59 protein-coding genes, 3 pseudogenes and 1 riboswitch (2 of these 63 running past the window's edge) are annotated in these 57,671 nt (G+C 46.3%); of the genes and pseudogenes, 52 read left to right on the plus strand and 10 right to left on the minus strand.

Annotation, left to right across the window (positions count from 1 at the left end):
- From sinR to MST20_RS15075, 4 genes are all read right to left on the minus strand, one after another.
- Nucleotides 1-194, minus strand: partial view of a transcriptional regulator SinR gene (gene sinR, locus MST20_RS15060; protein WP_006637528.1) — the 5' portion only. The gene continues 142 nt to the left of window position 1, outside the view; 194 of the gene's 336 nt are visible here — the first part of the coding sequence; it begins with the start codon at nt 192-194; the stop codon falls past the left edge of the window.
- Between the two features lie 33 nt (nt 195-227).
- A complete protein-coding gene (gene sinI / locus MST20_RS15065; protein ID WP_243943156.1) occupies nt 228-404 on the minus strand; it encodes an anti-repressor SinI in 177 nt (58 codons plus the stop codon).
- Nucleotides 405-594: 190 nt separating this feature from the next.
- Complete coding sequence (locus tag MST20_RS15070; RefSeq protein ID WP_165427553.1) at nt 595-1,389, minus strand: YqhG family protein; 795 nt, start codon at nt 1,387-1,389, stop codon at nt 595-597.
- 6 nt (nt 1,390-1,395) lie between these two features.
- The gene (locus MST20_RS15075) at nt 1,396-3,075 is read right to left on the minus strand and encodes a DEAD/DEAH box helicase (RefSeq protein ID WP_243943158.1); all 1,680 of its coding nucleotides are present in this window, start codon (nt 3,073-3,075) and stop codon (nt 1,396-1,398) included.
- Between the two features lie 244 nt (nt 3,076-3,319).
- Nucleotides 3,320-3,424: riboswitch (glycine riboswitch) on the plus strand.
- Between the two features lie 245 nt (nt 3,425-3,669).
- On the opposite strand from MST20_RS15075, the gene gcvT reads away from it, so the two are divergent.
- The 6 genes from gcvT (at nt 3,670) to MST20_RS15105 (ending at nt 10,948) form a co-directional block, all read left to right on the plus strand.
- The gene (gene gcvT / locus MST20_RS15080; protein ID WP_243943159.1) at nt 3,670-4,764 is read left to right on the plus strand and encodes a glycine cleavage system aminomethyltransferase GcvT; all 1,095 of its coding nucleotides are present in this window, start codon (nt 3,670-3,672) and stop codon (nt 4,762-4,764) included.
- A gap of 30 nt (nt 4,765-4,794) precedes the next feature.
- Entirely contained in the window at nt 4,795-6,141 is a 1,347-nt protein-coding gene (gcvPA, locus tag MST20_RS15085; protein ID WP_243943161.1) for an aminomethyl-transferring glycine dehydrogenase subunit GcvPA, read from the plus strand.
- A complete protein-coding gene (gene gcvPB, locus MST20_RS15090; protein WP_165427549.1) occupies nt 6,134-7,591 on the plus strand; it encodes an aminomethyl-transferring glycine dehydrogenase subunit GcvPB in 1,458 nt (485 codons plus the stop codon). The genes gcvPA and gcvPB overlap by 8 nt, the downstream gene beginning before the upstream one ends.
- Nucleotides 7,592-7,953: 362 nt before the next feature.
- Nucleotides 7,954-9,210 (plus strand): glycine/proline betaine ABC transporter ATP-binding protein OpuAA, encoded by a 1,257-nt coding sequence (gene opuAA / locus MST20_RS15095; protein ID WP_243943163.1) that lies wholly within the window; start codon nt 7,954-7,956, stop codon nt 9,208-9,210.
- The gene (opuAB, locus tag MST20_RS15100) at nt 9,210-10,064 is read left to right on the plus strand and encodes a glycine/proline betaine ABC transporter permease subunit OpuAB (protein WP_165427547.1); all 855 of its coding nucleotides are present in this window, start codon (nt 9,210-9,212) and stop codon (nt 10,062-10,064) included. The genes opuAA and opuAB overlap by 1 nt, the downstream gene beginning before the upstream one ends.
- The gene (locus MST20_RS15105) at nt 10,064-10,948 is read left to right on the plus strand and encodes a glycine betaine ABC transporter substrate-binding protein (RefSeq protein WP_165427546.1); all 885 of its coding nucleotides are present in this window, start codon (nt 10,064-10,066) and stop codon (nt 10,946-10,948) included. The genes opuAB and MST20_RS15105 overlap by 1 nt, the downstream gene beginning before the upstream one ends.
- Nucleotides 10,949-11,104: 156 nt before the next feature.
- Here the strand turns inward: MST20_RS15105 and MST20_RS15110 are convergent, their stop codons facing one another.
- Nucleotides 11,105-11,491, minus strand: a complete 387-nt coding sequence (locus MST20_RS15110; protein ID WP_073425744.1) for a rhodanese-like domain-containing protein — start codon at nt 11,489-11,491, stop codon at nt 11,105-11,107.
- 181 nt (nt 11,492-11,672) lie between these two features.
- Between MST20_RS15110 and MST20_RS15115 the strand changes: the two genes are divergently transcribed.
- The 3 genes from MST20_RS15115 to MST20_RS15125 all read left to right on the plus strand — a co-directional run bounded on the left by MST20_RS15115 (nt 11,673) and on the right by MST20_RS15125 (nt 14,036).
- Nucleotides 11,673-12,509: a lipoate--protein ligase family protein gene (locus MST20_RS15115; protein WP_243943165.1), complete on the plus strand. Its 837-nt coding sequence runs from the start codon at nt 11,673-11,675 to the stop codon at nt 12,507-12,509.
- 91 nt (nt 12,510-12,600) lie between these two features.
- On the plus strand, nt 12,601-13,029 hold the full coding sequence (gene mntR / locus MST20_RS15120) for a transcriptional regulator MntR (RefSeq protein ID WP_020452154.1): 429 nt from the start codon (nt 12,601-12,603) through the stop codon (nt 13,027-13,029).
- Between the two features lie 131 nt (nt 13,030-13,160).
- On the plus strand, nt 13,161-14,036 hold the full coding sequence (locus tag MST20_RS15125) for a patatin-like phospholipase family protein (protein ID WP_020452153.1): 876 nt from the start codon (nt 13,161-13,163) through the stop codon (nt 14,034-14,036).
- Here MST20_RS15125 and MST20_RS15130 read toward each other — a convergent pair.
- Both MST20_RS15130 and MST20_RS15135 read right to left on the minus strand, forming a co-directional pair.
- Nucleotides 14,033-14,419, minus strand: a complete 387-nt coding sequence (locus MST20_RS15130) for an SA1362 family protein (RefSeq protein WP_243943167.1) — start codon at nt 14,417-14,419, stop codon at nt 14,033-14,035. The two genes, MST20_RS15125 and MST20_RS15130, sit on opposite strands and share 4 nt — an antisense overlap.
- A gap of 38 nt (nt 14,420-14,457) precedes the next feature.
- Nucleotides 14,458-15,411 carry a DUF1385 domain-containing protein gene (locus MST20_RS15135; protein WP_048349974.1) on the minus strand — a complete coding sequence of 318 codons (954 nt, stop codon included), beginning with the start codon at nt 15,409-15,411 and terminating at the stop codon, nt 14,458-14,460.
- A 251-nt stretch (nt 15,412-15,662) separates the two neighbouring features.
- Here MST20_RS15135 and MST20_RS15140 point away from each other — a divergent pair, with 251 nt between their 5' ends.
- The 33 genes and pseudogenes from MST20_RS15140 to MST20_RS15300 all read left to right on the plus strand — a co-directional run bounded on the left by MST20_RS15140 (nt 15,663) and on the right by MST20_RS15300 (nt 42,336).
- Entirely contained in the window at nt 15,663-16,199 is a 537-nt protein-coding gene (locus MST20_RS15140) for a YqhR family membrane protein (protein WP_165427543.1), read from the plus strand.
- A 79-nt stretch (nt 16,200-16,278) separates the two neighbouring features.
- Entirely contained in the window at nt 16,279-16,716 is a 438-nt protein-coding gene (gene aroQ / locus MST20_RS15145) for a type II 3-dehydroquinate dehydratase (RefSeq protein WP_020452149.1), read from the plus strand.
- Between the two features lie 15 nt (nt 16,717-16,731).
- A complete protein-coding gene (locus MST20_RS15150) occupies nt 16,732-17,793 on the plus strand; it encodes a M24 family metallopeptidase (protein ID WP_243943169.1) in 1,062 nt (353 codons plus the stop codon).
- Nucleotides 17,794-17,824: 31 nt separating this feature from the next.
- Nucleotides 17,825-18,382: an elongation factor P gene (gene efp / locus MST20_RS15155; protein WP_020452147.1), complete on the plus strand. Its 558-nt coding sequence runs from the start codon at nt 17,825-17,827 to the stop codon at nt 18,380-18,382.
- A 163-nt stretch (nt 18,383-18,545) separates the two neighbouring features.
- Nucleotides 18,546-18,827, plus strand: a complete 282-nt coding sequence (locus MST20_RS15160) for a YqhV family protein (RefSeq protein ID WP_003183412.1) — start codon at nt 18,546-18,548, stop codon at nt 18,825-18,827.
- A 91-nt stretch (nt 18,828-18,918) separates the two neighbouring features.
- Nucleotides 18,919-19,842: a stage III sporulation protein AA gene (gene spoIIIAA, locus MST20_RS15165; RefSeq protein ID WP_243943171.1), complete on the plus strand. Its 924-nt coding sequence runs from the start codon at nt 18,919-18,921 to the stop codon at nt 19,840-19,842.
- Nucleotides 19,836-20,351, plus strand: coding sequence for a stage III sporulation protein SpoIIIAB (gene spoIIIAB, locus MST20_RS15170; protein WP_075752397.1), 516 nt, complete (start codon nt 19,836-19,838; stop codon nt 20,349-20,351). Before spoIIIAA ends, spoIIIAB begins: the two co-directional genes overlap by 7 nt.
- Before the next feature lie 22 nt (nt 20,352-20,373).
- Nucleotides 20,374-20,580 carry a stage III sporulation protein AC gene (gene spoIIIAC, locus MST20_RS15175; protein ID WP_003183409.1) on the plus strand — a complete coding sequence of 69 codons (207 nt, stop codon included), beginning with the start codon at nt 20,374-20,376 and terminating at the stop codon, nt 20,578-20,580.
- Nucleotides 20,581-20,592: 12 nt separating this feature from the next.
- Nucleotides 20,593-20,988 (plus strand): stage III sporulation protein AD, encoded by a 396-nt coding sequence (spoIIIAD, locus tag MST20_RS15180; protein ID WP_256164082.1) that lies wholly within the window; start codon nt 20,593-20,595, stop codon nt 20,986-20,988.
- 22 nt (nt 20,989-21,010) lie between these two features.
- On the plus strand, nt 21,011-22,216 hold the full coding sequence (gene spoIIIAE, locus MST20_RS15185; RefSeq protein ID WP_243943173.1) for a stage III sporulation protein AE: 1,206 nt from the start codon (nt 21,011-21,013) through the stop codon (nt 22,214-22,216).
- Between the two features lie 11 nt (nt 22,217-22,227).
- Complete coding sequence (gene spoIIIAF, locus MST20_RS15190) at nt 22,228-22,857, plus strand: stage III sporulation protein AF (protein WP_243943176.1); 630 nt, start codon at nt 22,228-22,230, stop codon at nt 22,855-22,857.
- A complete protein-coding gene (spoIIIAG, locus tag MST20_RS15195) occupies nt 22,850-23,545 on the plus strand; it encodes a stage III sporulation protein AG (RefSeq protein WP_243943178.1) in 696 nt (231 codons plus the stop codon). Before spoIIIAF ends, spoIIIAG begins: the two co-directional genes overlap by 8 nt.
- Nucleotides 23,546-24,184, plus strand: coding sequence for a SpoIIIAH-like family protein (locus MST20_RS15200; RefSeq protein ID WP_075752403.1), 639 nt, complete (start codon nt 23,546-23,548; stop codon nt 24,182-24,184). It abuts the gene before it with no gap.
- A 173-nt stretch (nt 24,185-24,357) separates the two neighbouring features.
- Nucleotides 24,358-24,837 carry an acetyl-CoA carboxylase biotin carboxyl carrier protein gene (accB, locus tag MST20_RS15205; protein WP_075752405.1) on the plus strand — a complete coding sequence of 160 codons (480 nt, stop codon included), beginning with the start codon at nt 24,358-24,360 and terminating at the stop codon, nt 24,835-24,837.
- 11 nt (nt 24,838-24,848) lie between these two features.
- Nucleotides 24,849-26,201: an acetyl-CoA carboxylase biotin carboxylase subunit gene (gene accC, locus MST20_RS15210; RefSeq protein WP_243943179.1), complete on the plus strand. Its 1,353-nt coding sequence runs from the start codon at nt 24,849-24,851 to the stop codon at nt 26,199-26,201.
- Nucleotides 26,202-26,248: 47 nt separating this feature from the next.
- Nucleotides 26,249-26,632, plus strand: coding sequence for an Asp23/Gls24 family envelope stress response protein (locus MST20_RS15215; protein ID WP_031304734.1), 384 nt, complete (start codon nt 26,249-26,251; stop codon nt 26,630-26,632).
- 292 nt (nt 26,633-26,924) lie between these two features.
- Nucleotides 26,925-27,314, plus strand: coding sequence for a transcription antitermination factor NusB (nusB, locus tag MST20_RS15220; RefSeq protein WP_165427536.1), 390 nt, complete (start codon nt 26,925-26,927; stop codon nt 27,312-27,314).
- 16 nt (nt 27,315-27,330) lie between these two features.
- On the plus strand, nt 27,331-28,179 hold the full coding sequence (gene folD, locus MST20_RS15225; RefSeq protein WP_243943181.1) for a bifunctional methylenetetrahydrofolate dehydrogenase/methenyltetrahydrofolate cyclohydrolase FolD: 849 nt from the start codon (nt 27,331-27,333) through the stop codon (nt 28,177-28,179).
- Between the two features lie 82 nt (nt 28,180-28,261).
- Complete coding sequence (gene xseA, locus MST20_RS15230; RefSeq protein WP_243943183.1) at nt 28,262-29,611, plus strand: exodeoxyribonuclease VII large subunit; 1,350 nt, start codon at nt 28,262-28,264, stop codon at nt 29,609-29,611.
- The gene (locus MST20_RS15235; protein ID WP_043927838.1) at nt 29,604-29,864 is read left to right on the plus strand and encodes an exodeoxyribonuclease VII small subunit; all 261 of its coding nucleotides are present in this window, start codon (nt 29,604-29,606) and stop codon (nt 29,862-29,864) included. The genes xseA and MST20_RS15235 overlap by 8 nt, the downstream gene beginning before the upstream one ends.
- Complete coding sequence (locus MST20_RS15240; protein ID WP_243943186.1) at nt 29,854-30,744, plus strand: polyprenyl synthetase family protein; 891 nt, start codon at nt 29,854-29,856, stop codon at nt 30,742-30,744. Before MST20_RS15235 ends, MST20_RS15240 begins: the two co-directional genes overlap by 11 nt.
- A gap of 234 nt (nt 30,745-30,978) precedes the next feature.
- Nucleotides 30,979-32,880 carry a 1-deoxy-D-xylulose-5-phosphate synthase gene (dxs, locus tag MST20_RS15245; protein WP_243943188.1) on the plus strand — a complete coding sequence of 634 codons (1,902 nt, stop codon included), beginning with the start codon at nt 30,979-30,981 and terminating at the stop codon, nt 32,878-32,880.
- Nucleotides 32,877-33,722 (plus strand): TlyA family RNA methyltransferase, encoded by an 846-nt coding sequence (locus MST20_RS15250; RefSeq protein WP_243943190.1) that lies wholly within the window; start codon nt 32,877-32,879, stop codon nt 33,720-33,722. Before dxs ends, MST20_RS15250 begins: the two co-directional genes overlap by 4 nt.
- Nucleotides 33,723-33,885: 163 nt before the next feature.
- Nucleotides 33,886-34,335: a transcriptional regulator AhrC/ArgR gene (gene ahrC / locus MST20_RS15255; RefSeq protein ID WP_243943192.1), complete on the plus strand. Its 450-nt coding sequence runs from the start codon at nt 33,886-33,888 to the stop codon at nt 34,333-34,335.
- Nucleotides 34,336-34,366: 31 nt separating this feature from the next.
- Nucleotides 34,367-36,097 carry a DNA repair protein RecN gene (gene recN, locus MST20_RS15260; RefSeq protein ID WP_243943194.1) on the plus strand — a complete coding sequence of 577 codons (1,731 nt, stop codon included), beginning with the start codon at nt 34,367-34,369 and terminating at the stop codon, nt 36,095-36,097.
- A 147-nt stretch (nt 36,098-36,244) separates the two neighbouring features.
- Complete coding sequence (gene spoIVB / locus MST20_RS15265; RefSeq protein WP_105980359.1) at nt 36,245-37,561, plus strand: SpoIVB peptidase; 1,317 nt, start codon at nt 36,245-36,247, stop codon at nt 37,559-37,561.
- Between the two features lie 289 nt (nt 37,562-37,850).
- Nucleotides 37,851-38,651: a sporulation transcription factor Spo0A gene (spo0A, locus tag MST20_RS15270; RefSeq protein WP_003183361.1), complete on the plus strand. Its 801-nt coding sequence runs from the start codon at nt 37,851-37,853 to the stop codon at nt 38,649-38,651.
- A gap of 349 nt (nt 38,652-39,000) precedes the next feature.
- On the plus strand, nt 39,001-39,168 hold the full coding sequence (locus tag MST20_RS15275) for a hypothetical protein (protein WP_243943196.1): 168 nt from the start codon (nt 39,001-39,003) through the stop codon (nt 39,166-39,168).
- Between the two features lie 12 nt (nt 39,169-39,180).
- Nucleotides 39,181-39,336: pseudogene (locus MST20_RS15280) on the plus strand (LCI fold-containing protein); the annotation flags it as partial.
- A 77-nt stretch (nt 39,337-39,413) separates the two neighbouring features.
- Nucleotides 39,414-39,983: a serine O-acetyltransferase gene (locus tag MST20_RS15285; protein ID WP_243943198.1), complete on the plus strand. Its 570-nt coding sequence runs from the start codon at nt 39,414-39,416 to the stop codon at nt 39,981-39,983.
- A 516-nt stretch (nt 39,984-40,499) separates the two neighbouring features.
- Entirely contained in the window at nt 40,500-40,820 is a 321-nt protein-coding gene (locus MST20_RS15290; protein WP_243943200.1) for a hypothetical protein, read from the plus strand.
- Between the two features lie 35 nt (nt 40,821-40,855).
- Nucleotides 40,856-41,476, plus strand: a complete 621-nt coding sequence (locus MST20_RS15295) for an N-acetylmuramoyl-L-alanine amidase family protein (RefSeq protein ID WP_243943202.1) — start codon at nt 40,856-40,858, stop codon at nt 41,474-41,476.
- Nucleotides 41,477-41,610: 134 nt separating this feature from the next.
- Entirely contained in the window at nt 41,611-42,336 is a 726-nt protein-coding gene (locus MST20_RS15300) for a glycerophosphodiester phosphodiesterase (RefSeq protein ID WP_243943204.1), read from the plus strand.
- Between the two features lie 110 nt (nt 42,337-42,446).
- On the opposite strand, the gene MST20_RS15305 is transcribed toward MST20_RS15300, so the two are convergent.
- On the minus strand, nt 42,447-42,701 hold the full coding sequence (locus MST20_RS15305; protein ID WP_152847012.1) for a DUF2627 domain-containing protein: 255 nt from the start codon (nt 42,699-42,701) through the stop codon (nt 42,447-42,449).
- A 153-nt stretch (nt 42,702-42,854) separates the two neighbouring features.
- On the opposite strand from MST20_RS15305, the gene MST20_RS15310 reads away from it, so the two are divergent.
- The 9 genes and pseudogenes from MST20_RS15310 to MST20_RS15350 form a co-directional block, all read left to right on the plus strand.
- Nucleotides 42,855-44,921: a sigma-54 interaction domain-containing protein gene (locus MST20_RS15310; protein ID WP_243943435.1), complete on the plus strand. Its 2,067-nt coding sequence runs from the start codon at nt 42,855-42,857 to the stop codon at nt 44,919-44,921.
- Between the two features lie 125 nt (nt 44,922-45,046).
- Nucleotides 45,047-45,958, plus strand: coding sequence for a phosphate butyryltransferase (gene yqiS / locus MST20_RS15315; protein WP_165427527.1), 912 nt, complete (start codon nt 45,047-45,049; stop codon nt 45,956-45,958).
- A 3-nt stretch (nt 45,959-45,961) separates the two neighbouring features.
- Complete coding sequence (bcd, locus tag MST20_RS15320; RefSeq protein WP_243943206.1) at nt 45,962-47,056, plus strand: Leu/Phe/Val dehydrogenase; 1,095 nt, start codon at nt 45,962-45,964, stop codon at nt 47,054-47,056.
- A gap of 38 nt (nt 47,057-47,094) precedes the next feature.
- The gene (gene buk / locus MST20_RS15325; RefSeq protein ID WP_243943208.1) at nt 47,095-48,201 is read left to right on the plus strand and encodes a butyrate kinase; all 1,107 of its coding nucleotides are present in this window, start codon (nt 47,095-47,097) and stop codon (nt 48,199-48,201) included.
- Nucleotides 48,191-49,612 (plus strand): dihydrolipoyl dehydrogenase, encoded by a 1,422-nt coding sequence (lpdA, locus tag MST20_RS15330; RefSeq protein ID WP_243943210.1) that lies wholly within the window; start codon nt 48,191-48,193, stop codon nt 49,610-49,612. The genes buk and lpdA overlap by 11 nt, the downstream gene beginning before the upstream one ends.
- Nucleotides 49,613-49,634: 22 nt before the next feature.
- Nucleotides 49,635-50,627, plus strand: a complete 993-nt coding sequence (locus MST20_RS15335) for a thiamine pyrophosphate-dependent dehydrogenase E1 component subunit alpha (RefSeq protein WP_243943212.1) — start codon at nt 49,635-49,637, stop codon at nt 50,625-50,627.
- Nucleotides 50,628-50,639: 12 nt separating this feature from the next.
- Nucleotides 50,640-51,623 carry an alpha-ketoacid dehydrogenase subunit beta gene (locus tag MST20_RS15340; protein ID WP_243943214.1) on the plus strand — a complete coding sequence of 328 codons (984 nt, stop codon included), beginning with the start codon at nt 50,640-50,642 and terminating at the stop codon, nt 51,621-51,623.
- 23 nt (nt 51,624-51,646) lie between these two features.
- On the plus strand, nt 51,647-52,927 hold the full coding sequence (locus MST20_RS15345; RefSeq protein ID WP_243943216.1) for a dihydrolipoamide acetyltransferase family protein: 1,281 nt from the start codon (nt 51,647-51,649) through the stop codon (nt 52,925-52,927).
- A gap of 133 nt (nt 52,928-53,060) precedes the next feature.
- Nucleotides 53,061-54,189 (plus strand): annotated as a pseudogene (locus MST20_RS15350) (transposase); the annotation flags it as partial.
- A 61-nt stretch (nt 54,190-54,250) separates the two neighbouring features.
- Here the strand turns inward: MST20_RS15350 and MST20_RS15355 are convergent.
- Nucleotides 54,251-54,430, minus strand: a pseudogene (locus MST20_RS15355) (glutamine amidotransferase); the annotation flags it as partial.
- Nucleotides 54,431-54,852: 422 nt separating this feature from the next.
- Here MST20_RS15355 and MST20_RS15360 point away from each other — a divergent pair.
- A complete protein-coding gene (locus MST20_RS15360) occupies nt 54,853-55,389 on the plus strand; it encodes a PadR family transcriptional regulator (RefSeq protein ID WP_243943218.1) in 537 nt (178 codons plus the stop codon).
- A 1,100-nt stretch (nt 55,390-56,489) separates the two neighbouring features.
- On the opposite strand, the gene MST20_RS15365 is transcribed toward MST20_RS15360, so the two are convergent.
- On the minus strand, nt 56,490-57,671 hold the 3' portion of the coding sequence (locus MST20_RS15365; protein ID WP_243943220.1) for an MFS transporter. The gene runs 24 nt beyond the window's last position; only the last 1,182 of its 1,206 coding nucleotides appear in the window; its start codon lies off the right edge, out of view — the gene reads right to left on this strand; the stop codon is at nt 56,490-56,492.

A 57,671-nucleotide genomic window follows, 5' to 3' on the forward strand; every position in this document is an offset into this window, starting at 1 on the left:
TTCTCATCGAGCAGGGTATGAACCGAGACGTCCAGAACAGCGGAGACTTTTTCTAGAAATTGAATGGAGGGGTTTGTTTGCAAGTTTCTTTCTATTGAACTTAAATAAGACTTCGCTACCCCAGCCTTTTCAGCTAGTTCAGATAGTGAGTAGCCTTTTTCTTTTCGATATTGTTTAATACGCTGGCCAATCAATGTCATCACCTTCCTTTCGATATTATAGCACATTCAGAAAGGATTTATTGAATGACTTCTTTCAATTGATGCGGAAGGTTTTGAAGACTTCTTATCCAAATTGAGAAAAATACGTATATCCTCTGGACTAATGCCTTGTTCAAGAGCGTGTTTAATCAGTTCTGTCCACTCCTCATCCAATTCTTCTTTCTCATTTTTATCTTTATTCATACATTTCCCCCCCAAAATACTTGATTATGTATTTCAGACAACCGTGTTGTGATAAACAAAGATAAACCCCGAGACTCAACACTTTACCAACCTTGTCCAAATGGTGTTACGAAAGTTCCTCCTATCTCTTTAGTTCTATTATAAGTCCAGCTCGCTGAATAAAAACAAGAATGGTGTCGAATCGGAAAAATTATCCTGAATTTTTTTTGTGCAAGTAAAATAACCCCCCGTTTTGAACTTTAATATCGATTTTAGGTTCGTAAAGCGTTTGGAGTGCCTTTTTCTCAATTTCGTATTCCTCCGGTTTTTCTTCAGTATCCTCATAAAATTGGTTTAAAAGTGACAGGTCGTTATTCCAACGTTTCAGGGAAGCTTCAGCCCAATCAAGCGGCTCGCTTCTGGCCGCCTGTTCGATATAGCGCTCAAGCCGTTTAATGCCGCTTTCCGGCTTAATCAACGGCGACATCGTGTAGCAGTAGTCAGAGATCTGTGAAGAGAGCTCGCGGGCCTCCATTTGTTCTTGAAACGATTCGACCAGCTGACCGCTGATTAAATGAAGGCCGAGAGACAAAAGCTTATCTTTTTTCATGTCGGATTGGTACGAGATCGTCACATTCATGCCGAGCCACGGTTCCAGGGAAATATGGGATCCATCGGAACGGATTTTCTCATAAAGGCGAATAAATTTGCCGTTTTTTTGCACGGCCTGGAAAATTTGAAAAAGTCTTGGTGATCCAAAATGAATAAACTCACCTTCGATATCGGAAGGGGCCTCGTCTTCATTCGTGATCAGCGTGATTTTCATCGGATTAGGCTCTCCCCCCGTCTTTTCGAGCCAGTGCCAGTAAAACGGCCTGTTCATAATCTGTTTATCGACTTCAACAGTCAGCTGCACGGTCATGTGGCCTGAACTCTTGTCGATGATCGTGCAGCCGTTTGCGATGAAAAAGCGTTCTAAAAACAGGTATATTTCTTCCTGACGCATTTGATTTTAGCCTCCGATCTGTTTTTGGTTTGAATCGGCTTCATTTCCGTATGAAATGAAAGAGGTTAAGTTTTCCATTTTGATCTTCATTTCCTCGTCTGTTGCGGAGTAAAAGAGAATGTCGTGAAGGTGGTCTTCAAAATTGCCGACCTCGATTTTTGTTAAAATATCATCCAAGTCTCCGACGACTTTTTCGAACAAATGGATCTTTTCATAGAGAAGCTTTAAAATATGCTCTTCTACGGTATGCTTTGTTGCCATGTTGTAAATGTAAACATCGCGTTCCTGGCCGAGCCGGTGAATCCGGCCGATCCTTTGCTCGAGACGCATCGGGTTCCACGGAAGGTCATAGTTGATGATTTTATTGCAAAATTGAAGGTTGATCCCTTCGCCGCCTGCTTCAGTCGCGATCAGAACTTGAACTTTGCCCCTGAACAAATCTTTCATCCAGTCTTTCTTTCCTCTTTTAAATCCGCCTCTGAACGGTACAGAACTGATGCCGTTCTGCTGGAGGAACCATTGCAGATAAATCTGCGTCGCCCTGTATTCAGTAAAGATGATGACTTTGTCATCGAGTTCTTGAATGAGTTCAACAACTTTCAGCGCTTTTGAATTTTGCGCGACCTCGTTGACCTTTTCGATCAAATGGTGGATGACAGGTTCAGAGATCACCGGCGCTTCGCGATCCTTTCGGTCAAGCATGTTTTTCAGCGTCATATAGACAGCTTCTCTGCTTGAACAGCATTCGCGCTCCAATGTCATGATTGAGAACATGCTTGATGAATGCTGATGACTTGTCTTCAGTTTTTTAATCTCGTCATACAAAGCCTGTTCTGTAGGAGAAAAGGAAATGGGCACGGTTTCGACATGGCGCTTCGTCCAGGTAATGCCGGTATCATGCCGTCTGTTTCTGATCATGACTTTATTGATAAGGGATTTCAAGCGTTCATGCGCTTCAGCTGAATTGATCTGTTTTGTATAATCTTTGTTGAAGTTGCTTTCATTTCCCAAGTGTCCGGGTTTTAGCAGGGAAACGAGATTAAATATTTCGTCGATCTTGTTTTGGATTGGCGTCGCCGTCAGCATCAGGCAATATTTTTTCTTTAAGCTGCGGACAAACTCGTAATTTTTTGTTTTATTGTTTTTCAGTTTATGAGCTTCATCAATAATCACCACATCATACTGGATCGACAAAACTGTCTCCCTGTGCGGCGACCGCTTTGCCGTGTCAAGGGAGGAGACGACAACATCGCACTGCTCCCAGACATAGCTTTTTTTCTGTTCCACGGCCGGAATTAAAAATTTTTCCCGCAGTTCCTTCACCCATTGCGAGACGAGCGAGGCGGGGACGAGGATTAAGATTTTCTTGGCCAGCCCGCGAATCATGTATTCTTTTAATATCAGCCCAGCCTCGACCGTTTTGCCGAGGCCCACTTCATCCGCCAAGATGGCTTTTCCGTTCATCTGCTCGACTACCTTCCGGGCGACTTCAAGCTGATGGGGAAGCGGGGTGAAGCCTGGGAGGTGATAAGGGGCCTGCAAGCCTTCAAACGTCGGAATGGCAAGCCTTTTCTGCACTTCACAGGAAAGCTTGTAAAGCTCCCAATTCGCCCACGGTCCGTCTTCATCAAGGTGCTTTTTGAACTGTTCCGGCCACTCGTTGTCGAAATGAATGTCTGGTCTCATCACTAATGCCGCCTTTCTCTTCTGAGATTCAAATGTTCTTTTTTAAAAGAAAATCTTGCGTGAAAAAAACGGATTTTGCTAACAAATAAACAAAACACGAACATTCTTATTTTAAAATAATAAATTGTTAATGATTTTTCCTGTTGCCCAATTGTTGTGATGATGGTAGGATATTTGTAGATCATCAGTAAAAAAATCATAAGCTTTATATAGTATGTCCATGAAAAGAAATGAATATGAGCGAATGACAGCAAGGGGAGAGACCGGTAGCGGGAAACCTAAAAGCGGCGCCGAAGGAGCAAGCTGGGGAAACAGTGAATCTCTCAGGCAAAAGAACTCTTGCTTGACGCAACTCTGGAGAGAGTTTGTATCATATGATGTTTTAGCAAACCACCAAAGGGGACATCTTTGCTTTTGATGCAAAGTAAACTTTCAGGTGCCAGGACAGAGAGCCTCAGAACTGACAAAGGGGCTTCTCTGTCCTTTTTTGTGCCGTCCAAAGCGGCGGAACCATCCGGATGGCGTTGGAATCTTTCTTGTTTTCTGATGATTGGCAAACTTGTTTTTAGTTTGAAAAGCGAAGGGGGAAGCAGAATGCTTAAACGAACGCCTTTATTTGACCTTTATAAGGAATATGGCGGAAAAACGATTGATTTTGGCGGCTGGGAACTGCCTGTTCAATTTTCTTCAATTAAAGAGGAGCATGAAACCGTCAGGACGAAAGCGGGGCTTTTTGACGTCTCACACATGGGGGAGGTCGAAATCACAGGAACAGACAGCCTTCCGTTTTTGCAAAAACTGTTGACAAACGATGTTTCGACGCTGAAAGAAGGCGGTGCCCAGTATACGGCCATGTGCTATGAAGACGGCGGAACGATCGACGATCTCCTCGTCTATAAAAAAGCGGCCAATGTCTACATGCTCGTCATTAACGCAGCCAATATCGACAAAGACGTCGAGTGGATGAACAAGCACCAAGAAGGAGACGTTTCGGTTCGAAACGTGTCTGACGAGGTTGCGCTGCTTGCCCTTCAAGGACCGAAGGCCGAAGCGATTTTAAAACAGGTCGCAGATAGCGATCTTGCCGGGTTAAAGCCGTTTACGTTCAGGGATGATGCGGCGATCGGCAGCGTGCAGGCGCTTGTGTCCAGAACGGGATACACGGGAGAGGACGGCTTTGAGATTTACTGCCGGAGTGAAGATGCATCCTACATTTGGAAGCTGCTCCTTGAAACGGGCAAGGATTCGGGATTGGTACCATGCGGCCTCGGGGCGAGGGATACGCTGAGGTTTGAAGCGAAGCTGCCGCTGTACGGACAGGAGCTCTCAAAAGACATTACACCGATCGAAGCCGGCATCGGATTCGCCGTCAAAACAAACAAAGCCTCGGATTTCTTCGGAAAAGCCGTCCTGGCAAGCCAAAAGGAACATGGAGCGGACAGAAAGCTCGTCGGCCTCGAAATGATCGATAAAGGCATTCCAAGACACGGATACGCCGTCTATTATCAAGGCGAACAAGCAGGCGAGGTGACAACCGGCACACAGTCGCCGACCTTAAAGAAAAACGTCGGCCTCGCATTGCTGAAAAAAGAAGCCTGCGCCCTCGACACCGTCGTTGAAGTGGAAATCAGAAATAAGCGTTTGAAAGCGAAAATCGTGAAAACCCCATTTTACAAACGGCAGCCGTAAGTTTGCCAAGGCCGTGAAAGGAGACTGAAGATGAAGCACCGTTACCTGCCAGCTACAGATCAGGATAAAAAGGAGATGCTTGAGGCAATTGGAGTCGAGAAGATCGACGAGCTATTTTCCGATATACCCGAAAGCGTCAGATTTAAAGGGGAATACCAAATTAAAAAGGCAAAGTCCGAGACTGAACTCACAAAAGAGCTGACGAAACTCGCGGCTAAAAATAAAGATACAGTGACGTACGCCTCTTTTTTGGGAGCGGGCGTATACGATCATTACCAGCCCGTCATCGTGGACCACGTGATTTCGCGGTCGGAATTTTACACGGCTTATACACCGTATCAGCCTGAAATTTCTCAAGGGGAGCTCCAGGCGATCTTTGAATTTCAAACGATGATTTGCGAGCTGACGGGCATGGATATCAGCAACTCGTCGATGTATGACGGGGGAACGGCATTAGCCGAAGCGGCAATGCTTGCTTCAGGACATACAAAAAAGAAAAAAATCGTCGTTTCGGAAACCGTCCATCCCGAATCGCGCGAGGTTTTAGTAACGTATGCGAAAGGACAGTACATCGACGTGGTAGAAGTCCCTGCCAAAAACGGAACAACAGATCTTGCGGCTCTTGATGAAGCCGTCTGCGAAGATACAGCAGCAGTGATCGTCCAATACCCTAACTTTTTCGGGCGAATCGAGCCGCTGAAAGACATTGAACCGATTGCCCATAAAGGGAAAAGCATGTTCATCGTTTCCGCCAATCCGCTTGCTCTCGGGCTTTTAACACCGCCCGGGGCATTGGGAGCTGACATCGTTGTCGGGGATGCCCAGCCGTTCGGAATACCGGCCGCTTTCGGCGGGCCGCACTGCGGATTCTTTGCCGTCACCAAAAAATTGATGAGAAAAGTGCCTGGCCGTCTCGTCGGTCAGACGGAAGATGAAAACGGGAAAAGGGGATTCGTTCTCACTTTGCAGGCACGCGAGCAGCATATCAGACGGGATAAAGCAACATCAAATATATGCTCCAACCAGGCGCTCAATGCACTTGCCGCATCAGTCGCCATGACGGCGCTCGGCAAAAAAGGCGTCAAGGAAATCGCATGGCAGAACCTGCAAAAAGCGGCTTATGCAAAAGAAGCAGCTAAACGGGCCGGTCTTGAAGTCGTGTTTGACGGGCCGATGTTCAACGAGTTTGTCGTCAGGCTCAATGAACCTGTGGAAAAAGCGAATGAACGCCTGCTTGAGAAAAATATGATCGGAGGCTACGATCTCGGCGCTTCATATCCGGATTTAAAACAGCACATGCTGATTGCCGTGACAGAGCTCAGAACAAGAGAGGAAATCGATACACTCATGAATGAATTGGGGGATCGCCATGAATAAACAAGATCAATCGCTTATTTTTGAAGTATCAAAAGAAGGGCGGGTCGGCTACAGCCTTCCTGAGCTTGACGTCCCTGAAACAGATGTGACAGATGTCCTTGATGAAGCGTATCTCAGAGACGAACCGGCAGATCTCCCCGAAGTGTCTGAGCTTGATATTATGCGCCATTATACAGCTCTATCAAGGCGCAACCACGGAGTGGATTCGGGCTTTTATCCGCTCGGTTCATGCACGATGAAGTACAATCCGAAGATTAACGAAAAAATCGCGAGAATCCCGGGTTTTTCTGCGATCCATCCGCTCCAGGCTGAACGGACCGTGCAGGGAGCGCTGGAACTCTTGTACGACTTGAGCGAGCATTTGGAAGAGATCACGGGGATGGATGAAGTCACCCTTCAGCCGGCTGCAGGTGCGCACGGCGAGTGGACCGGGCTGATGATGATCCGCGCGTTCCATGAGGCAAACGGCGATCATAAAAGGACGAAGGTCATTGTTCCTGATTCGGCCCACGGCACAAATCCGGCGTCTGCGACTGTTGCCGGATTTGAAACGGTCACCGTCAAATCGAATGACGACGGCCTTGTTGATCTCGAAGATTTAAAGCGTGTCGTAGATGAAGAAACAGCCGCGTTAATGCTGACCAATCCAAATACGCTCGGCCTTTTTGAAGAAAATATTTTAGAAATGGCTGAAATCGTCCATAAAGCCGGAGGAAAGCTGTACTATGACGGAGCGAATCTGAACGCCGTACTCAGCAAAGCAAGGCCGGGTGACATGGGATTTGACGTCGTCCATTTGAACCTTCACAAAACCTTTACAGGACCGCACGGAGGCGGAGGACCTGGATCAGGCCCTGTCGGTGTCAAGAAGGAATTGATTCCGTATTTGCCGAAGCCGGTGCTGGTGAAAAGAGACGGCTGCTATACCTTTGACCATGACCGTCCGCATTCGATCGGCAGGGTGAAACCTTACTACGGAAACTTCGGGATCAATGTGAGAGCCTATACGTACATTCGTTCAATGGGGCCGGACGGGCTCAAAGAAGTAACGGAAAACGCCGTTTTAAATGCCAATTATATGATGAGAAAGCTTGCTCCATACTACGATCTGCCGTTTGACCGGCACTGTAAGCACGAATTTGTGCTGTCGGGAAGGCGCCAAAAAAAGCTGGGAGTCAGGACGCTTGACATCGCAAAGCGGCTTTTGGACTTCGGCTTCCATCCGCCAACCATCTATTTCCCGCTCAATGTCGAGGAATGCATCATGATTGAACCGACAGAAACAGAGTCGAAAGAAACGCTCGATGCGTTTATCGATACGATGATCCAGATCGCAAAAGAAGCGGAGGAAACGCCTGAAGTCGTTCAGGAAGCACCGCATTCAACCGTTGTAAAACGCATGGATGAAACAAAAGCCGCGCGGAAGCCCGTGCTGCGTTATGAAAAATGATGAGAAGCCGGCGGATCGATTTCGCCGGTTTTTTTATTGTGAAACATAACATCTTTATGTAAGCGATTAACTAATTGAATGAGAAGGATTTCTCCAGTATTAAATAGTAAATTCATCAAATTTAAAATTGAAAATAAAAATTACATTGCAAAACGTGATAGTTTCAATGTTTTATTGAAAGATAATGGTTTAATTTACCTTGAAAGAAGAGGATTATGGAGCATTTAGAAGGATTCACAAGGGTAGAGAGTGATAACGATGAATATGAAGGTATGATACAAAATGACAGCGAATATGCCGTTTGTCTCATATGTTACATAAATGTTACGGTATATTAGATTGCTTCATACGGGAGGAGAAATATGAATTCAGACGAAAATCCAATCAAGATAAAAGTAGAAAAAGTGTCCAAAGTTTTTGGGAAAAATGCAAAGAAAGCAACGCAGCTGCTTGCCGATGGCAAAACCAAAAAAGAAATTCTGAAAGAAACCGGGGCGACCGTCGGGGTGAACCAAGCGGATTTTAGCGTGTATGAAGGTGAGATATTTGTCATCATGGGTCTATCAGGGAGCGGTAAATCAACCTTGGTGCGGCTTTTAAACCGGCTGATTGAACCGACTGCAGGACATGTGTACATAGATGGTGACATGATAACAAATATGTCCAAAGACCAGCTTCGGGAAATACGCCGGAAAAAAATCAGCATGGTCTTTCAAAAGTTCGCTCTGTTTCCGCACAAAACGATTCTTGAAAACACAGAGTACGGATTGGAACTGCAAAAAGTCGATAAAAGTAAACGCCGGATAAGAGCTATGGAATCATTAAAGCTTGTCGGTCTTGAAGGATATGAACAGCAATATCCGGATCAGCTGAGCGGCGGGATGCAGCAGCGCGTCGGGCTTGCCCGCGCATTGACGAATGATCCGGACATTCTGCTGATGGACGAAGCGTTCAGCGCGCTTGACCCGCTGATTCGCAAGGATATGCAGGATGAACTCCTTGATTTGCATGAATCAGTAGGCAAAACGATTATTTTCATCACTCATGATCTTGATGAAGCGCTGAGGATCGGCGATCGAATCGCATTGATGAAAGACGGAAACATCGTTCAAATAGGTACGCCGGAAGAGATCTTAATGAACCCGTCAAACGAATATGTTGAAAAATTCGTTGAAGATGTCGACTTGTCTAAAGTGCTGACAGCCGGCCATATTATGAAACGCGCTGAAACCGTACGCGCAGACAAAGGGCCGCGCGTCGCTCTGACGCTGATGAAAAACCTGGGGATTTCCTCGATTTATGCCGTTGACAAACACAATAGGCTTCTTGGCTCCGTTGATGCTGAAACAGCTAAAAAAGCAGCCGAAAAAAGCCAGACGCTGGAGAGCGTCATCTCAAGAGACATTACAACCGTGGAAGAGAATGCGGTCCTGACGGATATTTTTGAATTGGTCTCTGATGCCAGCATCCCGATCGCTGTCGTCGATGAAAAACAGCGGATGAAAGGGATCATCGTCAAAGGCGCGTTAATCGGAGCGCTTGCCGGAAATGACCGGTATATTAATGCACATTCAGATCATGAACCAGCTCATGAAACTGCTGTTCAGGAGGTGAGATAATGTTTACTTTATCATCGCTTCCCCGCATTCCTTTAGCCGATTGGATCGATCAGTTTGTTGACTGGCTGACGGTGTCGTTCGGCGGGGTATTTAACGGAATTGCCAGCGGAGTGGAATCGTTTGTTGATGCGATTGTCCAAGGCCTGGGTATTGTTCCGCCGGTTATTTTAACCGTTATCTTTGCCGCGCTCGTCTGGCTGATCAGCAAAAGAGGCATTGCGCTGTTTACTTTAATCGGATTTTTAATCATTGATTATTTAGGATATTGGGACGCCATGCTCCAGACATTGGCGCTTGTCGTCACATCCGTTCTGATTTCTGTCATTATCGGCATTCCGGTCGGAATCTGGGGCTCACAAAAGAAAACTGTTCGGAGAATCGTTACGCCCATCCTTGACTTAATGCAGACGATGCCGGCATTTGTTTATTTGCTTCCGGCCATCTTCTTTTTCAATATCGGGGTTGTGCCGGGTGTTGTCGCTTCCGTTATCTTTGCGATGCCTCCGACAATCCGGATGACGATCTTAGGAATACAGCAGGTGCCGGAAGATCTGATTGAAGCTACAGAAGCATTTGGTTCAACGACAAGCCAGCGGCTCTTTAAAGTGCAGCTGCCGCTCGCGACAAAAACCATTCTGGCCGGTATCAATCAAAGCATCATGCTTGCGTTGTCAATGGTCGTTATTGCATCCATGGTAGGTGCACCTGGACTTGGAGAAGAAGTTTACCGGGCTGTTACACAGCTGCAAACGGGTACCGGTGTAGAAACCGGGCTTGCGATTGTTATTATTGCGATCGTACTTGACCGGGTTACACAAAATATAAAATTGAAAAAAAGCAGGGGGAATGCATAATGTGGAAAAAGATAGCGGGAATCGGCACTGCGGCAGTACTGACATTGGGTCTGGCTGCCTGCGGAAGCAGCAATAATGATAAAAACGCGTCAGTTGGCGATCAAGTCGGTTATAAAATTACCGGCATTGATCCTGGAGCGGGCATTATGAATGCAACGGACCAGGCGCTTAAGGATTACGATCTCAGCAAGTGGACTGTAACATCAGGCTCAAGCTCAGCGATGACAGCCGCATTGAAAAAAGCTTACGATAAAAAAGATCCGATCATCATTACGGGCTGGACACCGCATTGGATGTTTGCAAAATACGATCTCAAATACTTGAAAGATCCAAAAGGTTCTTACGGCGATGCCGAAGAAATCCATACTGTTACGCGCAAAGGATTCAAGGACGACCATCCGGGCGCACACAAGCTGCTCAGCCAATTCAGCTGGACAGAGGATGATATGGGAGAAGTTATGCTTGCCGTTCAGGAAGGCAAAAAAGCGGAAGAAGCTGCAGCAGATTTCGTAAAAAAACATCAAGACCTTGTTAAGAAATGGACAAAAGGCGTCGATAAAGCGGACGGCGAAAAAATTAAGCTCGGCTATGTAGCATGGGACAGTGAAATTGCGAGCACGAATGTCATCGCAAAAGTTCTTGAAGACTTAGGTTACAACGTGACGCTCAGCCAAGTAGAAGCAGGCCCGATGTGGACTGGAATTGCAAATGGAAGCGTCGATGCTTCACTTGCTGCATGGCTGCCGCAAACGCATAAAACATATGCTGAAAAATATAAAGGCAAATACGAAGATATCGGTACAAGCATGACAGGCGTAAAAATTGGCCTTGTCGTTCCGACATACATGAAAGATGTCAATTCAATCGAAGACTTGAAAAAATAACGAACAAAGCCGGCGAACCCATTTCGCCGGCTTATTTTGATCTGAAACGTCAACCGCCCCCGCCTGTTTTGATTGACTGCCGGATAGGCTAAAAAAACATCCTAAAACGTGAAGACGCTTTAGGATGTTGGCTGCAACTGGAGACAGCTGCGGTTATTAATTTTTCGTTTTAATTTTCCCGCCCCATTTTTTGAACCCGCCTTTCAGGTTGTAAATCTCCTTACAGCCGTGTTTGCGGAGCGTTTGGGCGGCTCTTCCGCTCCTGACGTTGTTTTGGCAGTACAGGTAAACCGGTTTGTCAGGACGGATTTCGCTTTTTCTTTGCTTAAGCTGTGAAAGCGGAATGTTTCTCGCGCCCAAAATGTGGCCGCCTTCATACTCGTTCGGCTCGCGCACATCGATGAGCTGCGCTTTGCGATAGCCGGCACGGAATTCTTCTTCTGTCAAGGTTTTCATAATGCGCTGCTGATAGATGTATGAAACGACCGCGTAGATGATGAGCGCGGCGCAAATCAAGAGAACGATAATGCTGCTGGTAGACAATCTGATCCGACTCCTTTTTGAATTCATCCCGTCTGATAAGCGGGAGATTTTTAACGATATGTTAAGACAAATACTATTATAGTAAAGCCTCAGAAATCTGTCATCTGATTCGCCGAATTTATTTTCAATTTTAAGAGGGAATGGTAGACTTATTTTATACCAAAGAAAAAGAGGGTAGGTTATGGAAAAAGAAATATGGCGTTTTATCGATTCGGGAAGACAGGATCCCGCTTTTAATATGGCGCTTGACGAGGCGCTCCTTTATTGGCACAGCGAAAATAAGATTCCGCCGACCATCCGCTTTTACGGCTGGAATCCGCCGACGCTTTCAGTCGGCTATTTCCAAAATATCGAAAAAGAAATCAATCTGGATGCCGTCAAAAAACACGGTTTAGGCTTTGTGAGAAGGCCGACCGGCGGAAGAGGCGTGCTCCATGATCAAGAGCTGACCTACAGTGTTATTGTGTCTGAAGAACACCCGGAAATGCCGAAGACGGTGACGGAAGCGTACCGCGTCATCTCAGAAGGTATTCTTGAAGGCTTCAGAGAGCTGGGACTTGATGCGTATTTCGCCATCCCAAGAACGGAAAAAGAGAAACAGAGCCTGAAAAACCCGAGATCTTCCGTTTGTTTTGACGCGCCGTCGTGGTACGAGCTCGTTGTCGAAGGCAGAAAGGTCGCCGGAAGCGCCCAGACGAGGCAGAAAGGAGTCATTCTCCAGCACGGTTCGATCCTTCTTGATCTGGATGAGGACAAGCTCTTTGATTTGTTTATTTACAAAAATGACCGCCTCAGAGAGCGTATGCAGAGAAACTTCAAACAAAAAGCGGTCGCCATCAATGAGCTGGCAAAAGAAAAAGTCACGATTGAAGAAGCGAGCGAAGCTTTTAAAAAAGGGTTCGAAAAAGGGCTTAACATTCATTTGGAGCCTTATGAACTGACAGAAGAGGAAACGGCATTTGTCGCCGATCTCGCCAGGACGAAGTATGCGGCAGATGAATGGAATTATAGAAGGTAATCGGGTGAAAACGTTATCTCGTTGCTTGTTTTTTACATGCACATAGTGTAAACTTGTTATGATTTGAATAGGTGTGATTTGGAGGGATTTGATGACAACACCGAGTATGGAAGATTACATAGAACAAATTTATATGCTGATTGAAGAAAAAGGATATGCAAGGGTCTCAGATATAGCCGAAGCTCTGGCCGTCCATCCCTCCTCGGTTACAAAAATGGTTCAAAAACTCGATAAAGACGAATACTTGATTTATGAAAAGTATCGCGGCCTCGTGCTGACGCCTAAAGGGAAGAAAATAGGCAAGCGTTTAGTATACAGACATGAATTATTGGAGCAGTTTTTACGAATCATTGGTGTTGACGAAGAGAAAATTTATGATGATGTGGAAGGAATCGAGCATCATTTAAGCTGGAACAGCATTGATCGTGTCGGAGATCTCGTGCAGTATTTTGAAGACGATAGCAAAAGAATCGACGATTTGAGAAGCGTCCAAAAAAGAAACGAACAGGAAAATCAATAAAAGCCGCCGGGTATCGGCGGCTTTTCTCTTTCAGTATCAGTTTTTCCGTCTGCCGCTTTGTCTCATGGTCTTTTTTTTCGGTCCGTTTCTTAAAATGGTGTAAAGCCATCTTTTAAGGGAGGGAGATCGCGATGTACATCGACGGGGTTTTTTCAGGCGGCGGCATGAAAGGGATTGCACTCGTGGGAGCGTACGAGGCGCTTGAGAAACGGGGCTTCCGATTTAAAAGGCTGGCCGGAACGAGTGCCGGTTCGATTATTGCCTCGTTTATCGCGGCCGGCTATACAAGCGCGGAGATCCGTCAAATGATGGAAGAATTAAATGAAAGCGAGCTCCTTGACCCGAGATTTTCACTCTTGCCTTTGAAAATGCTGCAATGGGCATCGATTTATTGGCGGCTCGGTTTATATAAAGGAGATAAACTGGAAAACTGGATTTCCGAAAAGTTGAAAGCGAAGGGCATTTCAGTGTTCGGGGATCTTGAACAGGGAAAACTGAAGTTGATCGCCTCCGACTTATCGAATGGCAAGATGCTTGTGCTGCCTGACGATTTAAACAGGTACGGCTTAAATCCAAGACGTTTTTCCGTTGCTAGGGCGGTCCGGATGAGCTGCAGCATCCCTTATTTTTTTGAGCCGGTGAAGCTCAAGTCCTCCAGCGGCATCAGCGTTGTCGTAGACGGCGGAGTTCTGAGCAATTTTCCGATGTGGCTGTTTACAACAGAAAAAAAACGGCCGGTATTGGGCATCACGCTGATGCCCAATGAAAAAGAAAGGCCGAAGAAAACGATTAAAAATGCGTTCGAACTGTTCGGGGCGCTGTTTGAGACGATGAAAGAGGCGCATGACGCCAGGCACATTGCCACAAAACATGAGCGGAACATCATTTTTTTACCTGTGGAGGAAGTCTTGTCGACTGAATTCGCGATGTCGGCAGAAAAAAAACTAGCTCTAATCGAGCTAGGAAAAAAACGAACAGAATTATTTTTGAAACAGTGGACGTTTTAAAAGAAAGCCCTGTTTTTCTTTTTGCTTTTTTTGCCTTCAATCACTGTCAGCTGAGTCTGGCTTTTTTTCTTCACCAATACCGGCTTCGATTTATTGATAGTCGGTACGCTTCTCAGATGATTAACCTTGCCTTTTACAGAGCGTTTTTTGTGATCCTGAAAACGCTTGTTGGATTGCTTGGCTGCTTTCTTAAAAGCGGCTCCTTCACTGCCCATATCGCGATTGGAAATGCGCCTGATCACGAAATAAATGATGGCGCCGACCGCTGCAAAAACAACCAAGTATTGGAGCAGGCGGCCCGGACTTGTGACGGCGAAATAGACAAACCCAAAAATTCCAAACGCAATAATTAAAGCTGAGACAGGATGTACGCGTTGCTTCATAACTGTCCACCTCCCAAAAAATTAACCAATTCGTTGCATTACATTACGATATTAGAAGGTTCCTTCTGTTCGTCCTCTGCTTTGGTCTCCATATGAAGAAGCTCATTGAAACTTGCGATGGCCACTTCCACCTGATCGTCAGACGGCTCTTTCGTTGTTAAAAGCTGCAGCCACAAACCCGGATAGCCGAGCACCTTCAATACGGGGATGTCTCTCAGTTTGTTTGTCAGCTGCAGAACTTCAAATGAAATGCCGAGAACGACGGGTATCAGTGCGAGTCTATTCAAAATACGTACCCAGAGAGGGTCAGTAGGAACAAGCAAGTAAACAAACATGCCCACGATGACGGTGAATAGAATAAAGCTGCTTCCGCATCGGTAGTGCAGTCTTGACTGCCGCTGAACGTTTTCAACCGTGACCGGCAGATTTTGCTCGTAACAGTTTATGACCTTGTGTTCTGCTCCGTGATATTGAAAAACTCTTTTAATAAAAGGAGTGCAAGATATGGCGTAAATATAGCTTAAGAGAAGGAGCAGCTTAAAAAAGCTTTCGATCATAATCTGCGCGACGTCCGACTGAAAGACCGGACGGGTGAGCTCCGCTAAAAAAACGGGCACGAGCGTAAAAATAAACTTGCTGAACAAAAAAGACAGGACGCCGACTGCGGCGAGGCCAAAAATCATCGTCAGCTTGGACGGCTTCTCTTCTTTCAATTGATCGTCTAAAGAAGGATCGAGGTCATAGCGTTCGCTCGAAAAATTCAAGTGCTTGGTGCCGTTCGCGCTCGCTTCAATAATCGCGATAATCCCTCTGAGAAAAGGAATTTTCTTTAATTTTTCAAGCGCCGGATTGGTTTTCCGAGGCAGCTTGAAAAATTCAATGCTTCCGTCTTTTCTGCGGATCGCGGTTACATAATGGCGCCTGCCGCCGAACATAACGCCTTCGACGACAGCCTGCCCTCCGTATGCGGGCTGTTTTGTTTGATTTGACATTTGCATCAACCTATCTGTATCAATCTATGAGTACATTAACCATTTCCTTACACCTATTGTACAGGAAAAACGCTGAAACCTCTAGATTGACGGGCTCAAAAATTTAAGAAATTCGAACCTCTTACAATGCCAAATCTAATTAAAGTATACCCTTTTTCATGCTTTTTACACTCGGATCTTAAAAATCCGGGAAAGCGGATGTTGGCGAGGCTGTTTTTGGACATACTGGAAATGGAGGTGATCTGGACTGTATGGGTAATGAAGACAATCAAAAGCAGCCGGAAGAGCTTGAGCAAAATAAGCGTGAAGCTCCGATGACTTTCATCGGAAGGGTGATCACGACTGGCTTTGTCGGCGGAGTGCTTTGGAGTGCACTCGGTGAACTGGCGTACCTTTTTAAGTTCTCCGAAGTCAATGCAAACATGATTCTCCAGCCTTTTGTCATCGGCGATTGGAAAAACGGATTTCTCGGGACGTTTATCAGCATCCTGCTGATCGGAGTTATTTCCATCGGGGCTGCCCTGCTTTACTACGGCACTTTGAAGCAGGTCAAAGGCATGTGGGCAGGCATTGTATATGGAGCCGTTTTGTGGGCAGTCGTGTTTTACCTGTTCAATCCGATGTTCCCAGATGTTCAGACTGTGGCTGAATTAAAGAGGGAAACGGTTGTGACGACGCTTTGCATTTACCTGCTTTACGGTTTATTCGTCGGCTATTCGATTTCGTTTGAATACAATGAGCTCAATTCTGAAAAGCTGACGAGGGCCCTTGGAGAAACAAGAGAATAGTGTCTGATCAGGAAGCAATATGATAAAATGTTCACTGTAAGTGGACATTTTTTTGCGTGATGAGAAGGGGGAGGCAGAGTTGCCGCATATTTTAATATTGAACGGACCGAATTTAAACCGGCTTGGAAAACGCGAACCCGATGTATACGGTACAGACACATTAACGGATTTGGAGCAAAAACTTTTTCAATTTGCCGAAGGCATTCAGATTGAATTGACTTTTTTTCAATCAAACCACGAAGGGGACCTGATTGATGCTCTTCATGAGGCAGAGGAACAATACGATGGAATCGTCTTGAATCCGGGGGCTTTCTCCCATTACAGCTATGCCATCCGCGATGCGGTTGCTGCAATCAGCATACCGGTGATTGAGGTGCATCTTTCAAACCCTCATGCGAGGGAAGAGTTCCGGCACCGCTCGGTCATCGCTCCGGTTGCAAGAGGCCAGATCACGGGACTCGGCTTTGAAGGTTATAAGCTGGCCATCTGTTATTTTATGAACGCAAATAACAAATAGGGGGACTAGTGGACAATGAAACTAAACAAATTGAGAGAGCTTTTCGGCGGTTTGGGCATTGACGGGATTTTGGTGACGAGCAGTGTTAATCTGCGGTACATCACCGGATTTACCGGATCTTCAGGACTGGCGGTCATCTCCGGCGACAAAGCAGTCTTTATTACAGATTTCCGATATACAGAACAGGCGAAAGATCAAATCAAAGGCTTTGACATTGTTCAGCATGCCGGCGGATTCGTTCAAAAGGCCGCCGAAGTGATCAAAGAGATGGGGATAAACAAAATCGGTTTTGAACAGGATAAAATGACATACGGAACGTATGCCGCCTACAAAGAGCAGCTTGGCGCAGCTGAACTCGTTCCTGTTTCTCAATCTGTGGAAAAGTTGCGCTTGATTAAGTCTAGTGAAGAGATTAAGATATTAAAGGAAGCTGCAAAGATTGCAGATGATGCATTCAGCCATATTCTGACGGTCATAAAGCCCGGCATCACCGAAATTGAAGTCGCCAATGAACTCGAGTTTTACATGCGGAGCCAGGGAGCGGATCATTCGTCCTTCGATATGATCGTGGCATCAGGCGTACGCTCAAGTCTGCCGCACGGAGTGGCAAGCGGCAAAGCGATTGAGAAAGGCGACCTTGTGACATTGGACTTCGGGGCTTACTATAAAGGTTACTGCTCGGACATAACGCGTACGGTCGCGGTAGGAGAGCCGGATGATGAGCTGAAACGCATTTATCAAACCGTGTTTGAGGCGCAGGCTATCGGCATGCGCAGCATCAAGCCGGGAATCACCGGGAAACAGGCTGACGCTTATACAAGGGACTACATATCTTCACAAGGCTACGGCGAGTATTTCGGCCATTCAACAGGCCACGGCCTCGGCATGGAAGTTCATGAAAGTCCGGCGCTTTCAGCACGTTCGGACCAGATGCTTGAACAAGGCATGGTTGTAACGGTTGAACCGGGAATTTACATACCGGGCAAAGGCGGGGTCAGGATAGAAGATGATATTGTCCTGACAGAGGAAGGAAATGAATCCCTTACCCATTCCGCGAAAGAATTAATTATTTTATAATCCGTTTGATTGGAGCAATAGGAGGATAATCATGATTTCAGTAAACGATTTTCGTACAGGATTAACGATTGAAGTAGACGGAGGCATCTGGCGCGTTGTTGACTTCCAGCACGTTAAGCCGGGAAAAGGTGCGGCATTTGTCCGCTCCAAACTGAGAAATCTTCGTACAGGCGCGATTCAGGAAAAAACATTCCGCGCAGGTGAAAAAGTGGCGCGCGCCCAAATTGAAACGAAAACGATGCAGTACTTGTATGCCAACGGCGACCAGCACGTTTTTATGGATACGACATCTTACGAGCAGCTTGAGCTGAACGAGAAGCAAATCGAACACGAGCTCAAATTTCTGCTTGAAAATATGTCTGTCCACATCATGATGTATCAGACAGAGACGATCGGAATCGAACTTCCGAATACGGTCGAACTGAAAGTTGTTGAAACAGAACCGGGCATCAAAGGCGACACAGCCTCAGGCGGAACAAAACCGGCAAAAACAGAAACAGGCCTTGTTGTCAACGTGCCGTTCTTCGTAAACGAAGGAGATACGCTTGTTGTCAATACTTCTGACGGATCTTACGTATCAAGAGCATAAGAGTAACAGCGGGAAAGAGCCGGCTTCATTGAAGCCGGCTCTTTTTTTGCTGTCTGAAATCTTTTACCTCTCACAGGCTAAATAGAAAAATCGGAAGACTACTTTTTCAATGGAGAGCATAGATTGTAAAAAAAAGAGGAAGTGTTACTGGAGGTTTAAGATCATGAAGCTTTTCTTTGGACAAGTCAATCCGACGGTTTTGACAATGGCGGCGTTAAGGGTGGTATCATCTTTGATCGAACTGACGGCGGCTGTTGTGATGCTTTTGACAAATGACGTCAGAAAAGCCGTGGCGGTCAACAGCGTGCTTGCGATGGTCGGGCCGCTCATCTTTATTATTACAATGACAATCGGCATCTATCAGATTGCAGGGCAGCTTTCTTACGCAAAGCTGATTTTGATCTTTATGGGAGTGGTGTTGATCATCGCGGGGATCTATAAATAGTGACACATGATAAGAGAGACCGACTTGTCATAATGTCTTCCTTTGATCATACATTTTTATAGAAGACAAGCAAAAAGAGGAGGGAGTGTTTTTGCATCACATCACAGAGATTCTCCCCGATACGATCAAACGCGCGCTCAGCGGTCTTGGCGACCATGAAATCAATCAGATAGAAGAAATTCGGATTCGGACAAGTCGTCCGCTCGAACTGGTGAACAAAGGAAAGCCGCGCTTTCTCCCTTATGCGGCGACACCTGAAGACTCGGCGCTTCTTTTAAACAGGCTGGGAAATTACAGCATGTATACACTGGAAGAGGAATTGAAAAAAGGATATGTCACGATCAGAGGCGGTCACCGCGTGGGGCTTGCCGGCCGGGTTGTCGTCGAGAACGGAGCAGTCAAAGGGATCAGAGAAATATCATCATTTAATATCCGCATTGCCAAAGAAAAAATCGGCATTTCCGAACTGTATGTCCCTCATTTATTTCAAAACTCGTGGCTGAACACGCTGATCATCGGTCCGCCGCAAACCGGAAAAACAACACTGCTCAGAGATCTCGCCAGGCTGATCAGCTCAGGAAGCGGCAACGCGCCTGCCAAAAAAGTGGGAATCGTTGACGAAAGGTCTGAAATCGCAGGTTGTGTAAACGGCATCCCGCAATATCGGCTCGGCGACAGGGCAGACATCCTTGACGCCTGTCCAAAAGCGGAAGGCCTGATGATGATGATCAGATCGATGAGTCCGGAGGTCATGATCGCCGATGAGATCGGAAGAATGGAAGATGCAGAAGCGCTCTTGGAAGCGGTCCATGCGGGGGTGTCTGTCATCGTTTCGGCTCACGGCTGCACATATGCCGATATGGCCAGGCGTCCATCATTGAAAATGCTTCAGGAGCACCGGGTATTTGAGAGAATCGTGGAACTTTCCAGAAAGAACGGTCCCGGCAGCCTGAGCCGCATCTTAAACGGGAACGGAGAGCCGCTCGGCGCGGCGAAGAGGATGTTATCATGCTGAAGCTTTTAGGTGCCGTGCTTATTTTGGCAGCAGCCACATGGACAGGTTTTGAAATGGCGAAGCCTTTCAGGGATAGACCGAAGCAAATCCGCCAGCTGCTGGCCGCTTTGCAGTCTTTAGAGGCTGAAATCATGTACGGGCACACACCGCTCCTTCAGGCATCAAAGCAGATTGCACACCAGGTTTCCGGACCGATAGCTTCTTTGTTTCAGACATTTGCAGAACAGCTGGAAAAAGGCAGCGCTTCAGCGGGGACGGCATGGGAAGACAGCTTGGAGAAAGTATGGCCCGAAACGGCTCTCAAAAAGAAAGAATACGAGATTTTACGGCAATTCGGCGAAACGCTTGGCCGTCATGATCTGATTTCTCAGCAAAAACATATCAAACTGGCGTTAACCCATTTAGAGACAGAGGAAGCTGAAGCAAATCTCGCCCAGGCGAAAAATGAAAAAATGGTGAAGAGCCTTGGATTCTTGTCGGGACTGCTGCTGATTCTTCTATTGATGTAATGAAGAGGGGAGCATACACGAAATGGGAGTAGACGTAAATATTATTTTTCAAATTGCCGGCGTCGGGATCGTCGTCGCTTTTCTTCACACCATACTGGATCAAATGGGGAAGAAGGAATATGCCCAATGGGTCACGCTTTTAGGATTTATTTATATATTGTTCATGGTGGCTACTGTTGTCGATGATCTGTTCCAAAAGATAAAAGCTGTCTTTCTATTTCAAGGATAGGGGGGCTCACTCATTGAAATCGTTCAAATCGTAGGATTGGGAATGATCGCCACCTTCCTCAGCTTGATTGTGAAAGAGCAAAAACCGACGTTTGCTTTTATGATTGTCGTTTTTGCCGGATGCACGATTTTTTTATTCTTAGTCGATCAAGTCTACGAAATCATTCGGATGATTGAAAAAATAGCTGCCAATGCCAACATCAACATGATGTATGTCGAAACGATTTTGAAAATTATCGGGATTGCTTATATAGCGGAGTTTGGCGCCCAGTTGACGAAGGATGCCGGACAGGGTGCGATTGCTTCAAAAATCGAACTGGCAGGCAAAATCCTCATCTTAGTCATGGCCGTGCCTATTTTAACCGTCATTATCGAAACGATCATCGGACTCATCCCTTCCATGTCTTAGTCAAAAAGGAGGATTTCCCTGAGTGAAGCGTTTTCTGTTCTGGCTCTTGATCATCGGAATCGTATGCTTTGGAGCGCGTGATGTACAAGCTTCGCCAAAAGAAGCGGAGCCGGCTGGGGAACCCGCCGCGGAAGAATCGGCTGAAGCGATGGCCAGAAAGCAGGCTGAAGGTTTGGAGCTCGACCGGGTCGGGGAGTTCTGGAACAACATTTTGACTGAGTATGGGGGACACCTTCCCGAAAGTCAAAAAGGAAGCCTGCTTGAATTTGTCAAAGGTGAAAAGCACTTTTCGCCTGAGGAATGGGGCAAAGCGCTGTTTTCTTACTTGTTTCATGAAGTGCTGGCTAACGGGAAACTGCTCGGGACGCTGATCCTGTTGACCATCTTCTGCGTGCTGCTTCAGCTTTTGCAAAACGCCTTTCAGCAAAGCACCGTCAGCAAAGTGGCGTATGCAATTGTCTATATGGTGCTGATCATTCTTGCGCTCAACAGCTTTCGGGTTGCCGTCACATATGCGAATGAAGCGATCCAGACGATGACAAGTTTTATCTTGTCGCTCGTACCTCTGCTTCTAGCGCTGATGGCGACTTCGGGAGGAGCCGCCTCAGCCGCATTTTTTCATCCGGTCATTCTCTTTCTCATGAACACGAGCGGCTTGTTTATCCAATATATCGTGCTGCCGCTTTTGTTTTTATCAGCGATTTTAAGCATTGTCAGCACGATGACGGACCAGTATAAAGTCACACAGCTGGCCCAGCTCCTCAGAAATGCGGCGATCGGCACGCTGGCTGCATTTTTAACCGTGTTCCTCGGTGTCATCTCGGTTCAGGGCGCCTCAGCCGCAGTGACGGACGGCATTACTTTGCGGACGGCCAAATTCATCACCGGAAACTTCATCCCCGTATTGGGCCGCATGTTTACCGAAGCGACGGACACGGTGATCAGCGCGTCTCTCCTGCTGAAAAACACCGTCGGGATACTCGGCGTGGCGATCTTGATTTGCATCGCAGCCTTTCCCGCGATCAAAATCCTCTCCCTCGCGCTCATATATAAAATTGCCGCAGCCGTTCTCCAGCCTCTCGGAGGCGGTCCGGTGATCAGCTGCCTGGACGTCATCAGCAAAAGCGTCATCTATATTTTCGCGGCCATGGCCATCGTTTCGCTGATGTTTTTTTTAAGCTTAACCGTGATCATTACAGCGGGGAATCTGACGATGATGATGAAGTAGGGAGGGATGAGATGGAATTTCTGACAGAGTGGCTCACGAACATTATTCTATTTATTCTGATGGCGATCGTCATCGATATGCTTCTGCCGAATTCGAGCATGCAAAAATACGCGAAAATGGTGATCAGCCTGCTCTTGATCGTTGTGATACTGAATCCGATTTTCTCTTTATTCAGGACCGATCCGGATGTCATCTTTGAGAGGCTTACAAAAAACGGACAAGTTCAGTCAAACGAAATAAAAAATCAGCTGAATTCAGAAAAAAAAGAAATACAAGCCTCACAACAAGCATATATCTTAGAACAGATGGCTGTTCAATTGAAAAAGAGCGCAGAGGGAAGGTTTACAAGCGACAAATACAAGATTGACCGAGTCACGGTCTCTTCTGACAGCCAGCTGGAAACAGAGAAAGACCTCAGTAAGCATGCGGAAGTCTCGGTATTCATGGAACCGGCATCCGAAAAAACGGTCCAAGCCGTCGCTCCTGTCGAAATCAATACGGATCGCGGCTACCAGCCACTGCGAGAAAGAGAAAAGAAAGAGACGGGGGAAGTCAGAGAACAGCTTGCAGGCATATGGGAAATAAGCCCCGACAAGATTACAGTTCATATTGAAGGGGGAGAACGAAGCGGCAATGAATAAAAGAACCTGGATCGAAAAGCTCATCAGCCACCTGCTGCCAAAAGACGAGAAAAACGGGAAAAAGCTGACGAAATATCACTACTTTCTGCTGCTTTTTGTTCTCGGCGTTTCCTTCATGCTCGTCAGTCAAATCTTCTCTCCCGAACCTTCTCCAGATCGAGCGGCAGATCAGCCGGCGGCTTCACAAAAAGTTTCGTCTGAAAGCGCCGGACAGAGCGGTGAGGGTGAAAAAGAAGTGTTCAAACCCGCTTCAGATGACAAACCGAAGGACTCGATCCAAGATTACGAACAGGAATATGAGAATCAGCTCAAAGACATATTGGAAACGATCATCGGCGTTGAAGACGTATCAATCGTCGTCAATGTTGACGCAACCTCATTGAAAATATTCGAGAAAAATAGAAAAACCCAGGAGACTTCAACGAATGAGACAGATAAACAGGGAGGCAAGCGAACGGTGTCTGAAATGTCTTCCGACGAAGAAATTGTCATCATCAAAAACGGAGATAAAGAGACGCCTGTCGTCGTTCAGACGAAAAAGCCCGATATCAGGGGTGTTCTCGTTGTCGCTCAAGGAGTCGACAACGTTCAAATAAAAAAGACCATCATTGAAGCAGTGACAAGGGTTCTTGATGTTCCGAGCCACCGCGTCGCTGTTGCCCCTAAAAAAATGAAGGAGGATTCATAAATGATGCTGAAAAAACAAACGGTTTGGCTTTTAACCATGTTAAGTCTCGTCGTTGTGCTGAGTGTCTACTACATTATGTCGCCTGAAGGAGAAAATGTCGTCACGGTGGATGACAAAGAACAAGTCGCCGCTGAAAAAGAAAAACCGATGAAAGAAGAGCCTGCTAAGGATGGCAAAGAAGATACAGCGCCTGCTAAAGACAAAACTGAAGGGAAAGACGCAAAAGATAAAGAAACGTCTGCGAGTGAACAGAACGGAGAAGTCGTAACAAAAGAATCATCCGGTGATGAAGATTTATTCACGACATACCGCATGGAAATGGACGATCAGCGCAGCAGGGAGAGGGAGGAATTAACCGAAATCGTCAGAAGCGATAAAGCGACGGCAAAAGAAAAAAGCGAAGCTTACGACAAGATGACAGAGCTCAGCGAAGCTGAAGGAACGGAAAAGACGCTTGAAACCCTGATCAAAACAAAAGGCTATAAAGACGCCTTGGTCAATGCAGACGGCGATAAAGTCAATATTACGGTGAAGGCGAAGGAGCACTCGAAGGCCGCTGCCACCGATATCATCGACATCGTCGCAAAAGAAGTGAAAAACTTAAACGATGTGGCTGTGACGTTCGAGCCAGCAGATTAAACATGTCCCGCTTGCAAAAAGCGGGATTTTTTTATGTCTGAGGCCCCTGTTGATGCAGGGCGCTCATGATTGTAGTTGAATTCGGCATTCCTCTCCTGTAAGATGAATATAGTATGTACTTTTAGTACTAACTGATAAATGCGTAAAATCTTTTTCATTAGGAGTGCGATAGCATGTTAAACATTGATGAAATCAGACAGTTGATAAAATTAATTGATGAATCTTCGATAAATGAATTTACATACGAAAACGAAGGATCGAAGGTTGAACTGAAAAAACAAAGCGGAACCGTGCAAACCATCCAGCAAGTGGCCGCAGCGCCTGTTCAAACACCGGCTCCGGAAGCGCCGGCGAAGCAAGCGCCAGTTCAGGATGCGCCTGCAGCAGAAGAAGCCGCAAAAGATGGCGGAAACCTCCACAAAATCACCTCTCCGATGGTCGGAACGTTTTATGCGTCTTCTTCGCCTGAAGCCGACCCTTACGTAACAGTCGGTTCGAAGGTAACAGAATCCTCTGTCGTCTGCATTGTGGAAGCGATGAAGCTCTTTAATGAGATCGAAGCCGAAGTGAAAGGCGAGATCGTTGAAGTATTGGTTGAAAACGGCCAGCTGGTTGAATACGGACAACCTTTATTTTTAGTAAAAGCAGAGTAAGGAGCAATAAGATGATCAAAAAGCTATTAATTGCGAACAGGGGAGAAATTGCTGTCAGAATTATCAGAGCTTGTAAAGAACTGGGGATCGATACGGTAGCCGTCTTTTCCGAGGCCGACAGAGAGGCGCTCCATGTTCAGATGGCTGATGAAGCGTTTTGCATCGGACCTAAGCTTTCAAAAGACAGCTACTTGAATATCACGAACATCGTCAGCGTCGCCAAAATGACCGGCGCTGATGCGATTCACCCGGGCTACGGCTTCCTGGCGGAAAACGCCGATTTTGCCGAGCTTTGCGAAGAGGTAAACGTAACCTTCGTCGGCCCGACAGCAGACGCGATCTCTAAGATGGGGACAAAGGATGTTGCCAGGGAAACGATGCAGCAGGCTGGCGTTCCGATCGTACCGGGTTCCAAAGGAATTATTGAAGATATTGAAGGTGCGGTTTCATTGGCGCGCGATATAGGGTATCCTGTCATTATAAAGGCAACTGCCGGGGGCGGCGGAAAAGGAATCAGGGTCGCTCGTACGGAAGAAGAACTGATCAACGGCATTAAAATCACTCAGCAGGAAGCGGCCACCGCTTTTGGCAACCCGGGTGTGTACATTGAAAAGTACATTGAAGACTTCAGACACGTCGAGATCCAAGTGCTTGCGGACACACACGGAAATACGATTCACTTGGGTGAACGCGACTGCTCAATCCAAAGAAGGCTCCAAAAGCTGCTTGAAGAAACCCCTTCACCTGCGCTTGATGAAGGAATCAGGGAGCAAATGGGTCAGGCGGCCGTCAAAGCGGCTGAAGCCGTGAAGTACACGGGCGCGGGAACAGTTGAATTTATCTACGATTACCGCGAGCAGAAGTTCTACTTTATGGAAATGAACACGCGCATTCAGGTTGAGCATCCGGTGACAGAGATGGTGACGGGCGTTGATTTGATTAAAGAGCAGATCAGAGTGGCGTCAGGCGAAAAATTAACCCTCACCCAAGATGAAGTCACTTTTAACGGTTGGGCCATCGAATGCCGGATTAATGCGGAAAACCCTGAGAAAAACTTCATGCCTTCTCCGGGAAAAATCGAGATGTATCTGCCTCCGGGCGGGCTCGGCGTCAGAGTGGACTCTGCGGCTTATCCGGGATACTCGATTCCCCCTTATTACGACAGCATGATTGCAAAAGTCATCACATACGGGAAGACGAGGGAAGAAGCTGTATCAAGAATGAAAAGAGCGTTGAGCGAATTCGTCATCGAAGGCGTTCATACGACGATACCGTTCCATCTGAAACTGCTCGAGCACGAAACATTCGTAAGCGGAGAATTTAATACGAAGTTTTTAGAAATATATGATGTAATGGGGTCGTAATTTTAACGGAGGTGAACATATTGAAAGACGACAACAGCTTATTGGAAATGAGCCATGAAGACAATCATTTAGGAAAAGTGGAAATCGCTCCGGAAGTCATCGAAGTCATTGCCGGAATCGCAGCTTCCGAAGTTGAAGGCGTAGCTGAAATGCGCGGCAATTTTGCGACAGGTGTCGTGGAACGGTTTGGAAAAAAGAATCACGGCAAAGGCGTCAAAGTTGATTTGTCAGATGACGGAATTATCATTGATGTTTATTGCGTGATGATGTTTGGCGTTTCGATTCCTAAAGTTGCAAATGCCGTTCAGGATAATATCCGCCAGACGCTTCTCAATATGACAGCTCTTTCGATTAATGAAATCAATATTCACATCGTTGGCATTCAATTCGATTCAAAAACGCACGAGGTGGAAGTCGATCAAGAGATGTAGTGCGGTGAAGTGGAAGAACCAAGGGGAATGACGGCCCTTTGGTTTTTTCATGTTCCGTTTTAAAAAATGACGTTTCAAAGCATCTTTCCGCTGTTATCGACCAAAAATAAGAGGAACCGGAAAGTTTGCAAAGAAGTTCGAAAAACGAATGATAATAAATGATTGTTTCTTATTATTCGGTTATTGACGATAAAACCGCGATTTTTGCATGCGGAAAGACTAAAAATATGATATGATCTCTTTGTGGCTTAAACGGCAAGCAGCAAAGAGGGTTAAAGGAGAAAAAGAAAGAATGAAAAGAAGAACAGCAAGAGAAAAGGCTTTGCAGTCACTATTCCAGATTGATGTCAGTGATACAGATCCGAATGAAGCGATGCAGCACGCCTTGGATGGGCAGGAAAGCGACGCTTTTTTCGAGCAGCTTGTTTACGGGGTCTTAGAGAACAAAGAGAAAATCGATGAGATGATCAAACGGCATCTCGTCAATTGGAAGCTTGACAGGCTGGCGAATGTCGACCGTGCGATTTTGCGTTTGTCCGCCTACGAAATGATCTTTTTAGAAGACATACCTGTCAACGTCTCTATGAATGAAGCGATTGAACTGGCGAAGCAATTTGGAGATGACAAGTCGGCGAAGTTTGTAAACGGTGTTCTTTCTAACATTAAATCCGATCTTGAATAATCTAGGAGGAGAGCAAATGACAGCAATCATCATCGACGGGAAAGAAACAGCAAAGGAAAAGCGCGGGCAGCTGGCCAAGGAAGTTGAAGAACTGAAAAAACAAGGAGTGACCCCGGGACTGGCCGTTATTTTAATTGGTGATGATCCGGCGTCTCTTTCATATGTACGGGGAAAGAAAAAAGCAGCTGAAGCCATGGGGATTCGTTTTCAGCTGGATCATTTCGATGCAAGCTTCTCCGAACAGGAGCTTCTTGAAGTGATTGACCAGTACAACCAAAATAACGACTTTCACGGAATTCTTGTCCAGCTGCCTCTTCCGGATCATATTTCCGAACAAGCGGTGATTGAAAGAATATCCCCTGACAAAGATGTTGACGGTTTTCATCCATTAAACGTAGGAAAGATGCTGCTCGGCGAAGATACATTTCTGCCTTGCACGCCTGCGGGCATCGTGGAGCTTTTAAAGAAAACCGAGATTGATCTGTCGGGAAAAGAGGTTGTTGTCGTCGGGCGAAGCAATATCGTCGGAAAGCCGGTAGGGCAGCTGCTCTTGAACGAAAACGCAACCGTTACGTACTGCCATTCAAGAACGGCCGACATTACGGCTCACACAAAAAAAGCCGACATTCTGATTGTCGCTGTCGGTAAGGCGAATTTCATCAAAGCGGATCAAATGAAAGAGGGAGCCGTTGTCATTGATGTCGGCGTTAACCGCCTTGACAACGGAAAGCTCGTCGGTGATGTCGATTTTGAAGAAGCGAAGGAAAAGGCTTCCTATATTACACCCGTACCGGGCGGTGTCGGTCCGATGACGATTACAATGCTGGCCCATAACACGGTTAAATCAGCGAAGCGTACAATTTAACTTTAATGTGCAGCCGTTCATCCGCCTGGTCTCGCGCCGGCGGATGAACGTGCTTGTGCCTTCTTAGAAAGGAGACTGTGCCATGAGTGAAATTTCATTTGTCACGGTCACGGCTTTGACAAAATATATTAAGCGCAAATTTGACGTGGACCCCCATCTTGAAGATATTTGGATCAAGGGCGAGCTGTCAAATGTTAAAATACATAGCAGAGGCCATATTTATTTTACACTGAAAGATGATAACGCCCGCATTCAATCCGTCATGTTCGCCAGACAAAACAGAAATCTCGCCTTTACCCCTGAAAACGGGATGAAAGTATTGGTGAGAGGCGGCATTTCGGTATATGAACCGAGCGGCAACTATCAGCTCTATGCAAAAGAAATACAGCCTGACGGCATAGGTGCGCTTCATCTCGCGTATGAGGAACTTAAGAAAAAGCTATCGCAAGAAGGCTTGTTTGATGAAAAACATAAGAAACCCATCCCCGCGTTCCCATCCGTCGTCGGTGTTGTCACGTCTCCAACCGGAGCGGCTGTACGCGATGTGATCACCACCATTAAAAGAAGATACCCCCTTGTAAAAGTGATCGTCTTTCCAACGCTCGTTCAAGGAGTAAACGCGGGCGAGTCCATCGTCAGCAGCATTAAAGAGGCTAACCGCAGAGAGTTATGCGATGTATTAATCGTCGGACGCGGAGGAGGATCGATCGAAGAGCTGTGGGCATTTAATGAAGAGGCTGTCGCCAGGGCCATTTTTTCTTCCGGCATTCCGATCATTTCCGCCGTCGGGCATGAAACGGATTTTACAATCAGCGATTTTGTCGCGGATTTGCGCGCGGCGACCCCGACAGGAGCGGCCGAACTGGCCGTCCCTAATATGCTTGATTTGCGGGAGCGTCTGAAAACGCTCGAAGCGAGAATTGCAAAAGCGATGCAGCAGGATTTAAGAAAGCGGCAGGAGCGGGTGAAAACCCTTCAGTCCTCTTATGCCTTCCGCTACCCGAAACGGCTGTATGCCCAAAAGGAACAGGAATTCGACCTGATATTCGACCGTTTCCAAAAACAGCTGGCGATGACCGTTGAACGCAAAAAACAAAAACTGAACGAACAGACATACAAGCTGGAGATGCTTCATCCCGAGGAGCAGCTTAAACAAGCAAGAAAGAGGCATGAAGAGCAAACAGTCCGGCTGAAGCGGAATATGGATGTGCAGCTGAAGCAGATTCACTCGCAGTTTCAAACGGTTCTTGGTAAACTGAATGCATTAAGCCCTCTCCAAGTGATGGAAAGAGGGTACAGTTTGACATATAAAGAAAACGAATTGATTAAAAGTATTGAACAGGTTGATGAAAAAGACGAGATCCGCGTCACATTAAACGACGGGACATTGACCTGTGAGGTACTGCAAAAGAGAGGCGAAACAAATGGCTGAAGAAAACAAAACAAACCGGGAGAACCTGACATTTGAAGAGGCAATGAAAGGTCTGGAACAGATCGTATCAAAGCTTGAAGAAGGGGATGTGCCTTTGGAAAAGGCGATCGATTATTTCCAGGAAGGGATGGCGCTTTCGAAAATGTGCCACGAAAAACTGCAAAATGTCGAAAAGCAAATGGACTACATTTTGCGGGAAAATGGGGAATTAGCTCCTTTCAGTGTTCGGGAGGAGGAAAAAGGTGACCGGTAAACTTGACGGATTTTTAAATTCGAGAAAAACAGTAATCGAAGAACGCCTTCCGATGTATATTAAAGACCTGCGAGCACCGTCCATTCTCAAGGAATCGATGCTGTACTCATTGGAAGCCGGAGGGAAACGGCTGAGACCGATTTTGGTTCTTGCGCTTCTTCATGCGTACGGAAAAGACGAAGAAGCCGGAATTCCGGTCGGGTGCGCGGTTGAAATGATCCATACGTATTCATTAATCCATGACGATCTCCCTTGTATGGATGACGATGACCTCAGAAGGGGAAAGCCGACAAACCACAAAATTTACGGGGAGGCGACGGCCATTCTCGCCGGAGACGCCTTATTAACCGAAAGCTTCAAAATGATCACTTCCAATATGCCTTCTGATGTATCCGCTGAAAAACGCATCAGACTGGTGAATGAGCTGATATCGGCAGCGGGGGCTGAAGGCATGGTCGGCGGTCAGATTTTAGATATGGAAGCGGAATCAAAGTCTGTCTCTCTTGATGAACTGCAGCGGATTCACGAAGGAAAAACGGCTAAACTCCTCAGCTTCAGCGTCATCGCGGGGGCGATTCTAGCAGATGCATCTGAAAAGGAGATCGAAAAGCTCCGCGAATTTAGCCATCATATCGGCATCGGCTTCCAGATCAGAGATGACATTCTCGACCTTGAAGGCTCAGAGGATAAAATCGGCAAACGGATCGGATCTGACGAGACAAACGGAAAATCGACCTATCCGTCGCTCCTTTCGCTTGAGGGCGCCAGCCAAAAGCTTGATGAACATATTGAAAAAGCAAAACGGCTGATTTCAGAGCTTCCGCTTGAAAAAGAGCTTATGTACGAGTTCTGCGATATGATTGCCGCAAGGGATCATTGATTTACAGGGCTTCCATTTGAGCATCAAAGGCTTATTATGATAAAATGTAAAGAGTTGAACTCTAAAACGCCGCGCCGTTATCACGTTGTGTTAGCGGCTGTTTTTTCAAACGAAGCGTCCGCATATGCAAGTTTGCGCATGGGGATGAATTCGTCATATAATAATTCAAGCTGAAACTTAAAATGAAGCAAGGCGCATACTTGCAGAAATCATGCTGAAAGTGAGTTGATCCGATTGGATCTGTTATCGATAAAGGACCCTGCATTTTTGAAGAACCTTTCAAATCAAGAACTGGAAGATTTAAGCGCTGAAATTCGCCGTTTTTTAATTGAAACGCTTTCTGAATCCGGAGGGCACATTGGTCCGAATCTCGGCGTTGTCGAGCTTACCATTGCATTGCATAAAGAATTTAACAGCCCGAAAGATAAGTTTTTGTGGGATGTGGGGCATCAATCGTATGTCCATAAACTGTTGACCGGCCGCGGAAAGGACTTCGCCACGCTGCGTCAGCATAAAGGACTGTGCGGTTTTCCAAAGCGGAATGAAAGCGAACATGATGTCTGGGAAACGGGCCACAGTTCGACTTCTCTCTCCGGTGCGATGGGGATGGCAGCTGCGAGAGACTTGAAAGGGACAAACGAATATATCATCCCGATCATCGGAGATGGTGCACTGACCGGCGGCATGGCTCTTGAAGCGCTTAACCATATCGGCCATGAGCAAAAAGACATGATTGTCATTTTGAATGACAACGAAATGAGCATCGCTCCAAACGTCGGAGCGATTCATTCCATGCTCGGAAGGCTGCGCACAGCCGGAAAATACCAATGGGTCAAAGATGAGCTTGAGTATTTGTTCAAGCGGATTCCTGCTGTTGGCGGGAAGCTTGCCGCTACAGCCGAGCGGATCAAAGACAGCCTTAAATACCTGCTGGTATCCGGGATGTTCTTTGAAGAGCTCGGATTTACGTATTTAGGGCCTGTAGACGGTCATTCCTATGATGAACTCTTTGAAAATTTGCAGTATGCGAAAAAGACGAAAGGCCCGGTACTCCTCCACGTGATTACGAAAAAAGGAAAAGGCTATAAGCCTGCGGAAACCGATAAAACCGGCACATGGCACGGAACCGGCCCATATAAAATCGATACCGGTGATTTTGTTAAGCCGAAAGCCGCTGCGCCATCATGGAGCGCGCTCGTAAGCGAAACGGTCAGGAAGCTTGCCCGCGAGGATGAACGGATTGTGGCTATTACTCCGGCCATGCCTGTCGGTTCAAAACTTGAAGGGTTTGCGAGCGAGTTTCCGGAGCGCATGTTTGATGTCGGCATTGCGGAACAGCATGCGGCAACGATGGCGGCTGGTCTCGCGACTCAGGATATGAAGCCGTTTCTGGCGATTTATTCGACATTTCTTCAGCGCGCTTATGACCAGGTTGTCCATGATATTTGCCGGCAAAACTTAAATGTATTTATCGGCATTGACAGGGCGGGCCTTGTCGGCGCTGACGGGGAAACACATCAGGGCGTGTTTGACATTGCTTTTTTACGGCATATTCCGAATTTGGTTCTCATGATGCCGAAAGACGAAAACGAAGGCCAGCACATGGTCAACACGGCTGTCAAATACGACGACGGCCCGATTGCCATGCGCTATCCGCGCGGAAACGGACTCGGCGTCAAAATGGATAAAGAATTGAAAACGATCCCGATTGGAACGTGGGAAGTGTTGAAACCCGGGACAGACGCGGTCATTTTAACATTCGGCACCACCATTCCGATGGCGCTTGCTGCCGCGGAGGAGCTGCAGAAAGAAGGGCGTTCGGTCAGAGTGGTTAACGCCCGTTTTATCAAGCCGCTTGACGAAAACATGCTGATGGAAATCCTGAACGAAGGGCTTCCGATTTTAACGATCGAAGAGGCTGTGCTTCAAGGCGGATTCGGCAGCTCGATCCTTGAGTATGCCCATGAACATCAGTCTTACAGCCCGATCATTGACAGAATGGGGATACCTGATCAATTTATTGAACATGGCAGCGTCGCCAAGCTTCTGGAAGAGATCGGAATGACAAAAGAAGACGTCATCAGACGAATAAGACTCTTGACGCCCGTAAAGACTCATAAAGGAATTGGATCATGACAGGAAAAAAAGAACGGCTCGACGTTTTATTAGTAGAAAGAGGGTTAATGGAAACGCGGGAAAAAGCGAAAAGAGCCATCATGGCCGGCATCGTCTATACGAATGAAAACAGACTGGACAAGCCGGGTGAAAAGGTCGACCGCACGATTCCGCTGACCGTTAAAGGAAACCCGTTAAAATACGTCTCAAGAGGCGGATTAAAACTTGAAAAAGCATTAAAAGAGTTTCAGCTTTCCGTTCAAGGCAAGCTGATGATTGACATCGGCTCTTCCACCGGCGGCTTCACAGACTGCGCGCTGCAAAACGGTGCTCTCCGCTCATACGCCGTTGATGTCGGGTATAATCAGCTCGCCTGGAAGCTGAGACAGGATGAGCGGGTTGTTGTGATGGAACGCACTAATTTCCGGTATTGCACACCAGCCGATTTTACGGAAGGACTGCCGGAGTTCGCGACGATCGATGTCTCATTTATCTCACTGAGAATCATCCTGCCTGTGCTGAAAAACATTTTAGTGCCGGGAAGCGACTGTATCGCTCTCGTCAAACCGCAGTTTGAAGCAGGGCGGGAATCCGTCGGGAAAAAAGGGATCGTCCGCGATCCCCTCGTCCATCAAGCTGTGCTTGATGACATCAGCCGGTTTGCAGCTCGGGAAGGATACGACTGCCGAAACGCCTCGTTTTCGCCGATTACCGGCGGCGACGGCAACATCGAATTCCTTCTCCATTTGCATTGGGACGGAGAGGCGCAGCCCGGCACGCCGATAGCAGAAGAAACGATCAATCAAATTGTCGAAGAGGCTCACAAGACATTAAAAGCGAAAAAAACAGATCAGCGTGATTAAAAACCCTTGAGAGCCGTACGGCGAATGCGAGGGTGGCTGGCACGCAAAAAGGAATAATAGCGGGCTATTATTCCTTTTTTACTGCAAACATGTACTTTTCCGACAAAATCATTTAACATAAATGTATAAACATACACAATTTGTGTATAAAACGAGGTGTGAAATGAACAAAGGTCAAAGGCATATTAAAATCAGGGAGATTATCACCGCCAATGAAATTGAAACGCAGGATGAGCTTGTCGATATTTTAAAGAAAGACGGCTATAATGTGACGCAGGCCACCGTCTCGCGGGACATTAAAGAGCTTCATTTGGTCAAGGTGCCGACAAACAACGGTTCCTACAAATACAGTCTGCCTGCTGATCAGCGCTTTAATCCTCTTTCCAAATTAAAAAGATCATTGATGGACGCATTTGTCAAAATCGACTCAGCCAGTCATCTGATCGTTTTAAAAACAATGCCCGGCAACGCGCAGGCGATCGGGGCGCTGATGGACAATTTGGATTGGGAAGAAATCATGGGAACGATCTGCGGAGATGATACCATTTTGATCATCTGCCGGACGCATGATGAAACCAAAATCGTACAGAAGAAAATATTGGAGCTTTTATAAACGAAGGCCTGAAAAGAGGTGTCATGAAAGCTTGTTAGCTGAATTATCGATCAAAAACTTTGCCATTATCGAAGAATTAACCGTATCTTTTGAAAAAGGGCTGACGGTTCTGACCGGTGAAACCGGGGCCGGAAAATCGATCATCATCGACGCCGTCTCTTTGCTTGTCGGAGGCCGCGGCTCGTCCGAATATGTCAGATATGGCGAGAAAAGAGCCGAATTGGAAGGGCTATTCCTCCTTGACAGCGGCCATCCGGTTTTTGATTTGTGCACAGAACTGGGGATTGAAGCCTCGGATGACATGATCGTCATGAGGAGAGATATTAACGCAAACGGTAAGAGCATCTGCCGCGTCAATGGAAAACTTGTCACCATTGCCGCTTTGCGGGAAGTCGGCAGACTGCTGCTTGACATTCACGGGCAGCACGACAATCAGCTGCTGATGGAGGACGAGCACCATCTTCAGCTTCTGGACAGGTTTGCGGGAGAAGAAATCGAGCATGCTTTAAAAGCGTATCAGGAAGTTTACAGCCGCTACATGGACGTCATGAAAAAAGTGAAAGAGCTTTCTGAAAGCGAGCAGGAAATGGCTCACAGACTCGATTTAATACAGTTCCAGCTTGATGAAATCGAATCTGCAAACCTTGAGCCGAAAGAAGACGAGCTTCTTCAGGAAGAGCGCCGTCAAATCGCAAATTTTGAAAAGATATACGAAGCCCTGCAAAATGCCTATAATGCGCTTCGCAACGAGCAGGCAGGGCTTGACTGGGTCGGCATGGCTTCAAGCGAGCTTGAAAACGTCTCAGGCATCAATGAAAGGCTCAATAAAGTATCTGAATCGGTGGCCAACGCATACTACATTCTCGAAGATTCAACTTTTCAAATCAGAAATATGCTGGATGAACTCGAATACGACCCCGAGCGCCTCGATTATATCGAATCGCGATTAAACGAAATCAAACAGCTGAAACGCAAATACGGCGCTACTGTCGAAGATATCCAAGCTTATTCGGCTAAGATAGAGGAAGAGATCGATCGGATTGAAAACCGGGACAGCCACTTGCAGGCTTTAAAATCCCGACTCGAATCAATCGGCAAGGATGTGGCGATTGAAGCCGCCAATGTGTCCGAAATCAGAAAAAAATGGGCGAAAAAACTGGCCAAACAGATTCAGCAGGAATTGAAAGATCTGTATATGGAAAAATCGACATTCGATACGGAATTTCAGGTGAAAAAAGCGGAACGGGATGATGATGCACCCGTCGTCAACGGTATGCCGGTTCAGCTCACAAAGCACGGCATTGACACCGTCCATTTCCTAATCTCAACAAACACGGGAGAACCGCTCAAATCTTTGTCAAAGGTTGCATCTGGAGGAGAGTTGTCAAGAATCATGCTGGCGATGAAAAGCATTTTCTCTGCTCAGCAGGATGTCACCTCGATCATTTTCGATGAAGTGGATACGGGTGTAAGCGGCAGAGTCGCACAGGCGATCGCCGAAAAAATACACCGCGTCTCGATCGGCTCTCAAGTTTTATGCATTACCCACTTGCCGCAGGTGGCCGCGATGGCTGACACCCACCTTTTGATTACGAAACAGTCAAAAGACGGAAGAACGACGACAAGCGTCACACCGTTGTCAAAACAGGAAAAAATAGCGGAAATCGGACGGATGATCGCCGGAGTTGAAGTAACGGATCTGACGAAGCGCCATGCGAAAGAACTTTTGAACCAAGCTAAGCTTGTTAAAACTACCGGATAAGCTGTTCATCTTGAACAGCTTATTTTTTGTCGGCATTTTCTTATACAAACTCATTCTTATCATTTTATCCAATGATTTTCTTCCGTCCGCAGTTATAAATCGCTGTCCGAAAGGCAAAAGTAATGAATGTAGCGAAAGAAATTTTATATGGTGTGGGTTAGGTGCGAGGAGAGTGAAAAGGTGGATGTTGAAAAAATCAGAAAAGTTGTGGGTATGATTCTCCTTGTTTCTTTAATAAGTGTAGGATTTTACAAACCGGTGAAAGAATACATTGTAATCCCAAAAAACTTGAACATTTTTGAGACGGGTACCCGTGCGGTTGAAACGAGTTTATCCGTCAGTGCTCCGAAAGATGGATCATCGGAAGCATTCACACTGAAAGAAAATCAAAGCGAAGTGGAAATAAAAGGTGAAAAGAATGGAAAGGCAGAACTCGTCTATGATTTTGCCGGATTCCCAGTTAAAAAAACGAAAGTAAATGTCCTGCCTGATTTGAAAGTGGTCCCCGGCGGGCAGTCAATTGGTGTAAAGCTTCACTCCGTTGGCGTATTGGTCGTAGGTTTTCATCAAATCAATACCTCTGAAGGCAAAAAATCGCCCGGTGAAGCAGCCGGAATCGCGGTAGGCGACATTATCACCGAAATCAACGGCACGAAAATTGAAAAAATGAATGACATTACCCCTTTTATTCAAAAGGCCGGGAAAACAGGAGAAACCTTACATCTGTCGATTAAAAGAGATAAACAAGAAATCAAAACGAAGCTCATTCCGAAAAAAGACCAGGCTGAAGATAAATACAGAATCGGCTTATATATCAGGGACTCTGCCGCAGGAATCGGCACAATGACTTTTTTCGAGCCGAAATCGAAAAAATACGGAGCGCTTGGTCACGTCATTTCAGACATGGATACGAAAAAACCGATCGTTGTTGAAAAAGGGCAAATCGTGAAATCGACCGTCACCTCGATTGAAAAAGGAACAGGCGGAAATCCCGGAGAGAAACTGGCCCGTTTCGCATCAGAACGAAAAGTGATCGGTGATATCAACAGAAACAGCCCATTCGGGATCTTCGGGACGCTTCACGAGTCAATCAAAAACCGCATCGCTGACAAAGCCATTCCGATTGCATTTTCAGATGAAGTAAAAGAAGGCCCTGCCCAAATTTTAACGGTCATCGAAAACGACAAAGTCGAGAAATTCGATATTCAGGTCGTCAGTACGACACCTCAGAAGTTTCCGGCTACAAAAGGCATGGTGCTGAAAATCACCGACCCGAGGCTGTTGAGCAAAACAGGAGGCATCGTTCAAGGGATGAGCGGAAGCCCGATCATCCAAAACGGAAAGATCATTGGCGCCGTAACTCACGTTTTCGTCAATGATCCGACGAGCGGATACGGCGTGCATATTGAATGGATGCTGTCTGAAGCGGGAATCGATATTTATAAAAAAGAAAAAGCAAGCTGACTGCCGGATTCCTCCGGCAGTTTTTGATTTCGTCTTTTTTTCTTGCGCGTTGTGCGTTAAAATGAAAGAAGAAAAGATTTTTCGACAAATTCACGTTCCCCGGTTTGTCAAGTCGCATTTCGAGTCGAAAAATCGAGAAAATAAGAAAAAAACGGAGAAAAAGCGAGATATACCACTATTATTGGAAAAACCATTTTTAAAAAAAGGGAATAAAGTGGTGCTGTCGAATTAAACATATTAGAAAAAGAATGATGAAATTTATCAACATACACATTGGGGAGGAAGAAACGTGGAGAAAATTAAAGTATGTGTTGCTGATGATAACAGGGAGCTTGTCGGCCTATTAAGCGAATATATCGAGGGGCAAAGCGACATGGAAGTGCTTGGTGTCGCATACAACGGACAGGAATGCCTTTCGTTGTTTAAAGACAAGGAGCCCGATGTGCTTGTGCTGGATATTATCATGCCTCATCTCGACGGATTGGCCGTTCTTGAAAGGCTGAGGGAATCGCAGCTTAAAAAGCAGCCGAATGTCATCATGCTGACGGCGTTCGGCCAGGAAGACGTGACGAAAAAAGCTGTAGATTTGGGAGCGTCGTATTTTATTTTGAAGCCTTTTGACATGGAGAACTTAGTCGGCCATATCCGCCAGGTCAGCGGAAACGGGTCTCAATTGACACACCGCGCCCCGTCTTCTCAAAGCAGTGTGCTTCGGCCGCAGCCGGAATCGCCGAAGAAAAACCTGGACGCCAGCATCACGACCATCATCCACGAGATCGGTGTGCCCGCTCATATAAAAGGCTATTTATACTTAAGGGAAGCCATCTCCATGGTGTATAACGACATCGAACTGCTCGGAAGCATTACAAAAGTGCTTTATCCGGATATCGCCAAAAAATTCAACACGACGGCAAGCCGCGTCGAACGGGCAATTCGCCACGCCATCGAAGTCGCATGGAGCAGAGGCAACATCGACTCGATTTCGTCACTTTTCGGCTACACAGTCAGCATGTCAAAAGCAAAGCCGACCAATAGTGAGTTCATCGCGATGGTCGCAGACAAGCTGAGACTGGAGCATAAGGCTTCTTAAACGTTGACATGGCGCAGTTTTGACGAATATTTAACCGTTGAATTGTCGACCTGTTTCTAACGAATAGTTTATCGTCATTCCGATGAATTTTTTCGCCCTTATTGCGATGAATTGTGCTGCGATCCGAAGGGGTTCATACAGTATTTGAAGGTCTCGTTTTTATAAACGAGGCCGTTTTTTTGCTCTTAAATGTACTGTTTGTGTTTCAGCACGTTGTGTATTTTGTAAAGTCAGCCTAACAGCTTATCAAAAAAATGCTGAAATATTGTAATTTATGCACTTTTTAGACATGCCTGCATGTTATAAGATGAAATTGAAATGAAATAAATGGAAAAGAAGTTGTTTTAAAATGAAAGTCAATAAATTATTAACTGGTGCGACTCTGGGTGTTGGTTTACTTATTTCAGCAGCGCCGGTATTTTCTGCATCGCATTCATCTGAGGTGATTGCACATCCGACTGCGTTCAATACATCAATTGTCCAAGTGACAAGCTCATTCAAAAACAGCAAATCATAAAAATGTGTAAAATCTTCTTCTGGAGTTTTCAGTAACAAATTTTCTGATCGCGATGGAACACGGTATTTCAAAGGGAAATTTTACAGTAATGTTTTTAACGCTTGGGTTGGTTTTTACGAGGATGAACTAAAAAAGGGGCTCCCTTTTCTTTTTAGTAATTTAATGTAGGAAATAGATGACGGGGAATGTAAAACCCTTCGAAAAGCCAATCTCGACTTAAAAGTATGAAATAAGCAGGTGGTATGATGATCTTTATGAAAACAGATCTTCGCTATTATCTCGAACAAGACAAGAAAGCGTTAGGAATCTCAAGTCGGAAAAGGCCTAAATGGTTTGGCGATGATATTTGGAAGTATCAGATAGCCTTGCGCAAACATGAATATTACTCAAATGCCAACTCCAAAGTGTTCAAGCATGTTTACCGGTATCTGCATAAAAAGAGAGGATTGAAGCTCGGATTTGACATCCCGGTGAATGTTTTCGGTCCTGGGTTGAGGATCAACCATTACGGATTGCTCATCGTAAACAGCAATGCAAAAATAGGTGCAAACTGTGACATTCATCAAGGGGTTAACATCGGGCAAAATCACGCTCACCACGATGTTCCAACAATCGGAGACAATGTCTGGATCGGTCCGGGAGCAAAGCTCTTTGGCAGCATTCACATTGCCGACGGCATTTCGATTGGCGCAAATGCCGTAGTCAACAAATCTTTCACTGAGGAAAACATTACAATAGCCGGTGTCCCTGCCAAAAAGATTAAAGAGGCGCCGTCAACAAGGGACCGGAAGCAGGCTGTGCAGCAGCAAATATAAGCATGAGAACTGCGGAAGGAGCAGCGCTACTAAATCATCCGCTATGAAGGACTATGAAGCAGCCGGGCTTTAAAAAATGTTTAAAATAAAAGAATTTTTGTACTTGCATTCCTGCAAGTTCTGACAAAAACTACATAGCATGCGGCCAGCTTTCGGTGTATCCGTCTATTTTTCAAAGTTTGTCTCACGCCCGGTGCGTTGGCGGCATAGACTGAATCATATAAAGCGAAAGCCGCATGAAACGTCTTTTTTCTTATGAAAAAAGACGTTTTTTTATACAAAAAAATAAAAATGATGAAATAGATCTGATTTCTTCCAGATGACAACCATTTTCCGCCTTGAGTAGACCGTTTTTCACAGGCGTTTTTGAGCGGGTGGCTTCTAACAATTCGGAAATCGTTGGGGCGTTGGACGGGTAAATCGGGCGGATATTTGCTGCAGCGGCCTGCTTTACAGCCGCCGGGTATTAAAGATAAGGTACGGGGTGTAAAAAATTCAGCGGGCGAGGTGGTCGACATGAAAAAAGGAGTCATCCTTGTTTTGTTCGCTATGCTGCTATTGGCAGGCTGCGGCACAACGCAACATAATGGGCAAAGCGGCGATGAGAGCCGACAAGGAACAGGCGGGGAAACGTTTGTGAAAGAAGGCACCTTTGTCGGTTTGGCGGATCAGCATACCGTCGCCGTCAATATTGACGGCAAAGAAACGACGTTTCAGGTCCCTCCCGAAAAACGGGACAAATATAAAGGGATCAAGGATGGAACAAAGGTAAAAGTGGAGTACACGAAAGCAGAGGACGGAACATTACAGCTTGAAGAAATGAAAAAGAAAGAATGACCGTTTGCAAAAAGGGATTGTAGGAGGAACAAATCGTGAAACTGTTAATGAGGAGTTTTGTTTTGCTGCTGTTTTCGTTTATTGCGGTTTTTCCAGCTGCTTTTGCGGCTGAGCCGCTTTCCGGGAAGACGGTATATGTTGACGCAGGTCACGGGGGCGAAGACAGCGGCGCGGTCGGAAACGGGCTGCTTGAGAAAGATGTCAACCTTGAAGTGGCAAAGCTGGTTGATGAAAAACTGAAGGAAGAAGGAGCCGCCACAATCGCCTCAAGAACGGATGATACGTTTTTGACGCTGGAAGATCGGGTGGCCAAAGCGAGCAAGAACGCTTCAGACTTGCTGATCAGCATTCATGCAAACTCAGCCGTTCCGGAAGCGTCCGGTACAGAAACATACTTCGATTCTGCGTATCAAGCCGCTGACAGCGAACGGCTGGCGTCTAACATTCAAGAACGCCTTCCGGATGCGCTTGGCACTCGGGACAGAGGTGTAAAAGAATCAGGGTTTTATGTCATCAAAAATTCTCAAATGCCGAGTGTTTTAGTGGAACTCGGCTTTATCACGAACAAAACTGATGCAGATAAACTCGAAAGTCCGGAATATCAGGAAAAAGCGGCAGACGCGATTGCTGACGCTGTTGCAGCTTATTACGAATAACAGAAGGGGCCCCGGTATATAACCGGGGTTCTTGTGTTATGTTTATGTTAAAAAAGGCCTTATGTGTGGAAAGAAAACAGTAAGACCTTCATAATGGGATATAAACTTGCAATTCTTATAGAGGTGAACCAGAGATGACGAAAATATTTGCACACCGAGGAGCTTCAGGCACTTTTCCCGAAAATACAATGGCGGCGTTTAAGCACGCGGCGGCCATCGGTGCAGACGGCATCGAATTGGATGTACAAATGGCAAAAGACGGACGTCTTGTTGTGATACATGATGAAAAGCTTGACAGGACGACTTCGCTGAAAGGATATGTGAAGGATCTTACATATGAGGAGATCAAACGCGGAGACGCAAGCCACCGTTTTTCCGAAAAAACCGGCTCTGTCCCGGTGCCGACCCTTGAAGAAGTGTTTGAGTGGGCGGCAGATGCTAAATTTCTTCTCAATGTGGAACTGAAAAACAGCATTATCCGTTATGAAGGAATGGAAGAAAAGGTGATGTCGATGATTGAAGCGTACGGTCTTCAAGACCGGATCATTCTTTCATCATTCAATCATGAAAGCCTTGCGTTATGCAGCAGACTGAATCCGAGTATCGAGTTGGCCGCGCTTTACATGGATGTCATCTACAAGCCAGAGGAGTACATTGAAATGATTCCGGCTGCAGGATTTCATCCGTACCGCCGTTCAATGTCGGCTGACATGATCAAAAACGCCCATTTGAAACAAAAAGCGGTCAGGCCGTTCACCATCAACCGTGAAGAGGAGATGAAAAAGCTGATTGCTGAAGGAATTGACGGTTTTTTCACCGATTTTCCCGAAAAAGCGTTAAAAATAAAAGCCGAGATGTGACATGCTGAAAGGATGACAAAATCCCAAAACTAAAAGCCGTTTTGGGATTTTGTCAACAATCTGAAAGCCGCAGACAGTATCTGCGGCTTTTTGCTTTCCGTTCGCAGAGATCACACCTCGCGGCCGCTCTGCTTTTTTCTGAAACGGGGGCTTACTTGATTGCGCTTTCTGTCTCTGTATAGAATAAATCCGCCTAATAAATAAAGGCCGCCTGCGAAGCATATAAGCCCCGCCAGCCCCTGAAGCCAAAGGATCTGAAACGGGCTGATCAAAACGCCGAAAACAGTGTCGCGCATCAATTTAATTCCGAGAGCAGCCAGGCCTCCCGGTATCAGCAAAACGAGCAGTGCGATCATTCTCCCCATACACGAATCCCCTTACCAATGATTTACCTTTATTGTCTATTTGAAAAAAAAGTTTGTCAAGAAAGGAAAACATGATAACATAGATGTTGTGCAAATTGTTGCAAGTGAACGTGAAGGTGTGCAAAATTTTTCATACAAAGGGGTAAAGGGATGATGCAAAAAGTACTGATCGTTGGTGCTGGAAAAGGGGGGACCGCTCTCTTGGATGTGCTGTTGAAAACAAAGACGATGCATATCGAGGCGGTCATCGATAAAAATCCGGAAGCGCCCGGGCTTTTCATCGCGCAAAAAAACGATATCGAAACGGCGCTCGATTGGACGCCATACATCACAGAACAGATCGATATCATCATTGAAACGACCGGAGACGCCGGCGTATTAAAGCAGCTGATGCGAAAAAAGCACGACAGTACGATCGTGGTGCCGGGATCGCTCGCTTATATCATCTCTCAGCTGATGAACGAAAAGCAGCAGCTCATCCAAATGTTAAAAGAGCAGACGTATAAACACGACCGTATTTTCAACTCTATGAATGACGGCATGATTTTTATCGACATTAACGAAGAGATCATTTTGTTTAACAAAATGGCGGAAGTGATGACCGGAACAAAGCGCAGCGAAGCGATCGGCCAGCATATTCAAAGCGTGATCCCGACGACGAAGCTGCCGCGCATTCTCAATACGAGAGAGCCTGAGTATCATCAAAAGCAATTTCTCCATCCGAACAGGCAGATCGTCACGACCCGAATTCCGATTATCGATGACGGAGGGACGCTGCTCGGGGCGCTCAGCATATTTAAGGACATTACCGATGCGGTCGAGCTGGCTGAAGAGGTGACCAACCTGAAGGAAGTCAGAACGATGCTTGAAGCGATCATTCAATCTTCGGATGAAGCGATATCGGTCGTTGATGAAAACGGAAACGGGATGATGATCAACAGGGCGTATACGAAGATGACGGGCCTGACAAAAGACCAGGTGATCGGGAAGCCGGCCAATACCGACATATCCGAAGGGGAAAGTATGCATTTGAAAGTGCTTGAAACGAGGCGCCCTGTCAGAGGGGTCAGAATGAAAGTCGGCCCTAATAAAAAAGAAGTGATCGTCAATGTCGCGCCGATTATCGTCGACGGCATTTTAAAAGGGAGCGTCGGCGTCATTCACGATGTATCTGAAATTCAATCGCTCACAAACGAGCTGAACAGAGCGCGCCAGATTATTCGCACACTCGAGGCGAAATATACATTTGCCGACATCATCGGTTCAAGCGAGCAGATGCTTGTCGCGCTGGAACAGGCGAAATTGGGGGCGAAGACGCCTGCGACGATTTTGCTGAGAGGCGAATCAGGAACGGGGAAAGAGCTTTTTGCCCATGCCATACATAACGAAAGTGACCGAAAGTATAATAAGTTTGTCCGCGTCAATTGTGCGGCCATTTCGGAATCACTGCTTGAATCAGAGCTGTTCGGCTATGAAGAAGGCGCTTTTTCAGGCGCGCGCCGCGGCGGGAAAAAAGGATTTTTTGAAGAGGCGAACAACGGCAGCATTTTCTTGGATGAAATCGGAGAGCTCGCGCAAAACACACAAGCGAAGCTCCTCCGCGTTCTTCAGGAAAAAGAAATTGTCAGAGTCGGCGGGACCAAACCCATCCCTGTGAACGTCAGGGTCATCGCAGCGACAAACGTCAATATTGAAAAAGCGCTCGCTGAGGGCAGGTTTCGCGAAGACTTGTACTACCGGATCAATCGCTATCCGATATCGATTCCGCCGCTCAGGCAGCGGAAAGAGGATATCGAAGACTTGAGCAGGCATTTGATTGGGAAGATCAACCAAGAATACGGACGCAATGTAAAGGGGCTTACGAAAAACGCGCTCAAATCGTTAAAAGCACGGAAGTGGCCGGGGAATGTCAGAGAGCTTGAAAATGTCCTTGAGCGGGCGATGATCTTTTTAAAACCGCAAATGGAATGGATTGATCTCGAACACCTGCCTGAAGCAGAGCGCCCGAAAAAAAAGGCGGAAGCCGGTGCAGCTTTCCCTGAGGTTGAAGATGAAAAGCTGTCTGATGCGGTTGAACGGTTTGAAGCTCATGTCATTAAAGAAACGCTTGAAAAGCATCAATACAACAGAACGAAAACGGCAAAAGCGCTTGGAATCAGTATTCGCAATCTCTATTACAAAATGGATAAATACAATCTTGCAAAAGATAGCATGCAATAAATTGCAAAACGAGTGCAAAATCATGCAAACTGTAAACAGGATCACAGTACCGAACCGCTTTTTTTATACTGGCACGAAACTTGCATGATATAGTGGGCGGATGTTTGCTAAGAAAGGTGGGTACTATGAAGCTGAAACAATTATTGCAAAAAGCGGCGGAGCTTGACAATAAAACGGTCGCCGTCGCACATGCAGAAGATGACGAAGTGCTGCAAGCAGTTAAACTTGCGGTCGACAAGCAATTTGCCCGGTTCTTGCTGATTGGGCACAGAGAAAAGATCAGGCATATGATGACAGAACAGAACATTTCAAAACGGCACGTGGATATCATTCATTCGGAATCGCCGGCGGATTCGGCGAGAATTGCTGTTCAAGCTGTCAAAAGCGGAAATGCTGATGTTCTCATGAAGGGGAATGTCCCGACAGCCGTGCTATTAAAAGCCGTTTTGAATAAAGAGTACGGGCTCCGTTCCTCGCACGTTCTGTCACATGTAGCAGCTTTTGAAGTCAGCGGGTTTGAGAGGCTGATTTATGTAACAGATGCGGCAATGAATATCAGCCCCAAGCTCGATGGGCTGAAACAGATTTTAGAAAACGCAGTCGGCGTGGCGAGAGCGGTCGGCGTGCAAATGCCGAAAGTCGCTTGTCTCGCCGCGGTGGAAACGGTGAATCCCGCAATGGAAGCGACATTGAATGCAGCCGCCTTGACGCAGATGAATCATCGGGGCCAAATCAAAAACTGCATTGTTGACGGGCCTCTCGCATTGGATAATGCGATCTCACCGCTTGCCGCCCGGCATAAAAACATTTCCGGAATCGTAGCGGGAGAGGCCGACATCCTGCTTGTTCCTTCAATTGAAACAGGCAATGTCCTTTACAAATCATTGATTCATTTTGCGGGTGCGAAAGTGGGAGCTATTTTGGCAGGGGCAAAAGCGCCCATCGCCTTGACAAGCAGGGCCGATTCCGCAGAAAACAAGCTGTATTCGATTGCTTTGGCTCTGTGTACGTCTGAAGCACGACAAGAGGAGGAATAAAAAATGGAACTATTTCGATATATGGAACAGTATGACTATGAGCAATTGGTATTTTGCCAAGATAAACAGTCCGGATTAAAAGCGATCATCGCGATTCATGATACAACGCTCGGGCCGGCTCTCGGCGGCACGAGAATGTGGACATACGAAAGTGAAGAAGCCGCAATTGAAGATGCGCTGCGCCTTGCGCGGGGAATGACCTATAAAAACGCGGCGGCCGGACTGAACCTCGGAGGAGGCAAAACCGTTATTATCGGTGATCCGCGCAAAGATAAAAACGAAGAAATGTTCCGCGCTTTCGGCCGTTACATTCAAGGGTTGAACGGAAGATACATCACCGCGGAAGACGTCGGTACAACCGTTGAAGATATGGACATCATTCATGACGAAACAGATTTTGTTACAGGCATTTCGCCTGCTTTCGGTTCATCAGGCAATCCTTCTCCGGTAACGGCTTACGGGGTATATAAAGGGATGAAGGCGGCGGCAAAAGCGGCCTTCGGGACAGATTCGCTTGAAGGAAAAACCGTTGCCGTCCAAGGCGTCGGAAACGTGGCCTACAATCTGTGCCGCCATCTCCACGAAGAAGGCGCGAAACTGATCGTGACTGACATCAATAAAGAAGCGGTCGAACGCGCAGTCGCCGAATTCGGCGCCCGTGCCGTCGATCCGGATGATATTTATTCACAGGAGTGCGATATATATGCGCCATGTGCCCTCGGAGCGACAATCAATGATGATACGATTCCGCAGCTGAAAGCCAAAGTGATTGCCGGGGCAGCTAACAACCAGCTGAAAGAAACCTGCCACGGGGATCAAATCCACGACATGGGCATCGTTTATGCCCCGGACTATGTCATCAATGCCGGCGGTGTCATCAATGTCGCTGACGAGCTTTACGGATATAATTCGGAGCGTGCCCTGAAAAAAGTCGAAGGCATCTACGGAAATATTGAACGCGTCCTTGAAATTTCAAATCGCGACCGCATTCCGACATACTTGGCCGCTGACCGCTTGGCGGAAGAACGTATTGAGCGCATGCGCCAATCGAGAAGTCAATTTTTGCAAAACGGCCATCACATCTTAAGCAGACGTTAAGATCATAACCCCTATTCGCTATTGGAGGTTTTATATCAATGCAGGTACAGGAAAAACGTATTCTCGTCATCAATCCGGGATCAACATCTACAAAGATCGGCGTTTTTCATGATGACCGTTCGATTTTCGAAAAATCAATCCGTCATGACGAGACTGAGTTACAGCAATATCAAACCATTATTGATCAATATTCGTTCAGAAAACAGGCGATACTCGAAACCCTGCATGAACAGGGAATCAACATTTCTAAATTGGATGCCGTTTGCGCCCGGGGAGGGCTGCTCAGACCGATTGAAGGCGGCACTTACGAAGTCAATGATGCGATGATCGTCGATTTGAAAAACGGCTATGCGGGGCAGCATGCATCAAATCTCGGGGGCATCATCGCCAGGGAGATTGCCGACGGATTAAATATTCCCGCTTTTATCGTCGACCCCGTTGTTGTGGATGAAATGGCCCCTGTCGCAAAGATTTCCGGCACGCCGGCCATCGAAAGGCGTAGTATTTTTCACGCGCTCAACCAAAAAGCTGTCGCGAGGAAAGCGGCCTGGCAGTTTGGAAAGCGGTATGAAGATATGAAAATGATCATCACCCACATGGGAGGCGGCATTACGACCGGCGTCCATTGCCACGGACGGGTGATCGATGTCAACAACGGCCTCCACGGAGAAGGTCCGCTCAGTCCGGAGCGGGCCGGAACCATTCCTGCGGGTGATCTGATCGAAATGGCCTTTTCCGGCGAATATACGAAAGGCGAGCTGATGAAAATGCTTGTCGGCGGCGGAGGCCTCGCCGGCTATCTCGGTACGACGGATGCGGTAAAAGTTGAGAAAATGATCAAGGAAGGCGATCAAAAGGCTGCGCTCGTCTATGAAGCGATGGCTTATCAAATCGCCAAAGAAATCGGGGCGGCCAGCGCCGTCTTAAAAGGCGAAGTGGATGTCATTATTTTGACAGGCGGACTGGCGTACGGAAAATCGTTTGTTACCTCGATCAGACAATACATAGACTGGATTTCGGATGTCGTCGTCTTTCCGGGAGAAAATGAGCTTCAAGCATTGGCTGAAGGTGCATTTCGAGTATTGAACGGTGAAGAAGAGGCGAAACAGTATCCGAACCAGAGGAGGGAAAGTCATGGCAACTGAATACGATCTCGTGATTCTTGGAGGGGGCACAGGCGGCTATGTGGCTGCCATCAGAGCTTCGCAGCTGGGGCTGAAAACAGCCGTCGTTGAAAAGCGGAAACTCGGCGGCACGTGTCTTCATAAAGGCTGCATCCCGTCGAAAGCGCTCCTTAGAAGTGCGGAAGTTTACAGGACAGCAAAAAAGGCGGACGAATTTGGAGTGGTCATTTCTGAAGTCGGCCTGAGGTTTTCTCAAGTTCAAAGCAGAAAACAAAAAATAATTGACCAGCTGCACAACGGTGTCAAACACTTGATGAAAAAAGGAAAGATCGATGTTTACGAAGGAATCGGACGGATTCTCGGGCCGTCGATTTTTTCCCCGCTGCCGGGGACGGTTTCCGTTGAGATGGCGAATGGGGATGAGAATGAGATGCTCATACCGAAAAACGTCATCATCGCCACAGGCTCAAGGCCCAGGTCGCTGCCGGGGCTTGAGCTTGACGGGGAAAGCGTACTGTCATCCGACGAAGCGCTTGAACTAGAGCAGCTTCCGGCTTCCATGCTGATTGTCGGAGGAGGTGTCATCGGAATCGAGTGGGCTTCCATGTTGTGCGATTTCGGTGTTGACGTGACCGTCATTGAGTATGCAGACCGGATTTTGCCGACGGAAGATGCCGATATTTCTAACGAAATGCAGACGCAGCTGGTGAAAAAAGGCATCACCATCATCACGGGAGCGAAAGTGCTGCCCGACACATTGGTGAAAGGCGATACGGTCAGCATTCAAGCTGAAAAAGACGGAGAAAAACAGACCTATTCCGCTGAGAAAATGCTCGTATCGGTTGGAAGGCAGGCAAATGTTGAAGGGATCGGTCTGGAAAACACAGATATCCAAGTGGAAAACGGCTTTATCGTGACAAACAGCATGTACCAGACAAAAGAATCCCACATCTATGCGATCGGGGATGTGATCGGCGGCCTTCAGCTTGCACATGTTGCTTCCCACGAAGGGATTACGGCCGTTGAGCATATTGCTGGCGAGAACCCGCACGCCATCGATTATTCGCTTGTCTCAAAATGCATTTATTCAAGTCCTGAAGCCGCATCGGTCGGCTTGACAGAGGATGAGGCGAAGGCGCAGGGCAAGAGCGTCAAAGTAGGCAAATTTCCGTTTCAGGCGATTGGCAAAGCGCTCGTGTACGGTGAGACGGACGGCTTTGTCAAAATCGTCGCCGATCGCGAATCAGATGATATTTTGGGCGTTCACATGATCGGCCCGCATGTGACAGACATGATATCTGAAGCCGGCCTGGCAAAGGTGCTTGACGCTACTCCGTGGGAAGTCGGACAAACGATCCATCCGCATCCGACGCTGTCGGAGGCGATCGGAGAAGCCGCCCTTGCCGTAGATGGAAAGGCGATTCATTTTTAGAAAGCATGAAGGAGTGAAAAAAATGGGCAATAACCGTCATGAAGCAGTTGGATTAACAGATGAACAAGCAATCGACATGTACAAAACCATGCTTTTAGCCAGAAAACTCGATGAGCGGATGTGGCTCTTAAACCGTTCAGGCAAAATTCCTTTTGTCATCTCTTGTCAAGGACAGGAAGCCGCCCAGGTCGGAGCGGCATTCGCTTTAGACCGTGAGAACGATTATGTGCTTCCGTATTACAGAGATATGGGCGTTGTGCTTGCTTTTGGAATGACGGCAAAAGATTTAATGCTGTCGGCGTTTGCAAAAGCCGAGGATCCGAATTCGGGAGGAAAGCAGATGCCGAGCCACTTCGGTCAAAAGAAAAACCGGATCGTCACGGGCTCTTCGCCGGTGACAACGCAAGTTCCGCACGCGGTTGGTGTAGCGCTTGCCGGAAGGCTTGACAAGAAAGACGTCGCGACTTTTGTGACGTTCGGCGAAGGCTCTTCAAACCAGGGGGACTTCCATGAAGGGGCGAACTTTGCGGCCGTGCATAAGCTTCCCGTCATTTTCATGTGTGAAAACAATAAATACGCCATCTCGGTTCCTTACGAAAAGCAGGTGGCTTGTGAAAACATTTCCGACCGCGCCGTCGGTTACGGCATGCCTGGCGTGACCGTTGACGGAAATGATCCGCTTGAAGTCTACAAAGCGGTTAAAGAAGCAAGGGAACGTGCCGGAAGAGGCGAAGGTCCGACACTAATCGAAACGATATCATACCGGCTGACCCCGCACTCCAGCGATGATGACGATCGAAGCTACAGAGGGCGCGAAGAGGTGGCGGAGGCGAAGAAAAATGATCCGCTTAACAAATTCACGCATTACTTAAAAGAAACAGGGCTTCTGGACGACCAGTCTGAGAAGCAAATGTCGGATGAGATCACAACCATCGTCAATGAAGCAACAGATTATGCTGAACATGCACCTTATGCAGATCCGGAAGATGCGCTGCGGCATGTTTATGCGGAGTAAGGGGGAAGAACAATGCCAGTTATGTCATATATAGATGCTGTCACTTTGGCTATGAAAGAAGAAATGGAAAAGGATCCCCGCGTCTTTGTTTTAGGGGAGGATGTCGGCAAAAAAGGCGGTGTGTTCAAGGCAACAGCCGGTCTTTACGACCAGTTCGGCGAAGAGCGGGTGATGGACACGCCTTTGGCGGAATCCGCAATTGCCGGCGTCGGAATCGGGGCTGCCATGTACGGGATGAGACCGGTCGCCGAAATGCAGTTTGCAGATTTTATTATGCCGGCTGTCAACCAGATTATTTCGGAAGCGGCAAAAATCCGCTACCGCTCCAACAATGACTGGAACTGTCCGATCGTCATCCGCGCACCTTACGGCGGAGGCGTGCACGGCGCGCTGTACCATTCACAGTCGGTTGAAGCCGTATTTGCCAACCAGCCCGGGCTGAAAATCGTCATGCCTTCGACGCCTTATGATGTCAAAGGGCTTTTGAAAGCGGCCATCCGCGATGACGACCCTGTCCTGTTCTTCGAACATAAACGTGCGTACCGGCTGATCAAGGGCGAAGTGCCGAGTGACGACTATGTGCTGCCGATCGGAAAGGCGGATGTGAAGCGGGAAGGCGAAGACATTACCGTCATCACATACGGATTGTGCGTCCATTTTGCCCTTCAGGCTGCCGAGCGGCTTGCCAAAGACGGGATTTCCGCACATATCCTTGATTTAAGAACAGTATATCCGCTCGATCAGGAAGCGATTATTGAAGCGGCTTCCAAAACGGGCAAAGTGCTTCTGATGACCGAAGATACGAAGGAAGGCAGCATTATGAGTGAAGTAGCCGCGATCATTTCAGAACATTGCCTGTTCGATTTGGATGCGCCGATTAAGCGGTTGGCGGGCCCTGACGTCCCGGCAATGCCGTATGCTCCTACAATGGAAAAATTCTTTATGGTCAATCCGGATAAAGCGGAAGCAGCGATGAGAGAATTGGCTGAGTTTTAATATAGCGAAGGAGGACATATCGTATGGCAGTGGAACAAATGACAATGCCGCAGCTCGGGGAGAGCGTGACGGAGGGAACCATCAGCAAATGGCTCGTCAGCGTCGGAGATCACGTCAACAAATACGATCCGATTGCTGAAGTGATGACGGATAAGGTCAATGCTGATGTCCCTTCATCGTTCACGGGAACGATTACCGAGCTTGTCGGGAAGGAAGGCGAAACTCTGCAAGTCGGAGACGTCATCTGCAAAGTCGAAACAAACGAAGAAGCGAAACCGGAGGCTGAGGCTGTCTCCAAGCCGGATCAAGCGGAGGCGGAGCCGGCCAAACCGGAGGAGAAAGATACATCTCAGAAAAAACGTTATTCCCCGGCGGTGCTGAGACTTGCCGGAGAGCACAACATCGATTTGGAGCAGGTGGAAGGTACAGGTGCCGGCGGACGGATCACAAGAAAAGACATCCAGCGCATCATTGCTTCCGGAGCTGTTCCTCAAGCTGATGCGGCGCCGGAAAAACAGCCGGATACAGATGCCGCGCGAGCGAGTGAGCCCGCCCAAAAACCGGCGCCAGCGGCCCCTCAAGCTGCACCGCTTCAAAGTGCGGCTGGAGACGTCGAGATTCCTGTGACCGGAATCCGTCATGCGATTGCGACCAACTTGGTCAGAAGCAAGCATGAAATCCCTCATGCCTGGACAATGGTGGAAGTGGATGTCACAAGTCTTGTGAGCTACCGCAACAAAATAAAGGACGAATTTAAGAAGAAAGAGGGCTTCGGCCTGACCTTTTTCGCGTTCTTTGTCAAAGCGGTCGCACAGGCGCTGAAGGAATTCCCGCAAATGAACAGCATGTGGGCCGGGGATAAAATCATTCAGAAAAAAGACATCAACATCTCAATTGCCGTAGCGACTGACGATGCGCTTTACGTTCCTGTCATCAAGCATGCCGATGAAAAAACGATTAAAGGCATCGCGAGAGAAATCTCCGAACTGGCTCATAAGGTCAGAAGCGGCAAGCTGACGAGCGGGGATATGAGCGGAGGTACGTTCACGGTCAACAATACCGGTTCGTTTGGATCCGTTCAATCAATGGGGATCATCAACCATCCGCAGGCGGCCATCCTGCAGGTTGAATCGATCGTCAAGCGTCCCGTCGTCATGGAGCATGGCATGATCGCGGTCAGAGATATGGTGAACCTGTGCTTATCCCTCGACCACAGAGTGCTTGACGGCCTCGTTTGCGGCAGATTCCTTGCCCGTGTGAAAGAGATTTTGGAACAAATCGATGATCATACTTCCATTTATTAAAAAAGAAGCGCTGGCCCGTTAAGGGTCAGCTTCAAGCTGTCGAGAAAATCGACAGCCTGTTTCATTTTCTCCCTTAAATTATCCATTTCCTCATTTTATAATAAAAAAAGCCTTCAAAAGGACGGTGTCTGCCATGTTCCACACAAGGAACTCTTCACAGAACGAAACTGAATTTGTACTACTCGACCAACTTGTCGAAGAGGATCATCTGCTCCGGTAAAATTGACAAGTACATAGATTTCTCATTTATCATTAAAAAGGTAAAGCCTTACTACAGTGAAAACAATGGCCACCCCTCTCTTGATCCATTGATTTTATTCAAAATGATGTTTATTGGATACCTGTACGGTATCCGTTCAAAAAGACAGCTTGAAAAAGAAATTTACTACAATATGGCCTACAGGTGGTTTTTAGGATTAAATATCAATGATCCGGTTCCACATCATTCGACCATCAGTTGGAATAGACGCACCCGCTTTAAAAATACAACCATTTTTCAAGACATTTTTGATGAAATTGTCCTTCAGACCATCAATCACGATATGGTAGGAGGACGTGTCCTTTTCACCGATTCAACCCACCTCAAAGCCAATGCCAATAAGCATAAATATACGAGAAAAAGAATTGAACAGGATACACAAAACTATATAAAGGATTTGGATGAAGCCGTCCAAGAAGATTGGGAAGCACACGGAAAAAAGCCCTTAGAAGCCAAAGAGGAGGTGAAAGCTGAAAAAGACATTCGCCACAGTACAACCGATCCCGAAAGCCGTGACAACAAACCCGAAGGTTTTTTCTATTTGAATCACCGAACATCGGATATGAAATACAATATCATCACCGATGCCTATGTAACGCCAGGCAATGTCCATGATTCTGTGCCCGAAAGACGTATTTTTGGCTTTATCGCCCATAGATGTTTTCATCCGACAAGGGGTTTATTTCCAAAGTGGAAGTCTCAATATGATGGTGAAAAAGATCAATACATATGTCCGATGGGCAGACACTTTTTTACACAACAACCGACCGAAACGGCTACAGATTTTACAAATCAAATCCTGAAAAGTGCGCCTCATGCCCTCTGCTTGAGAACTGTACAAAATCGAAAAACCATCAGAAGGTCGTTTCGAGACACATATGGGAGGAACATAAAGAAAAGATCAGGCAAAATCGTTTGTCTGCCTCTGGAAAAATCCTTTATAAAAAAAGAAAAAATAGAGCGAAACTTTGCAGATTCAAAACAGCTGCATGGGCTTCGCTACCTTCCATAAACATTACAAAAAACATGCTTTGACATCGTCTAAAGCGTGGTAATTATTTAAACTAATATAAAGGTGCTAAGTTGACTTTTTTAGCTCGTTTATTTATTGAATTCATTAACTTGAAGAAGTATTCAGATTTATGAGTTTTATTTAGGTTATACCATGAATGTAATGTCTCTGGTGCAAATACATCTAATTTTTTCAGTACTTCCATCGCAAATTTCAGAGGAGCTACTCCTGACGAAGATCGTTGATTATTGTGAAGATAAGAAAGATTTTAAGCAATAGGGAGAGAATGTACAAAGTTTATTACCTGCAAAACTTCGAAGTCCTATTACAGAACTAATGAATGCAACAATGGATAACATAAAATCGTTGCCAAAGCCTTCTGTACCAATTAACAAAATATTAAAAGACTAATCGATTAAGAAAAATAGCTGCAATCATTGATACCGCCCATTCGATTTGATGGGTGGTTCTTTATATCGATTTGCCTGTTGTAATGTTCTTGTTGGAAGTAAACTGGTTAATTATAAGCATGACAATATTCTGAACCCCCCCTTGTTTTCTTCTTTCAAAAAAGAGAGCTTTGTGGTATATTTAATAAGAAAACAGTAAATATTTAGTATTTGATATTTGAATAATCATGAGGTGATATAATATATGACTAGAATGATGGTATTGGGATTATTACTTACCCATGGTCCTATGTCTGGATATGAGATCCAACAAATGATGCAGTCAGCCAAAACGGATATGTGGGCTTATGTTAAACCAGCATCCATTTATCATGCATTAAAGAAACTGCGCTTTGAAGGCAAAGTTGTTTTGGAAACCGTGGAACAAACAGGATTAAGAACAAAGTCGATTTTTAAAATCACAACTGACGGAGAAAATGAACTTCGAAAATTGCTGATAGATTCCTTTAGCAAATCATCGTTAGTTTTTCCTACCACTTTATATACTGCTTTGACATTTGTGGATAATTTATCAAATGAAGAGGTGTTGGAAGCGCTGGAGAAGCAGGAAACAGAAATCATCGGCATTTATGAAAGCATGAAGAATGGATATAGAGAGAAAGAACGTTATATAGGAGAAATGCCTGGTAATATTGAGGCAATTTTTCAAAACATTTATGCACAATGTGAACTTCAATTAAAGTGTATTTCGGAAATAAAAAATATGATAAAAGAAAGTTAAATCTGTATGCCTCCACTTTTAGTGTTCGTTCAAAAAGGAGGACATAACAGGGACAAGAAGGTCGAGGCGCGGCAGCCACGAGCAGCGCAGCGTACACAGGACGTACGTGAGCAGCGGAGGGACAACGCAACGATGAGATTCGCCGGCTCTGTTTCCCGCCACTTTTTGAACAGACACGAAGCAACGAGCCATTCTTCACTGAGAAGCTGCGAGCTGTCTCAACTCTGCTTGAATAATCTTTTAGTGATACCCCCTCTCAGAATCCCAAAAGAAGGAAGTTGCTCTGTATAAGCACTAGACTTGATGGCGCAACCGATCGAGATCTTGGACACTGAGACGAAATATTCCATCCTGGATGATGACTTGCAAAAATACAGCATACCTCAGTGTGATACGCGCCAATGGAAATCTCTATTTGATGAAAGAGCATCTGCTGAGGGATGCAACTTCCGTATGAAGGCGTATTGACAGCCCAACCTCCACGTTTGGGTGATCAACAAGCTGCAGACTCATGCATTATGGGCATATTGGCGATGTTTAAACAACAACAAGGAGATTATGTAGCGAAAACGGTCATTGATAAGGTTCAATTATCCCATGGATTGAAAATTCAATGTTTTCCTGTCTCAAGAAAGCCGAATTCGTTATGCATGATACCGAATCGTGAATCGGGAGTATAAGCACTGATGTCCTCGTCATTGGTCAAAATAACTGGCACATTTTGATTTGAAGCACTATGCTCATATATTTCCTTAACTTTTCGCTTGAAACACGCCAATGTGTCAGCAGCTTGGTCCTCTTTATCAAACATACATACCAAAGTGAAAACATTTCTGAAGAGCTCGGTGCGGGAAATCTGTCTGGGGGGATTAGGCCACCAATCAGGTGACCTATCTACCCGGACGAGTGCAACGATGGTTTATGCCTTTATTCGTTCATGCTTCAAGAGTTAGGTGAGACAGTGAGCGCTCTGCAATTTCTGGAAAGAAACCTTGAACACAGGCCAGCTTTATTTTTCAACAGGTGATTGCTCGTTTTCAAAACCAGTTCAAACTCTTTCATCGTTTTTTGTCTAAGTTTTGGCTTAAGTTCAATAAAGTTTAAGAAGAAGAATCTTGACTTTTTTGTATGTTATTATTGTTATTTAGAGTTCCGCGAGATAGGATGATGCTTATAAAAATCATATATATAAATACGACACATCCGATTGATATATATGATAACTTAACACCAACAACTTCGGCTAAACTACTGCTCAACATCGGTCCTATGATCATTCCGATGGAGTAAGCTGTATTATAAATAGCAAATGTTAGGCCATATGAGTTTTCTCCCCTGGATTGGGATATATTGGTTAAGTGGGCTAGGCAAGGTACAAGAACAGCTCCCATGCTTACTCCTAATAGAGCTAACGCAGCTATTTGAGGCAGCATAGAATTTGGCAAAACGACAAGCGGTAAAGATACGGAAATAAGAATCAAGCCGATGATAATGGTTTTTATATTTCCTATTCGTCCTGAAACAATTCCTAAAATAGGAGTAGTTAGACCGTATGCTAACGTTGGTACAGCAAACAACAATCCAATAGCACCGGGATTTGTGTTTAGTGTGTTCTGTAAGTGCAGGGGTAGAGTAGGTTGTAGAACAGTTGGGATGCAAGCTCCAATAACAACAATGCTTGTAACAATTAATAATTGACGATCTTTCAGGATTCCAAAAGAAGATAAGACATTTTTTGTTTTAGAACCAGTAACATCTTTTACATATAAAAATCGAAATATCCCATCAATTAAGTTTATACATATGGCAAACAGAAAAAGTATTTCAAAGCTTCCAAGTTGAAAAATCCAACCACCAAATACAGGACCAAGGAGAGTACCAGCAGCTTGACCTGATAGAGATATTCCCATTGCTTTGCCACGTTCTTCGGGTGGATGTGAATCAGCAAGATAGGCTAATCCCGCTGTCCATGTTATAGCTGCACATCCTCCTTGGATAATGCGGGTTAAAATCAATATCCATATATTGGTGGTGAATATAAATAAAATTAAGGACAAGACCATACCAATTGTACCTAATAGCATGGGAGTTCGCCTTCCATATTTGTCAGATATTGTACCTAGAATAGGTGTTGCAATGAAAAGTGCTACTGCGTAACTGCTAAAAATGAGACCAATTTGTGTTTGTGAAATACCGATTGTAGCGGAGTATTCAGGTAATATAGGTACAATAATCCCGTAAATCAGCATATCGGTAAAAACGGCAAATACAATGGTCAATAA

The organism is Bacillus sp. B19-2 (assembly GCF_022832475.1).
Classification (GTDB): Bacteria; Bacillota; Bacilli; order Bacillales; family Bacillaceae; genus Bacillus; species Bacillus paralicheniformis.

Excerpts from the sequence above, each read along its gene's own strand:
- nusB (WP_165427536.1), top strand. The coding sequence starts at position 26,925 with ATGAAAAGAAGAACAGCAAGAGAAAAGGCTTTGCAGTCACTATTCCAG.
- efp (WP_020452147.1), top strand. The coding sequence starts at position 17,825 with ATGATTTCAGTAAACGATTTTCGTACAGGATTAACGATTGAAGTAGAC.
- MST20_RS15130 (WP_243943167.1), bottom strand. The coding sequence starts at position 14,419 with ATGAAGCAACGCGTACATCCTGTCTCAGCTTTAATTATTGCGTTTGGA.
- MST20_RS15300 (WP_243943204.1), top strand. The coding sequence starts at position 41,611 with ATGACGAAAATATTTGCACACCGAGGAGCTTCAGGCACTTTTCCCGAA.
- accC (WP_243943179.1), top strand. The coding sequence starts at position 24,849 with ATGATCAAAAAGCTATTAATTGCGAACAGGGGAGAAATTGCTGTCAGA.
- MST20_RS15150 (WP_243943169.1), top strand. The coding sequence starts at position 16,732 with ATGAAACTAAACAAATTGAGAGAGCTTTTCGGCGGTTTGGGCATTGAC.
- spoIIIAC (WP_003183409.1), top strand. The coding sequence starts at position 20,374 with ATGGGAGTAGACGTAAATATTATTTTTCAAATTGCCGGCGTCGGGATC.
- MST20_RS15140 (WP_165427543.1), top strand. The coding sequence starts at position 15,663 with ATGGGTAATGAAGACAATCAAAAGCAGCCGGAAGAGCTTGAGCAAAAT.
- ahrC (WP_243943192.1), top strand. The coding sequence starts at position 33,886 with ATGAACAAAGGTCAAAGGCATATTAAAATCAGGGAGATTATCACCGCC.
- sinI (WP_243943156.1), bottom strand. The coding sequence starts at position 404 with ATGAATAAAGATAAAAATGAGAAAGAAGAATTGGATGAGGAGTGGACA.
- lpdA (WP_243943210.1), top strand. The coding sequence starts at position 48,191 with ATGGCAACTGAATACGATCTCGTGATTCTTGGAGGGGGCACAGGCGGC.
- accB (WP_075752405.1), top strand. The coding sequence starts at position 24,358 with ATGTTAAACATTGATGAAATCAGACAGTTGATAAAATTAATTGATGAA.
- MST20_RS15115 (WP_243943165.1), top strand. The coding sequence starts at position 11,673 with ATGGAAAAAGAAATATGGCGTTTTATCGATTCGGGAAGACAGGATCCC.
- gcvT (WP_243943159.1), top strand. The coding sequence starts at position 3,670 with ATGCTTAAACGAACGCCTTTATTTGACCTTTATAAGGAATATGGCGGA.
- MST20_RS15360 (WP_243943218.1), top strand. The coding sequence starts at position 54,853 with ATGACTAGAATGATGGTATTGGGATTATTACTTACCCATGGTCCTATG.
- spoIIIAF (WP_243943176.1), top strand. The coding sequence starts at position 22,228 with ATGGAATTTCTGACAGAGTGGCTCACGAACATTATTCTATTTATTCTG.
- MST20_RS15215 (WP_031304734.1), top strand. The coding sequence starts at position 26,249 with ATGAGCCATGAAGACAATCATTTAGGAAAAGTGGAAATCGCTCCGGAA.
- buk (WP_243943208.1), top strand. The coding sequence starts at position 47,095 with ATGCAGGTACAGGAAAAACGTATTCTCGTCATCAATCCGGGATCAACA.
- MST20_RS15335 (WP_243943212.1), top strand. The coding sequence starts at position 49,635 with ATGGGCAATAACCGTCATGAAGCAGTTGGATTAACAGATGAACAAGCA.
- yqiS (WP_165427527.1), top strand. The coding sequence starts at position 45,047 with ATGAAGCTGAAACAATTATTGCAAAAAGCGGCGGAGCTTGACAATAAA.
- gcvPB (WP_165427549.1), top strand. The coding sequence starts at position 6,134 with ATGAATAAACAAGATCAATCGCTTATTTTTGAAGTATCAAAAGAAGGG.
- opuAB (WP_165427547.1), top strand. The coding sequence starts at position 9,210 with ATGTTTACTTTATCATCGCTTCCCCGCATTCCTTTAGCCGATTGGATC.
- MST20_RS15125 (WP_020452153.1), top strand. The coding sequence starts at position 13,161 with ATGTACATCGACGGGGTTTTTTCAGGCGGCGGCATGAAAGGGATTGCA.
- MST20_RS15275 (WP_243943196.1), top strand. The coding sequence starts at position 39,001 with ATGAAAGTCAATAAATTATTAACTGGTGCGACTCTGGGTGTTGGTTTA.
- xseA (WP_243943183.1), top strand. The coding sequence starts at position 28,262 with ATGAGTGAAATTTCATTTGTCACGGTCACGGCTTTGACAAAATATATT.
- gcvPA (WP_243943161.1), top strand. The coding sequence starts at position 4,795 with ATGAAGCACCGTTACCTGCCAGCTACAGATCAGGATAAAAAGGAGATG.
- MST20_RS15340 (WP_243943214.1), top strand. The coding sequence starts at position 50,640 with ATGCCAGTTATGTCATATATAGATGCTGTCACTTTGGCTATGAAAGAA.
- spoIIIAB (WP_075752397.1), top strand. The coding sequence starts at position 19,836 with ATGCTGAAGCTTTTAGGTGCCGTGCTTATTTTGGCAGCAGCCACATGG.
- MST20_RS15075 (WP_243943158.1), bottom strand. The coding sequence starts at position 3,075 with ATGAGACCAGACATTCATTTCGACAACGAGTGGCCGGAACAGTTCAAA.
- spoIVB (WP_105980359.1), top strand. The coding sequence starts at position 36,245 with ATGGTGTGGGTTAGGTGCGAGGAGAGTGAAAAGGTGGATGTTGAAAAA.
- MST20_RS15285 (WP_243943198.1), top strand. The coding sequence starts at position 39,414 with ATGATCTTTATGAAAACAGATCTTCGCTATTATCTCGAACAAGACAAG.
- MST20_RS15250 (WP_243943190.1), top strand. The coding sequence starts at position 32,877 with ATGACAGGAAAAAAAGAACGGCTCGACGTTTTATTAGTAGAAAGAGGG.
- spoIIIAG (WP_243943178.1), top strand. The coding sequence starts at position 22,850 with ATGAATAAAAGAACCTGGATCGAAAAGCTCATCAGCCACCTGCTGCCA.
- MST20_RS15290 (WP_243943200.1), top strand. The coding sequence starts at position 40,500 with ATGAAAAAAGGAGTCATCCTTGTTTTGTTCGCTATGCTGCTATTGGCA.
- MST20_RS15070 (WP_165427553.1), bottom strand. The coding sequence starts at position 1,389 with ATGCGTCAGGAAGAAATATACCTGTTTTTAGAACGCTTTTTCATCGCA.
- MST20_RS15200 (WP_075752403.1), top strand. The coding sequence starts at position 23,546 with ATGATGCTGAAAAAACAAACGGTTTGGCTTTTAACCATGTTAAGTCTC.
- MST20_RS15310 (WP_243943435.1), top strand. The coding sequence starts at position 42,855 with ATGCAAAAAGTACTGATCGTTGGTGCTGGAAAAGGGGGGACCGCTCTC.
- mntR (WP_020452154.1), top strand. The coding sequence starts at position 12,601 with ATGACAACACCGAGTATGGAAGATTACATAGAACAAATTTATATGCTG.
- MST20_RS15305 (WP_152847012.1), bottom strand. The coding sequence starts at position 42,701 with ATGGGGAGAATGATCGCACTGCTCGTTTTGCTGATACCGGGAGGCCTG.
- MST20_RS15235 (WP_043927838.1), top strand. The coding sequence starts at position 29,604 with ATGGCTGAAGAAAACAAAACAAACCGGGAGAACCTGACATTTGAAGAG.
- MST20_RS15345 (WP_243943216.1), top strand. The coding sequence starts at position 51,647 with ATGGCAGTGGAACAAATGACAATGCCGCAGCTCGGGGAGAGCGTGACG.
- opuAA (WP_243943163.1), top strand. The coding sequence starts at position 7,954 with ATGAATTCAGACGAAAATCCAATCAAGATAAAAGTAGAAAAAGTGTCC.
- folD (WP_243943181.1), top strand. The coding sequence starts at position 27,331 with ATGACAGCAATCATCATCGACGGGAAAGAAACAGCAAAGGAAAAGCGC.
- MST20_RS15160 (WP_003183412.1), top strand. The coding sequence starts at position 18,546 with ATGAAGCTTTTCTTTGGACAAGTCAATCCGACGGTTTTGACAATGGCG.
- MST20_RS15135 (WP_048349974.1), bottom strand. The coding sequence starts at position 15,411 with ATGTCAAATCAAACAAAACAGCCCGCATACGGAGGGCAGGCTGTCGTC.
- bcd (WP_243943206.1), top strand. The coding sequence starts at position 45,962 with ATGGAACTATTTCGATATATGGAACAGTATGACTATGAGCAATTGGTA.
- MST20_RS15105 (WP_165427546.1), top strand. The coding sequence starts at position 10,064 with ATGTGGAAAAAGATAGCGGGAATCGGCACTGCGGCAGTACTGACATTG.